General features: G+C 60.6%; 49 protein-coding genes and 1 pseudogene (1 of these 50 running past the window's edge). 32 read left to right on the top strand and 18 right to left on the bottom strand.

What is annotated here, in order from left to right:
* Positions 1-75: 75 nt before the first annotated feature.
* On the top strand, positions 76-1044 hold the full coding sequence (locus B5M06_RS05730) for a Bug family tripartite tricarboxylate transporter substrate binding protein (RefSeq protein ID WP_054067157.1): 969 nt from the start codon (positions 76-78) through the stop codon (positions 1042-1044).
* Positions 1045-1119: 75 nt separating this feature from the next.
* On the opposite strand, the gene B5M06_RS05725 is transcribed toward B5M06_RS05730, so the two are convergent.
* The 3 genes from B5M06_RS05725 to B5M06_RS05715 are packed head-to-tail and all read right to left on the bottom strand — an operon-like array spanning position 1120 to position 3243.
* A complete protein-coding gene (locus B5M06_RS05725) occupies positions 1120-1848 on the bottom strand; it encodes an SPOR domain-containing protein (RefSeq protein ID WP_054067140.1) in 729 nt (242 codons plus the stop codon).
* Between the two features lie 16 nt (positions 1849-1864).
* Positions 1865-2716 carry a biotin--[acetyl-CoA-carboxylase] ligase gene (locus B5M06_RS05720; protein ID WP_054067141.1) on the bottom strand — a complete coding sequence of 284 codons (852 nt, stop codon included), beginning with the start codon at positions 2714-2716 and terminating at the stop codon, positions 1865-1867.
* Positions 2713-3243 (bottom strand): SET domain-containing protein, encoded by a 531-nt coding sequence (locus tag B5M06_RS05715; RefSeq protein WP_054067142.1) that lies wholly within the window; start codon positions 3241-3243, stop codon positions 2713-2715. Before B5M06_RS05715 ends, B5M06_RS05720 begins: the two co-directional genes overlap by 4 nt.
* Positions 3244-3375: 132 nt before the next feature.
* On the opposite strand from B5M06_RS05715, the gene B5M06_RS05710 reads away from it, so the two are divergent.
* The 6 genes from B5M06_RS05710 (at position 3376) to B5M06_RS05685 (ending at position 10532) form a co-directional block, all read left to right on the top strand.
* Positions 3376-6282, top strand: a complete 2907-nt coding sequence (locus B5M06_RS05710) for a DNA topoisomerase III (protein WP_054067143.1) — start codon at positions 3376-3378, stop codon at positions 6280-6282.
* A 128-nt stretch (positions 6283-6410) separates the two neighbouring features.
* Entirely contained in the window at positions 6411-7172 is a 762-nt protein-coding gene (locus B5M06_RS05705) for a tyrosine-protein phosphatase (RefSeq protein WP_240184005.1), read from the top strand.
* Between the two features lie 174 nt (positions 7173-7346).
* The gene (locus B5M06_RS05700) at positions 7347-7919 is read left to right on the top strand and encodes a hypothetical protein (protein WP_054067144.1); all 573 of its coding nucleotides are present in this window, start codon (positions 7347-7349) and stop codon (positions 7917-7919) included.
* 115 nt (positions 7920-8034) lie between these two features.
* A complete protein-coding gene (locus B5M06_RS05695; protein ID WP_054067145.1) occupies positions 8035-8748 on the top strand; it encodes a glutathione S-transferase N-terminal domain-containing protein in 714 nt (237 codons plus the stop codon).
* A 149-nt stretch (positions 8749-8897) separates the two neighbouring features.
* Complete coding sequence (locus B5M06_RS05690; RefSeq protein WP_054067146.1) at positions 8898-9935, top strand: pirin family protein; 1038 nt, start codon at positions 8898-8900, stop codon at positions 9933-9935.
* A gap of 111 nt (positions 9936-10046) precedes the next feature.
* On the top strand, positions 10047-10532 hold the full coding sequence (locus B5M06_RS05685; RefSeq protein WP_054067159.1) for an FKBP-type peptidyl-prolyl cis-trans isomerase: 486 nt from the start codon (positions 10047-10049) through the stop codon (positions 10530-10532).
* A 176-nt stretch (positions 10533-10708) separates the two neighbouring features.
* Here B5M06_RS05685 and B5M06_RS05680 read toward each other — a convergent pair whose 3' ends face one another.
* A complete protein-coding gene (locus tag B5M06_RS05680; protein WP_054067147.1) occupies positions 10709-12679 on the bottom strand; it encodes a methyl-accepting chemotaxis protein in 1971 nt (656 codons plus the stop codon).
* Positions 12680-12884: 205 nt separating this feature from the next.
* Here B5M06_RS05680 and B5M06_RS05675 point away from each other — a divergent pair, with 205 nt between their 5' ends.
* From B5M06_RS05675 to B5M06_RS05655, 5 genes are all read left to right on the top strand, one after another.
* Positions 12885-14027 (top strand): NAD(P)/FAD-dependent oxidoreductase, encoded by a 1143-nt coding sequence (locus B5M06_RS05675; protein WP_054067148.1) that lies wholly within the window; start codon positions 12885-12887, stop codon positions 14025-14027.
* Positions 14028-14146: 119 nt separating this feature from the next.
* Positions 14147-14671, top strand: coding sequence for a PepSY domain-containing protein (locus B5M06_RS05670; protein WP_054067149.1), 525 nt, complete (start codon positions 14147-14149; stop codon positions 14669-14671).
* A gap of 9 nt (positions 14672-14680) precedes the next feature.
* Positions 14681-14998, top strand: a complete 318-nt coding sequence (locus tag B5M06_RS05665) for a hypothetical protein (RefSeq protein WP_054067150.1) — start codon at positions 14681-14683, stop codon at positions 14996-14998.
* A gap of 259 nt (positions 14999-15257) precedes the next feature.
* A complete protein-coding gene (locus B5M06_RS05660; RefSeq protein WP_054067160.1) occupies positions 15258-15659 on the top strand; it encodes a YkgJ family cysteine cluster protein in 402 nt (133 codons plus the stop codon).
* Between the two features lie 15 nt (positions 15660-15674).
* Complete coding sequence (locus B5M06_RS05655) at positions 15675-16091, top strand: NUDIX hydrolase (RefSeq protein WP_054067151.1); 417 nt, start codon at positions 15675-15677, stop codon at positions 16089-16091.
* A gap of 62 nt (positions 16092-16153) precedes the next feature.
* On the opposite strand, the gene B5M06_RS05650 is transcribed toward B5M06_RS05655, so the two are convergent.
* Both B5M06_RS05650 and B5M06_RS05645 read right to left on the bottom strand, forming a co-directional pair.
* Complete coding sequence (locus B5M06_RS05650; RefSeq protein ID WP_054067152.1) at positions 16154-17473, bottom strand: hemolysin family protein; 1320 nt, start codon at positions 17471-17473, stop codon at positions 16154-16156.
* 57 nt (positions 17474-17530) lie between these two features.
* A complete protein-coding gene (locus tag B5M06_RS05645; RefSeq protein WP_054067153.1) occupies positions 17531-18379 on the bottom strand; it encodes an undecaprenyl-diphosphate phosphatase in 849 nt (282 codons plus the stop codon).
* Positions 18380-19041: 662 nt separating this feature from the next.
* Here B5M06_RS05645 and B5M06_RS16970 point away from each other — a divergent pair.
* The 6 genes from B5M06_RS16970 to B5M06_RS05620 all read left to right on the top strand — a co-directional run bounded on the left by B5M06_RS16970 (position 19042) and on the right by B5M06_RS05620 (position 27892).
* Positions 19042-19179, top strand: a complete 138-nt coding sequence (locus B5M06_RS16970) for a hypothetical protein (protein ID WP_162781724.1) — start codon at positions 19042-19044, stop codon at positions 19177-19179.
* A gap of 29 nt (positions 19180-19208) precedes the next feature.
* Positions 19209-21374, top strand: coding sequence for an ATP-dependent DNA helicase DinG (dinG, locus tag B5M06_RS05640; protein ID WP_080025178.1), 2166 nt, complete (start codon positions 19209-19211; stop codon positions 21372-21374).
* 378 nt (positions 21375-21752) lie between these two features.
* Positions 21753-24176, top strand: a complete 2424-nt coding sequence (locus B5M06_RS05635) for a glucose/quinate/shikimate family membrane-bound PQQ-dependent dehydrogenase (protein WP_054064975.1) — start codon at positions 21753-21755, stop codon at positions 24174-24176.
* A 188-nt stretch (positions 24177-24364) separates the two neighbouring features.
* Positions 24365-25396 (top strand): porin, encoded by a 1032-nt coding sequence (locus B5M06_RS05630; RefSeq protein ID WP_080025177.1) that lies wholly within the window; start codon positions 24365-24367, stop codon positions 25394-25396.
* A gap of 252 nt (positions 25397-25648) precedes the next feature.
* Positions 25649-26938, top strand: coding sequence for a putative DNA modification/repair radical SAM protein (locus B5M06_RS05625; RefSeq protein WP_114070969.1), 1290 nt, complete (start codon positions 25649-25651; stop codon positions 26936-26938).
* Between the two features lie 3 nt (positions 26939-26941).
* Positions 26942-27892 (top strand): TIGR03915 family putative DNA repair protein, encoded by a 951-nt coding sequence (locus tag B5M06_RS05620; protein WP_054067884.1) that lies wholly within the window; start codon positions 26942-26944, stop codon positions 27890-27892.
* A 1451-nt stretch (positions 27893-29343) separates the two neighbouring features.
* Here the strand turns inward: B5M06_RS05620 and B5M06_RS05615 are convergent.
* Entirely contained in the window at positions 29344-29907 is a 564-nt protein-coding gene (locus B5M06_RS05615; RefSeq protein ID WP_054067885.1) for a Spy/CpxP family protein refolding chaperone, read from the bottom strand.
* Between the two features lie 286 nt (positions 29908-30193).
* Between B5M06_RS05615 and B5M06_RS05610 the strand changes: the two genes are divergently transcribed.
* On the top strand, positions 30194-31162 hold the full coding sequence (locus tag B5M06_RS05610; protein WP_054067902.1) for a recombination-associated protein RdgC: 969 nt from the start codon (positions 30194-30196) through the stop codon (positions 31160-31162).
* Between the two features lie 97 nt (positions 31163-31259).
* Here B5M06_RS05610 and B5M06_RS05605 read toward each other — a convergent pair whose 3' ends face one another.
* The 3 genes from B5M06_RS05605 to B5M06_RS05595 all read right to left on the bottom strand — a co-directional run bounded on the left by B5M06_RS05605 (position 31260) and on the right by B5M06_RS05595 (position 34157).
* Complete coding sequence (locus B5M06_RS05605) at positions 31260-32471, bottom strand: GGDEF domain-containing protein (RefSeq protein WP_054067886.1); 1212 nt, start codon at positions 32469-32471, stop codon at positions 31260-31262.
* A 161-nt stretch (positions 32472-32632) separates the two neighbouring features.
* Positions 32633-33820 (bottom strand): acetyl-CoA C-acyltransferase family protein, encoded by a 1188-nt coding sequence (locus tag B5M06_RS05600; protein ID WP_054067887.1) that lies wholly within the window; start codon positions 33818-33820, stop codon positions 32633-32635.
* Positions 33821-33962: 142 nt separating this feature from the next.
* Complete coding sequence (locus B5M06_RS05595; protein ID WP_054067888.1) at positions 33963-34157, bottom strand: heavy-metal-associated domain-containing protein; 195 nt, start codon at positions 34155-34157, stop codon at positions 33963-33965.
* A gap of 253 nt (positions 34158-34410) precedes the next feature.
* Here B5M06_RS05595 and B5M06_RS05590 point away from each other — a divergent pair, with 253 nt between their 5' ends.
* Complete coding sequence (locus B5M06_RS05590) at positions 34411-36087, top strand: methyl-accepting chemotaxis protein (protein ID WP_054067889.1); 1677 nt, start codon at positions 34411-34413, stop codon at positions 36085-36087.
* A 174-nt stretch (positions 36088-36261) separates the two neighbouring features.
* Here B5M06_RS05590 and gstA read toward each other — a convergent pair whose 3' ends face one another.
* Complete coding sequence (gene gstA / locus B5M06_RS05585; RefSeq protein WP_054067890.1) at positions 36262-36870, bottom strand: glutathione transferase GstA; 609 nt, start codon at positions 36868-36870, stop codon at positions 36262-36264.
* 243 nt (positions 36871-37113) lie between these two features.
* Here gstA and mnmG point away from each other — a divergent pair, with 243 nt between their 5' ends.
* From mnmG to B5M06_RS05555, 6 genes are all read left to right on the top strand, one after another.
* Positions 37114-39078, top strand: coding sequence for a tRNA uridine-5-carboxymethylaminomethyl(34) synthesis enzyme MnmG (gene mnmG, locus B5M06_RS05580; protein WP_054067903.1), 1965 nt, complete (start codon positions 37114-37116; stop codon positions 39076-39078).
* A complete protein-coding gene (gene rsmG, locus B5M06_RS05575; RefSeq protein ID WP_054067891.1) occupies positions 39075-39743 on the top strand; it encodes a 16S rRNA (guanine(527)-N(7))-methyltransferase RsmG in 669 nt (222 codons plus the stop codon). Before mnmG ends, rsmG begins: the two co-directional genes overlap by 4 nt.
* A gap of 217 nt (positions 39744-39960) precedes the next feature.
* Positions 39961-40731, top strand: a complete 771-nt coding sequence (locus tag B5M06_RS05570) for a ParA family protein (RefSeq protein ID WP_054067892.1) — start codon at positions 39961-39963, stop codon at positions 40729-40731.
* Between the two features lie 55 nt (positions 40732-40786).
* Positions 40787-41341: an RBBP9/YdeN family alpha/beta hydrolase gene (locus B5M06_RS05565; protein WP_054067893.1), complete on the top strand. Its 555-nt coding sequence runs from the start codon at positions 40787-40789 to the stop codon at positions 41339-41341.
* A 3-nt stretch (positions 41342-41344) separates the two neighbouring features.
* On the top strand, positions 41345-42259 hold the full coding sequence (locus tag B5M06_RS05560; protein WP_054067894.1) for a ParB/RepB/Spo0J family partition protein: 915 nt from the start codon (positions 41345-41347) through the stop codon (positions 42257-42259).
* A gap of 14 nt (positions 42260-42273) precedes the next feature.
* Positions 42274-43134 (top strand): class I SAM-dependent methyltransferase, encoded by an 861-nt coding sequence (locus tag B5M06_RS05555; RefSeq protein WP_205245392.1) that lies wholly within the window; start codon positions 42274-42276, stop codon positions 43132-43134.
* 17 nt (positions 43135-43151) lie between these two features.
* Here B5M06_RS05555 and B5M06_RS05550 read toward each other — a convergent pair whose 3' ends face one another.
* Positions 43152-44048: a helix-turn-helix domain-containing protein gene (locus B5M06_RS05550; RefSeq protein ID WP_054067895.1), complete on the bottom strand. Its 897-nt coding sequence runs from the start codon at positions 44046-44048 to the stop codon at positions 43152-43154.
* A gap of 81 nt (positions 44049-44129) precedes the next feature.
* Between B5M06_RS05550 and B5M06_RS05545 the strand changes: the two genes are divergently transcribed.
* Entirely contained in the window at positions 44130-45395 is a 1266-nt protein-coding gene (locus B5M06_RS05545; RefSeq protein WP_054067904.1) for an MFS transporter, read from the top strand.
* A gap of 67 nt (positions 45396-45462) precedes the next feature.
* Here the strand turns inward: B5M06_RS05545 and B5M06_RS05540 are convergent, their stop codons facing one another.
* Positions 45463-46416, bottom strand: a complete 954-nt coding sequence (locus tag B5M06_RS05540; protein ID WP_240184004.1) for a fumarylacetoacetate hydrolase family protein — start codon at positions 46414-46416, stop codon at positions 45463-45465.
* 376 nt (positions 46417-46792) lie between these two features.
* Between B5M06_RS05540 and B5M06_RS05535 the strand changes: the two genes are divergently transcribed.
* Positions 46793-48100 (top strand): Glu/Leu/Phe/Val family dehydrogenase, encoded by a 1308-nt coding sequence (locus tag B5M06_RS05535; RefSeq protein ID WP_054067897.1) that lies wholly within the window; start codon positions 46793-46795, stop codon positions 48098-48100.
* A 276-nt stretch (positions 48101-48376) separates the two neighbouring features.
* Here B5M06_RS05535 and B5M06_RS17365 read toward each other — a convergent pair.
* The 4 genes and pseudogenes from B5M06_RS17365 to B5M06_RS05515 form a co-directional block, all read right to left on the bottom strand.
* Positions 48377-49423 (bottom strand): annotated as a pseudogene (locus B5M06_RS17365) (aldolase/citrate lyase family protein); the annotation flags it as partial.
* A 44-nt stretch (positions 49424-49467) separates the two neighbouring features.
* Positions 49468-50652 carry a CaiB/BaiF CoA transferase family protein gene (locus B5M06_RS05525; RefSeq protein ID WP_054067898.1) on the bottom strand — a complete coding sequence of 395 codons (1185 nt, stop codon included), beginning with the start codon at positions 50650-50652 and terminating at the stop codon, positions 49468-49470.
* Positions 50653-50670: 18 nt separating this feature from the next.
* Positions 50671-51837 carry an acyl-CoA dehydrogenase family protein gene (locus tag B5M06_RS05520; protein ID WP_054067899.1) on the bottom strand — a complete coding sequence of 389 codons (1167 nt, stop codon included), beginning with the start codon at positions 51835-51837 and terminating at the stop codon, positions 50671-50673.
* A 72-nt stretch (positions 51838-51909) separates the two neighbouring features.
* Positions 51910-52803, bottom strand: coding sequence for an HTD2 family dehydratase (locus tag B5M06_RS05515; RefSeq protein WP_054067900.1), 894 nt, complete (start codon positions 52801-52803; stop codon positions 51910-51912).
* Positions 52804-52962: 159 nt separating this feature from the next.
* Here B5M06_RS05515 and B5M06_RS05510 point away from each other — a divergent pair, with 159 nt between their 5' ends.
* Positions 52963-53862, top strand: a complete 900-nt coding sequence (locus B5M06_RS05510) for a LysR family transcriptional regulator (protein WP_080025175.1) — start codon at positions 52963-52965, stop codon at positions 53860-53862.
* A gap of 19 nt (positions 53863-53881) precedes the next feature.
* Here B5M06_RS05510 and B5M06_RS05505 read toward each other — a convergent pair whose 3' ends face one another.
* Entirely contained in the window at positions 53882-55057 is a 1176-nt protein-coding gene (locus B5M06_RS05505; protein WP_054067905.1) for a hypothetical protein, read from the bottom strand.
* Positions 55058-55176: 119 nt separating this feature from the next.
* Between B5M06_RS05505 and B5M06_RS05500 the strand changes: the two genes are divergently transcribed.
* From B5M06_RS05500 to B5M06_RS05490, 3 genes are all read left to right on the top strand, one after another.
* Positions 55177-56559, top strand: a complete 1383-nt coding sequence (locus tag B5M06_RS05500; protein WP_054067941.1) for an FAD-binding oxidoreductase — start codon at positions 55177-55179, stop codon at positions 56557-56559.
* Between the two features lie 14 nt (positions 56560-56573).
* Positions 56574-57233, top strand: coding sequence for a DNA oxidative demethylase AlkB (gene alkB / locus B5M06_RS05495; RefSeq protein ID WP_054067906.1), 660 nt, complete (start codon positions 56574-56576; stop codon positions 57231-57233).
* Between the two features lie 64 nt (positions 57234-57297).
* Positions 57298-57412 carry the 5' end (the start) of a homocysteine S-methyltransferase family protein gene (locus B5M06_RS05490; RefSeq protein WP_054067907.1) on the top strand. The gene runs 950 nt beyond the window's last position, so only the first 115 of its 1065 coding nucleotides appear in the window; the start codon lies at positions 57298-57300; its stop codon lies off the right edge, out of view.

The raw sequence follows: 57412 nt of genomic DNA, 5'->3' as shown, positions 1-57412 counted from the left end.
CAACTGTCAATTACCCTAACCTCTATGCACAGGTCTTATAGATAACCACACTTTCTCACATAGGGAGTCCTCATGATGCAACGTCGTCACTTTCTCTCCGCTGTTGCCGCTGCGACCTTGGCATCCGTCTCGGGCATGGCCAGCGCCCAAGATTCGCGCCCTCTGCGCATCATCGTGCCCTTTCCTGCCGGTGGTTCCACCGACATGGTGCCTCGCAACATGCAGGACGTCCTGACCAAGCTGCTCGGCCAGCCCGTCGTGATCGAGAACAAGGCCGGTGCCGGTGGCTCCATCGGCATGGCTGAAGTGGCACGCGCCAACGACGGCCTGACCTTCGGTATTGCCACGCTGTCCACCCACGGCGTGAACCCTGCGGTCTACTCCAAGCTGCCTTACGACGCCATCAAGGACTTCGTGGGCGTGACCGAAATCGTCAAGGCGCCCGGCGTCATGGTGATCAACCCCCAACTGATTCCTGCCCAGAATTTTGCGGAACTGGTGGCTTATCTGAAGGCCAACCCCGGCAAGGTGAGCTATGCCACCCCCGGCAACGGCACCATCGGCCACATGTGGGGCGAGCAGTTCATCAAGGCCACAGGCGTAGACATGCTGCACATCCCCTACCGTGGTGCAGGCCCCGCCATCAACGACGTGCTGGGCGGCCAGGTGCCGGTGTACTTTGACCAGGTGGCCTCCTCGCTGCCCCATATCCAGTCCGGCAAGCTGCGCGCCATTGCCGTGTCCTGGCCCGAGCGTCTGGCCGTGCTGCCTGAAGTACCCACCTATGCCGAAGCCGGTCACCCTGAGCTGAACGATCCTTCCTGGTTCGGTCTGGTCGCGCCCAAGAACACGCCTGCAGAGCAGATCGCACGCGTGCAGCAGGCCGTGGCTGAAGCGCTGCAGGACCCAGCCGTCAAGAAGCGCATGGACGCACAGGGCATGTACGTGTCTGGCACTTCCAGCGAAGCCTTTACCCAGCAGATCGCCAGCGAAGTGGAAAAGATGAAGGCGGTGGCCAAGGCGGCCAACATCAGCGTGAACTGATCCACGCCCTTACCGCGCTCGCATATCGCTCATCCCCGCAGAGGCCCATGCCCTGCGGGTTTTTTATGCCTGCATTCAAGGGCAGGGCTGCATGCGCTTGCCTTCCAGCGCAGGCTCCAGCCCCTGCAGCAGGGTGCGCTGTGCTGCGGTGGATTCACTCATGCGCAGGGCATACAGCGTCTGCGGTGCGCGCTCCTGCACCACGCGTGCCCCACGTATGCCCTGGTTGAGCATATGGCCCAGCTCACGCGTGGCCGCTTCTTCGCTGGAAAAGCGCCCCAGCGACAGGCCGGGCTCCAGGTTGCCGCCCGCACGGTCATAGGCAATCTTGCGGGCGCGCAGCTCGGCACGGCGCTTTTCCATGGCCATTTCATTGGCGAACTTGCCCAGATAGACCATCCAGCGCCCCGTCACCTGCGTGGGCACAAACTCCCAGCTGCTCGAGGGCAGGTCGCTGCTGCGCAGTGCCTCCTGCAGCTTGCGGTACTGGGCTTCATTCATGTTTTCGCTTTGCAGGCAGACCGTGGCCTCGGGAATGATTTCCTCCAAAGGCTCCGGTGGCATGGGCTGTGCAGGCGCAGCGGCAACGCTGGCAGCAGGAGCCGAGGCAGGAGTGGGCGCTGCAGTCGTCGCTGCCGTGCCGGGCTGCACGATGCTCAGCACTTCAGGGCGCACCTGCTGCTTGAGGCGGTAGGGCTCGGCCTGTTCTTCAGGCGCCCAGCCCAATGTCGCCATCCAGCCCTGGCTCCAGGCCAGATAGCCAGCATTGGCAAGCAGCAGCACCAGCAAGGCAAAACGCAACATGTACAGCTCCTTGAAATCAGGCCGCAGCAGGCGGCAGGTCCATATGCACAGGGCGCACGCTGACATCACCGCTGATGACGCTGCGCAGACCATCGGCCGTGCGCAGCTGCAGTGTGCCATCGGCCAGCACGCCTGCGGCCAGCCCGCTGCTGCCATCGCTCAAATGCACCTGCTGACCATGCAGCACGTCACGCGCGGCAAAGCGCTGCTGAAACGGCGCAAAGCCCTGCTCGGCAAACAGCAGCACGTCCTCCACCAGCGGTGGCAGCAGTTGCTGCAGCGCGGCTGGTGCGGTCCAGCGGGCATCTACATCCTGCAGGCAAGCCGCAGGTGTGAGCAGCCCTTGCATCTGCGGCAGGCGCACATTCATGCCCGTGCCGATGATGACAAAACGCGGCACACCAGCCCCTGCGCCAAAGCAGGGTGCATCCACACCAGCGGGCAGGTTGGCGGTTTCAATCAACGTGCCACCCAGCTTGCGGCCATCCTGCAGCCACAGGTCATTCGGCCACTTCACCCCAATGCGCGGCTGACCGGGGAGGGCCGCCGCCTGCAGGGATTCCGCAATGCTCAGGCCCACCACCAGCGACAGGCCTGACCAGTCCAGCGGATTGAGCACCAGCCCCAGCGAATACATCAGGCAGTCACCGGGCTGGTTCAGCCAGCTGCGGCCCTGACGGCCACGCCCTGCGGTCTGTGACTCGGCCACGAGCACGATGGGCTCGGCACGGCCTGCGCGTGCACGGCGCATGAGTTCGGTGTTGGTGGAGTCAATCTCCGGCAGCACTTCCACCGTAAAACCGGGCAGACGGGGGGCAATGGCCAGCCACAGGTCTTCAGCGGGCCAATGGGTGAGAGAGGTGTTCACAGCAGATTCCCGTCCTGGTCAAAGTCTTCGGGCATGGGCGGGCGCCAGCCACGCTTGGGGGCCAGCATGGTGCCACGGCAGGTGGGCGCACCACAGTAGCAGGCGTATTCGGCCTTCAGCGCCTTGGTGTAGCGCTCTGCCACCATCAGACCGTAGTCATAGGTCAGCTCTTCACCGGCACGGATAGGGCGCAGCGCCACAATGAAGATGCGGCCATCGCGCTCGACCGTGTAGCAGTTGGGGGCGCAGCTGTGGTTGATCCAGCGTGAGGAATTGCCGCCGTAGGTGGCATCAATCACCACCTCGTCGCTGACCTGAAAGTAGAACGTGTGGTTGGGCTGGCTGGGGTCATGCGGGTGACGGCGTTCGGCTTCTTCCGCATGGATGACTTCGCCAATGTATTCAATGATGGTCTCGCGTGCGGCGATGTCCTGCACGGCGAACACCCCTTTGCCATGTACACCTGAGCGACGTGTCTGTATGCGCTTGCCGGGTCTGGAAGATGAGGGGCGTGATGTGCTGGGCATTGAAATCTCTGATAACTTAAATATGTATGCACACATGCACGTGCGCGCACACACGCGTGCGTGAAGGACGAAATTGTAGGAGCGGTGGCTCACCAGCCGGTGGGCGGTCGTTGCAAATCACGAGAGCAATGAATGACAAAAACCTTGGTAATAGCGGAAAAACCGTCAGTGGCGCAAGACATTGTGCGCGCCCTCACGCCCGTCTATGGCAAGTTCGACAAGCACGAAGACCATTTTGAAAACGCGCAGTTTGTGGTCACCAGCGCCGTAGGCCACCTGGTGGAAATTCAGGCGCCGGAAGAATTTGACGTCAAGCGTGGCAAGTGGAGCTTTGCGAATCTGCCGGTGATTCCCCCGCGCTTTGACCTCAAGCCTGTCGACAAGACCAAGAGCCGCCTGAACGCCGTGGTCAAGCAGGCCAAGCGCAAGGACGTGACCCAGCTGATCAACGCCTGTGACGCGGGCCGCGAAGGTGAGCTGATCTTCCGCCTGATCGAGCAGTACGCCGGTGGTGCCAAGGGCACGCTGGGCAAGCCGATTGCGCGTCTGTGGCTGCAGTCCATGACGCCCCAGGCCATCCGCGAAGGTTTTGAGAAGCTGCGCAGCGAGCAGCAGATGCAGGGCCTGGCCGATGCGGCGCGCAGCCGCTCCGAGGCCGACTGGCTGGTCGGCATCAACGGCACCCGCGCCATGACGGCCTTCAACTCGCGCGACGGCGGGTTCTTTTTGACCACGGTGGGTCGCGTGCAGACGCCTACGCTGTCGCTGGTCGTAGATCGCGAAGAAAAAATCCGCAAGTTCGTCAGCCGCGACTACTGGGAAGTGCATGGCACCTTCGATGCACAGGCCGGTCAGTACCTGGGCAAGTGGTTCAACCCGCAGTGGAAAAAGAGCGAGGACGCCGAAGCCAAGGCCGACCGCGTCTGGAGCAAGCAGGAAGCCGAGGCCATTGCCGCCGCCGTCAAGGGCAAGCCTGCCACCGTCACCGAAGAGAGCAAGCCCACCACCCAGGCTTCGCCCCTGCTGTTTGACCTGACCAGCCTGCAGCGCGAGGCCAACAGCAAGTTTGGTTTCTCCGCCAAGACCACGCTGGCACTGGCGCAAAGCCTGTACGAGCGCCACAAGGCACTGACCTACCCCCGTACCGATTCTCGCGCCCTGCCCGAGGACTATCTGCCCGTGGCACGCCAGACCTTTGAGATGCTGGCAGGCAGCGGCATGCGCCATCTGGCCCCTTATGCCCAGCAGGCCGTAGAAGCTGGCTATGTGCGTCCCACCAAGCGCGTTTTTGACAACAGCAAGGTGTCGGACCACTTTGCCATCATCCCCACCACGCAGGCACCTTCAGGCCTGTCTGAGGCCGAACAAAAGCTGTACGACCTGGTGGTGCGCCGCTTCATGGCCGTTTTCTTCCCCAGCGCCGAGTACCAGGTGACCACCCGCATCAGCCAGGTGGAGCAGCACCACTTCAAGACCGAAGGCAAGGTGCTGGTCAAACCCGGCTGGCTGGCGATTTACGGCAAGGAAGCTGCCAACGAAGTGGAAGACGCCAAGGAAGGCGACAAGGGCCAGCCTCTGGTGGCCGTGCAGCCCGGCGAAAAGCCACAGACCAGCGATGCCCAGCCCAAGGGCCTGAAGACCAAGCCCCCAGCCCGCTACTCCGAAGCGACGCTGCTGGGCGCCATGGAAAGCGCAGGCAAGCAGGTGGAAGACGACGAGCTGCGCGAAGCCATGCAGGAAAAGGGCCTGGGTACACCAGCCACACGTGCGGCCATCATTGAAGGTCTGCTGACCGAAAAGTACATGCTGCGCGAAGGCCGCGAACTGATCCCCACTGCCAAGGCCTTCCAGCTGATGACACTGCTGCGCGGTCTGCAGGTGGATGAGCTGTGCCGCGCCGATCTGACTGGTGAGTGGGAGTACAAGCTCGCCCAGATGGAGAAGGGCGCGCTCTCGCGTGCCGCCTTCATGCAGGAAATTGCGGCGATGACAGAAAAAATCGTGCGCAAGGCCAAGGAGTACGACCGCGACACCATCCCCGGTGACTACGCGACCCTGGCTACGCCCTGCCCCAACTGTGGCGGCGTTGTGAAGGAAAACTACCGCCGCTATGGCTGCACGGGTGCCGATGGCCACAGCGATGGCTGCGGCTTCTCGTTCACCAAGTCGCCTGCGGGCCGCACCTTTGAAACGCACGAGGCCGAGCAGCTGTTGCGTGACCGCCGCCTGGGCCCCCTGGAAGGCTTCCGCTCCAAGGCAGGCTGGCCTTTTGTGGCAGAAGTGACCATCGTGCGCGATGAAGAGCACAGCAACTTCAAGCTGGAATTCGACTTTGGCGAAGACGAAAAAGAAGCCGAAGCCAGCGGCCCCGTAGATTTCAGCGGCCAGCAGTCACTGGGCAACTGCCCCAAGTGCGGTGCGCCCGTGTTCGAGCATGGCAGCAACTATGTCTGCAGCCATTCCGTGCCTACGCCTGCACAGCCCACGCCCAGCTGCGACTTCAAGAGTGGCCAGATCATCCTGCAGCAGCCCATTGAGCGCGCGCAGATGAGCAAGCTGCTGACGACCGGCAAGACCGACCTGCTGGAGAAGTTTGTCTCCAACCGCACGCGCCGCAACTTCAAGGCCTTCCTGGTCTGGGATGCGGCCGCAGGCAAGGTGAACTTTGAGTTCGAAGCCAGCAAGTACCCCTCCCGCAAGAGCGCAGCACCTGCAAAAACTGCAGCTGCTGGCACAGGCAGGACAAGCGCTGCCGCCAAAAAAGCACCTGCTGCCAAGAAAACGGCAACGCGCAAGCCTGCGGCGGCCAACTTCCGCCCCGACGCGGCACTGGCGGCCGTGATTGGTGACGGTGCCGTCGCACGCACCGAGGTGGTCAAGAAGGTCTGGGACTATGTGAAGGCCAACAACCTGCAGGACCCCAAGGACAAGCGCGTCATCGTCGCCGATGCCAAGCTACTGCCGGTGTTCGGCAAGGAGCGCGTAGGCATGTTTGAGATCACCGGACTGGTGGGCAAGCATTTGCTGAGCAATGCGTAATTGACGCACACCCCTGTGCGATGCATGGGTGGCTGACAAAAACGCTGCACTACGCTTCAATCGAGGCTGTACTGCAGCGTTTTTTGATGCGCTGCGCTGTCATGAACTGTTTTTTCGAAAGTCTGCCCATGCGTAATCCCCTGCCACGCCATATCGCCCTGCCTGGAACCAGCAACTTCCGCGACCTGGGTGGCTACACCGGCGCACAGGGCCGCAGCGTACGCTGGCGCACGGTGTTTCGCTCAGACCATCTGGCCGGTCTGACGCCAGAAGGCGTGCAGCAGCTGCAGCAGCTGGGTGTACACCGCGCCGCCGACTTTCGCGGTGTGCAGGAACGCGCTGCCGACAGCTACGCCTGGCCCCACCTGCAGGTGCATGCGCTGAGCGTAGAGCCCACCGTGGTGCAAAAAGCCATGGGCATGCTCAATGCTGGCGGGCAGCTGAGCGTGGAAGACACTGTGGCCATCATGGAGCAGACCTACCGCAGCTTTGTGCGCGACAACGCCACACACTTTGCGAACTTCTTCGATCTGCTGCTGCAGTCTGACCAGCCCCTGGTGTTCCACTGCACCGCAGGCAAGGACCGCACCGGCTGGGCCGCAGCTCTGTTTCTGGAAGTGCTGGGGGTGAGCCGCAGCGACATTCAGCAGGACTATCTGCTGACCAACCAGTTCTACCAGCGCCCTGCGGCCCTGCGGGCACGTGCGGCGCAGTCCATCCCGCAGGAAGTGCTGGACGTGGTGTGGCGTGTACAGCCCGCGTTTCTGGACAGTGCCTACAGCATGGTGAACCAGGAATACGGTGGCATGCAGACCTATCTGCGCGAAGTGCTGCAGCTGGACGATGCCGCCCAGCACGAGCTGCAGCAGCGCTATCTGCAAGCGGAATAAGCGTGCTCCGGGGTGGACGCCAAGGCTGTGACAGCTGCTCACAACACGTGTTTGGACCTTGCGCTAAACTGAAAAAATAAAGAGCACGCAGCGCTTGCTGCATCTACGCAAAAAGCGTTTTCGCCATCAATTCCACTGCCTGTGAGCGCTCCGCAGGCAAACCCTATCCCTGTCATGTTTCGCCGTCGTTTTCTGCTGGCCGCCGCCGCTGCCAGCACCCTGTGGATCAGTGCCTGCTCGCAGGCTGTGCCAACCCAAATCAGCGTGACGCAGGTACAGCTAGATCAGGGCCTGAGCCACCATTTCCCCAGACAGTACCCAGTAGCCGGTCTGCTGCAGCTGCAGGTCGCGCAGCCCCAGCTGCAGATGCTGCCCGCCAGCAACCAGATCCAGACCATGCTGACCATACAGCTCACCGGCCCGGTGCTGCGCCAGCCGCTGCAGGGGCAGCTGCAGGTGCGCTTTGGCCTGTACTACGAACCGCGTGACCGCAGCGTGCGTGCCGAGCGGGTCGAGGTGCAGGAGCTGGCGCTGACGGGGGCGGATCCTGCGCTGGCAGACATGGTCAAGACCTATGACCTGCGCGTGGCGCAGCAGGCACTGCAGGGCTTTGCGCTGTACACCGTCCCTGCAGAAGATCTGGAGCTGGCCGACAGCCTGGGCCTGCAGCCCGGTGCCATCACGGTGACCGAGCAGGGACTGAACGTGGCCATCGTGAACAAAGACGGCACGCCCCCCGCACCCTGAGGCGCTGCGCGGGTGACAGCCCAGGCTCAGCCTTCCCCTGTAAGATGAAAACGTCTTCCTGCATGGCCCGGCAAGGGCTGCGCAGGCTTGTTTTCTTCAGGTCTGAGGCGCACGTATGCAGCATGAGCACGCACATCCCATCACCCGCAAATGGCCCGCCCAGTTTCCGGACTGGCTGCAGCTGTACTCCCTGCCCACACCGAACGGCATCAAGGTGTCCGTCATGCTGGAGGAAGCTGGCATTCCCTACGAAGCACATCGCGTAGACATCCACGCCAACGAGCAGTTTTCGCCCGAGTTCCTCGCGCTCAACCCGAACAACAAAATCCCCGCCATCCTCGATCCACACGGCCCCGGCGGTCAGCCGCTGGCGCTGTTTGAATCGGGTGCCATCCTCATCTATCTGGCAGAAAAATCCGGCCAGCTGCTGCCCATGGATGCCGTGCAGCACTACGAAACCCTGCAATGGCTGATGTGGCAGATGGGAGGTGCAGGCCCCATGTTCGGCCAGGTCGGCTTTTTCCACCGCTATGGCGGCAAGGACTTTGAAGACAAGCGCCCGCTGCAGCGCTATGTGAATGAAGCCAAGCGCCTGCTCGGTGTGCTGGACCAGCGACTGGCAGGCCGCCAATGGATCATGGGCGATGACTACACCATTGCCGACATTGCCGTGCTGCCCTGGGTGCGCTGCCTGCATGTGAACTACGAGGCCGACGCACTGCTGGATCTGGCGAGCTTTCGCAACGTGCAGCGCGTACTGGCCAGCTGGCTGGAGCGCCCTGCGGTGCAGCGCGGATTAGACATGCCGCCAGCACCAAAGCCACGCTGACAGACTGCACTGTCTTGCCACTGGAACGCTCTGTTGCAGCTTCAGGGGCTTGGTAAGGCATCCATCCGGCCTTATCTTTGAAGCATTGCAACGCTGCAAGTTGTTCGCCATGGGGGTGAACATGGCAGCACCAACTGGAGAGCGACGCCATGTCTGCATCCCCCATCATCCAATCGCTGCCACTGGGCGCTCGCTGGCCCTGTATTGACCCCTTCCTGTTCTGCGCCCACCACAACGACGCCTACCCCGCAGGGGATGGCCAGCTGGGCGTGCAGGCCGTGGAGCTGGAGGACCGCCCCATGGGCAGCGACTTCAGCAACAAGGACGGTTTCTCGATGTACCACGGCGAGCACGTGCCCGGCTTCCCGGGTCACCCCCACCGTGGCTTTGAGACCGTGACCCTGGTGCGCAAGGGACTGATCGACCATGCAGACTCCCTGGGCGCTGCCGCACGCTTTGGCGGTGGTGATGTGCAGTGGGCCACGGCCGGTGCCGGCATCATGCACAGCGAGATGTTTCCGCTGCTCAACACCGACCAGCCCAATCCGCTGGAGCTGTTCCAGATCTGGCTGAACCTGCCTGCCAGCCACAAGATGGTCAAGCCCCACTTCACCATGCTGTGGAACGAGCGCATTCCGCGCCTGCACCACACCGATGAAGGCGGCAAGCAGACCACGGTGACCGTGATCGCCGGTGCGCTGGAAGGCGCCGATGCGCCCCTGCCTGCACCACCCGAGTCCTGGGCTTCGCAGGAGGGCGCAGACCTGGCCATCTGGACCATCAACCTGGAACCCGGCGCACGCTGGACCCTGCCTGCAGCCAAGGGTGCAGAAACCCGCCGCATGCTCTACTGGTTTGTGGGCAACCGCCTGCAGCTGGCCGGGCAGGCGCTGGATGCCCACGCCGCGCTGCAGGTGGAAGCGGGACGTGCGCTGGAGCTGGTCAACACCGGCAGCGAGACGGCGGAACTGGTGCTGCTGCAGGGCAAGCCCATCCGTGAGCCTGTGGTGCAGTACGGCCCCTTCGTGATGAACACGCAGCAGGAAATCGTGCAGGCCATGCAGGACTTCCGCCGCACGCAGTTTGGCGGCTGGCCCTGGGACAGCCATGCCCCGGTGCACGGTGCGCAGCCCCGCCGCTTTGCCCGCCACCCCGGTGCGAGCGAAGACGAAGTGCCACAGGCCTGAGCCTGAGACTGAGGCAACGCACCCATGTGCTGCAAGGTTGGCAGCGCATGGGTGACAATGCCACGCATCCCAACCATGGCGGCCTGGCCGCCATTTTTCCTGGCAACGCACATGAACATCACCAAAGACACAGCAGTTACGCTGAACTACAAGATCCACGAAATCCTCAAGGGCGGCATTGCCGGCCCATTGCTGGACAAGGGCGATGTGGCCTATCTGCACGGTGGCTACCAGAACATCTTTGAAAAGGTGGAAGCTGCGCTGGAAGGCAAGGCCGTGGGCGATACGCTGACCATCGACCTGAGCGTGGAAGAAGGCTTTGGCGAGCGCGACGAAAGCCTGATGCGCAACATCCCCAAGGGTGAATTTCCTCCCGGGGTCAAGGTGGGCGGCCAACTGCGCGGCACCAACGACCAGGGCCTGCCCCAGATCTACAACGTGGTGAAGATCAAGGGCCCCGTGGTGATTCTGGACGGCAACCATCCGCTGGCTGGCAAGCCCCTGCGCTTTAGCTGCAAGGTCACGGAAGTGCGTGCCGCTGAGCCTGTGGAAATTGAACACCGCCACGTGCATGGCGGCCACGGCCACCACCATTGATGGCAGACCTGTCGCAGCAAGGCTGATGCAGCCTTGCTGCACACAAAGAAAAACCGCCAAAAGGCGGTTTTTCTCTTTAAAAGATAGCTGTTTGCGCTGAATTTATAAGCTTTTGCAAGCTATTTCATGCTGAAAGCTTGAACTATCCAGCGCTGGCAGCTTTTGTTTTTAGAGCATCAAGTCTGCAGCAGTGGCTGATGCTCCATGCGCTGGCCATCTTGCTCCATGCGGAAGAAAGACACGGCCTGCACCAGCTCCTGCCCCTGCTGCTTGAGGCTGTGGGCAGCGGCAGACATTTCCTCCACCAGCGCAGCGTTTTGCTGGGTGGCCTGGTCCATCTGCTGCACGGCTTCACCCACCTGTGCCACGCCGTTGGCCTGCTCTTCGCTGGCACCGCTGATGGCGGCGACGATGCTGTTGACCTTCTCGATGGCCTGCACCACTTCCACCATGGTCTCGCCGGCCTGGTGGGCCAGCGTATTGCCTTCGCCTACGCGAGCGACGCTGGTTGCAATCAGCTGCTTGATCTCCTTGGCCGCCTCCGCGCTGCGGCCTGCCAGCGCACGCACCTCACCGGCCACCACGGCAAAGCCACGGCCCTGCTCACCGGCACGTGCGGCCTCGACCGCAGCGTTCAGCGCCAGGATATTGGTCTGGAAGGCAATGCCATCAATCACGCCAATGATGTCGGCAATCTTGCGGCTGCTTTCGTGAATGCCGTGCATGGTCTGTACCACGCGCTCGACCACCTCACCGCCCTGCACAGCCACTTCGCGGGCGGAATACGCCTGCTGGCTGGCTTCGCGTGCGTTGTCGGCGTTGTTGCGCACGGTGGCGCTGAGCTCTTCCATGGAGGCCGCCGTTTCCTCCAGCGCGCTGGCCTGGTTTTCCGTGCGGCTGGACAGGTTCAGATTGGCCTGTGCAATCTCGGAGCTGGCCGCGGCCACGCTGTCTGCACCGCTGCGCACCTGCGCCACCATGGGGCGCAGACGGGCACGCATTTGCTGCTGGGCATCGAGCAGCTGGTTCACTTCATTCGTGCCCACTGGTACGTCAGCGCCGCTCAGATCGCCCTGGGCCACTGCCTGCGCCAGCTGCACCGCATGCTGCAACGGCACGAGCATGGAGCGCACAAACAGGGCTGCCAGGGCAATCGAGGCCGCAAGGGCCAGGCCCATCACCACCAGCAGCATGATCAGCTGGTTGCGGTACTGGCGCGCCTCTGCTTGCAGTTGATCGCTCAGCAGCTGCGTGCCCTGCACCGTGATGTCGTTGACGGCGTCAATGGCACGGGTCAGGCTGTCAAAAAACTGGGGGGCGGGCAGTGTCAGGCTGCTGGCTTCGATGAGTTCCTCATTGGCCAGCTTCAGGCCGCTGGCGGTCAGGCTGACCACGTTCTGGGCAGGCGCAGACAGCGCATCGCGATAGCTTGCATTGGCCTGCATGCCGCGCTGCAGCGAGCGGCCAGAGGCGTCCAGCAGTTCCGCCACACGGCGCTGCAGCGCACGCAGCGTGCCCCGGCTTTCTGGGGGCAATTCTTGCTGGGCCAGAAAGCCTGCGCCCTGGCCACGCAGCAGGCCCAGGTTTTCACTCAGCAGCGGTGCCTGAGACAGCAGGGCCTGCATCAGCGCCTGGCTGTCTGCACGGGGCGTCACATTCAGGCGGTAGTGGTGCATCAGGGTTTCATTGAGCTGCAGCAGCTGGTTCACCAGCTGGGTGTGCTGGGCCATGCTCTGGGTCGCGGTGATCGTGCGGCCAGACACGGCGGACTCCAGCTGCTGCCAGGTACGCACCAGCTGTTGCAGCTGCTGGGTGATGTCCTGAGGCGCATCGGCCTGCTGCAGTTCTTGCTGGGCCTTGGCCAGCAGACTGCTGACGGCATCACGCAGGGCAGGGCGGCGCTGGGCCATGGTGGCATCCCCGCCGAGCATGCCAGCCGTAGTGCCACGGTGGGCCTGCAGGCGCTGCACGGCCGCATTGACAGCCATGATGGGCGGCATGCCCTGTGCTTCACGTTCGGCCTGCTGCATGGCCTGAACCAGGGTGTTCACATAGAGGCTCAACGGCAGCAGCACCATCAGAAGTGCAATACAGCCAAGGATCAGAAAGTTGTGGGAGAGACGAATGCGTTGCAGCCAGGAAGACATAAAAAAGAGGCAGCCATTTGTGACCAAAAGTTATCTGTTGAGAAGTATCGGCACTTCCCTACAGAACATGTAACTATCTGTTCAAGTGCAAGCGATTACCCGCATAGGTATTGATATGCATCAACCGTGCCCGGATGGCTGATAAAAACACCACGCCTGTCAGGGCGGTGTATGGTCAGAGGCTGTCACGAGGAGTGAAACGAATATGAGCGAAGCAATCTGGGATGTGATCGTGGTCGGTGCAGGCATGGCTGGTGCATCCGTTGGCTGGCAGCTGGCACAGGCCGGCAGACAGGTACTGGTGCTGGAGCGCGAAAGCCAGCCCGGCTACCACACCACAGGCCGCTCGGCAGCGCTGTTTGAAGAGCATTACGGCCCCTTGCAGGTGCAGGCGCTCACGCGTGCCAGCCGGGCGTTTTACGAGCAGCCCCCCGCTGGCTTTACGGACTACCCCATCCTGCATCCACGCGGTGTGATGTATGTAGGCACGGCTGCGCAGAAAGCGCTGATCGATGCCGCCTATGCCGAAGCCGTCAAACACTCGCCCGATGCCCAGCGCCTGGACGGCGATGCACTGCGTGCGCTGGTGCCCGTGCTCAATGACAGCATCGTGGATGGCTTTGTGGACGATGGCGCACGCGATATTGACGTGCACGCCCTGCACCAGGGCTTTTTGCGCGGCATGCGCCAAGCCGGTGGTCAGCTGTGGTGCAACGCCGAAGTCAGTGCACTGGCGCTGGACGGAGCCCGCCGCACCTGGACGGTGACGCTGGCCGATGGCCGCACGGCACAGGCCCGCACCCTGGTCAACGCAGCCGGGGCCTGGGCGGACCACATCGGTGAACTGGCCGGGGCACGCGCCATGGGCCTGGTGCCTGCTCGCCGCAGTGCATTCACCTTCCCCGTGCCTGAGGGGCTGGATGCCACGCACTGGCCTGCCGTCATCAGCGCCGACGAGCGCTTTTACTTCAAACCCGATGCAGGGCAGCTGCTGGGCTCTCCCGCCAATGCCGATGCCACCTATCCGCACGATGTGCAGCCTGAGGAAGAAGACATCGCCACCGGCATCTGGAACATTGAGCAGGCCACCACGCTGAGCATCCGCCGCCCCTCACACACCTGGGCCGGGCTGCGCTCCTTTGTGGCCGATGGCGAAATGGTGATTGGCTGGGACAGCCATGTGCCAGAGTTCTTCTGGGTGGCAGCGCAGGGCGGCTACGGCATACAGAGCGCTGCTGGCTACAGCCTGCTGGCGCGCAATCTGCTGCTGGCAGAGCCTGTCGATGAACAGCTGCTGCGCCAGGGGGTGCAGACCGAGCTGCTGGCCCCGGCACGCCTGCAAAAGTAAGCGCCTGCAGGCGGTGCATGCCCACAACCTTTTGCAACATTCCGAGCCACATTCCGACACACAGGCGCTGCCTGCTGGAGTAGCCTGTGGGAGTCCATGACTCTTCGAAGGATTCCTCCATGCGCATACACCGCCACCTTATCGCCGCCCTCGCACTTTCCAGCATCAGCTGGGCCGCGCAGGCCGACAGCCCCGCTCAGTGGCAGACCCTGACCCGCGATGTCCAGATCAGTCTGGAGCAGGCCATTCAGAACGCCACCAAGACTGTGCCCGGCAAGGCGCTGGAAGTGGAACTCGACGACGGCAAGGGAACAGGCGTGCGCTATGAAGTGCAGGTGCTGACCCCTGCGGGTGACAGCGTGGAAGTCTGGGTCAATGCCGCCGATGGCCAGGCCCGCCTGCATGCCAATGATGGTCCTGCCAAGCGCAAGGATGCGCAGCGTGCCGAGCAGGCTAAGATCGACATGTCCAAGGCCATTCAGGCCGCTACAGCCCACACACCGGGCAAGGCCGTAAAGGCGGAGCTCGACAACCACTGGGGCACGGTCACCTACCAGGTCGATGTGCTGCAGCCTGATTTCACTGTCATGGAAATCAAGGTCGATGCAGCCAATGGTCAGGTGCTGCGTGCCAAGAAAGACTAGGAATTCATCATGCGTAAAGGGCAGGTTTTTGTGATCGCCATCCTCACAGCCATTCTTGGCTTTGGCGGTGGCTATTTTTTCTACGCCAACACCGTGGCACGCTATGACGCCATCAGCAGCGTCTGCGTCGCCATGCAGCAGGCCGTAGACAACCAGATGCTCACCACCACACAGGTCCATACACTGGGCATGCTCACGGGCAGCACGCTCAAGCGCCAGTACAGCGCGGTGGCTGACAAGCTGAGCATCCCTCCGGAAGGCGCACGCAATGCGTCGGCGCAGTCCATCTGCAGCCAGTTTCTGGTGGGTGTACACCAATCACCCTGACCCCATACGCCTCACTTTCCTCACAAGCCTGCGCAGCATGCGCAGGCTTTTTTTATGCGCTGCACCAGCGACTGCATCGCTCGCTATAGTGCGCTGCCGCGTGGCCCTGCCACACCCACCTCACACTTTCAAAACCATAGCTTTCAGCGCTTGATATTCCTTGAATTTCAAGGCATTTATATTGAAAACCCTTGTCAAACAAGCGCAAGAAGCTATCTTTTTTTATGAGCACCCACACCCTGGCTGCTTTGCATTTCTGATGAAACCCGCCATCCGCATCGTAGACGTGGACCGTCTCGAAACCTGGAGCAAATACAAACCCGGCATGTGTGACACCTGCGGGGCCAACTGCTGCACCATGCCGCTGGAAGTGCAGCTGTCCGATCTGGTGCGCCTGGGTCTGGTGGACCCGTTTGAAGTCGACCATGTGGACCACAAGCTGATCGCCAAGCGCCTGCTCAAGGCCAAGCTGATCGACCACTACAACCCCAAGCACAATATCTTCACCATGGCCCGCCGCGCCAGCGGCGACTGCAATTTTCTGGATGCACAGACACGCCGCTGCACGGTCTACGAAAAGCGCCCGGAAACCTGCCGTCTGCACCCCAAGAAAGGCCCCAAGCCCGGCTGGTGTGCCTATGGTGACAGGCGTATGCGCTAAACCTTCGGCCTTCCCATGAACACCTTGTTCCTCGCTACAGGCTGTCTGCTCAATCCACAGCACCAGCTGCTGGTCGTGCGCAAGCGCGGCAGCCGAATCTGGATGCTGCCCGGCGGCAAGATCGACGGTGCAGAAACAGCCCCACAGGCACTGCAGCGCGAGCTGCTCGAAGAACTGCAGTGGGATGCCTCCTGCACCCCATGGCAGGCGCTGGGCCAGTTCAGCCACCGCGCCGCCAATGAAGCCAACACCCAGGTACAGGCCCAGGTGTTTTACGCATCGCTGGCACACACGCCTGATGTGCAGATTGCTGCGGAAATTGAAGCCATGCAGTGGTGGCCCATCGATGCTCCCATGGACGAGTACTTTGCGCCCCTGCTGCGCGAGATGGTGCTGCCAGCACTCAGGGCTGCACTGCAGCCACAGGCCTGAAGCAGGCACAAAAAAAGCAGCCTTGCGGCTGCTTTCTTTTTACGCTGTGCCTAAAGACTGCGTCAGTCTTCCGTCTGCACATTGACCACGGTGGGGTCTGGCAGTCGGGTGGCCTGGATCTTGTCAATGATCTTGCCGTCCATATCGACCACTTCAAACTGCCAGGAGTCCCAGACCACCTTGTCAGTCACCGAGGGCAGCTTGCCGGTCAGCAGCATCATCATGCCGCTGAGTGTCTGGTAGCGGCCCTTTTCTTCCTCAGGGACGTGCTTCAGGCCCAGGCGGTCCTTCAGTTCGACGATTGGAATATGACCGTCCAGCAGCCAGCTGCCGTCTTCACGCTGGATGGCCCAGGCATCGCTCGGGTCTTCGCTCACGAATTCACCGGTAATGGCTTCCATCAAGTCATGCAGCGTCACCAGACCCTGCACCGCGCCGTATTCATCAATCACAAAGGCCATGCGTGCGCCGGTGTTCTTGAAGTTTTCCAGCAGCTCCATGCCGGTAATGGTTTCCGGAATGTACAGCGGCTTTTCCAGCGCATCGCCTGCATGGCGCAGATCACGCTGACCGTTGAGCGCCAGCATCATCCACTGGCGGGCCGTGATCACACCAATCATGTCTTCCAGGCTGCCGTCCACCACGGGGAAGCGCTGGTGGTCATATTCCTCAATGGTGGCCAGCTGCTCTTCGTAGCTGGCGCTGACGTCCAGACACACCACATCGGAGCGCGGCACCATCAGCGACGAAATCTGACGGTCATCCAGACGGAACACGTTGCACACCATGGTGTGCTCGCTCTGCTCGATGGCGCCGGAGCTGGTGCCTTCTGCCAGAACGGCGTGGATTTCATCTTCGGTGACGGTGGCTTCCTTGCTCTCCTTCACGCCCAGCAGCTTCAGCAGGCCTTGCGTGGAGACTGTGAGCAGCAGCACAAAGGGCTTGGTGACCTTGGCCAGGAAGTTGATGGGGCGAGCCACCAGGCGGGCAATCATTTCCGGATTGGCCTGGCCCAGACGCTTGGGTACCAGTTCACCCACCACGATCGACAGATAGGTAACCACCACCACCACGATGATCATGGCCAGCGTATCTGCGGCAGCCATGCTCAGGCCAAAGGTTTCCAGCCAGTCGGAGAAGGGACCAGCCAGAGCGGCCTCACCAAAAATACCGCTGAGCACACCAATGGAGGTGATGCCAATCTGGATGGTGGAGAGAAAGCGCGTAGGGTCTTCGCCGAGCTGGAGCGCTGCAGCTGCGGCGGTATCGCCCTCATCAATCAACTTCTGTAGCCTTGCCTTGCGTGCTGTGACCAGCGCGATTTCAGACATGGCGAAAACGCCGTTCAACATGATGAGGGCGATAAGTATAGGAATTTCCATGGTGTGTTGAGCGTCCTTTCAAACTCGCTCTATCTATGTATGACAAACAGTTCCAGGTTAATGGATAAACCCGAAGTACAGGCCAGCCAGGATGGCAAAACCTAACAACACTCGGTAAATCACGAATACGCCAAAGCCCTTGCTGGAGATGAGGCGCATGAACCATACGATGACAGCATAGCCTACGACAAAAGCCACAGCTGTTGCAGCCAGTGTCATCCCCCACTGCTCGCCTGTCATGGGCTCACGCTTGAAAAACAGCATATAGAAACCAGACAGCAGCACCGCAGGAATGGCCAGCAGGAAGGAAAAGCGTGCAGCCGCCTCACGCGTCATGCCCAGCAGCAGGCCTGCAGTAATCGTGCCACCCGAGCGCGACACCCCGGGAATCAGCGCCATGGCCTGGGCAAAGCCCAGCAAGATGCCGTCCTTCCAGCCCAGATGACCAATCTGACGCGTCTGTGCACCACGCTTTTCCGCCCAGCCCAGAATCAGGCCAAAGACGATCAGCATGACAGCAGTCAGCGCCAGTGTGCGGAAGGTGGTTTCAATCCAGTCGCGTAAGAGCAGACCCAATACGCAGATGGGGATGGTGCCCAGGATCACCAGCCAGGCCAGCTTGGCATCCGGGTGCAAAGCCTCACCAGGCTTGCGGCTGCCAATGACCGGCAGGCTGGCAAACCAGGCAGTGAGCATGCGCATCACATCCTTGCGGAAATAAATCAGCACCGCCAGCTCTGTGCCCAGCTGCGTGATGGCCGTGAACGCGGCGCCGGGGTCAGAGCCACCGGGCAGCAGAGGGCCAAGAATGCGCAGGTGTGCGCTGGAGGAGATGGGCAAAAACTCTGTCAGTCCCTGGATCAGTCCCAGAACCAGGGCATCCAGCCAGCCAAAAGTGGAGTGCATAAACGTCTGTGCTACGTAGCGTCAAAAAGCAGCCCCGCAGTGTAGCGCCAGCCCCTGAGCACCATGTATCACACGCAGACAGCCCATGTTTGCGGCAGATTTGGACCAAAAACTCATCACGCCGGAAGCAACGCCTTGCCAGATCCATATTTTTTTATACAAACATGAATCCCACAGGATGCATCGAGTAATAAAAATTACAATAAAAGCTCCTCTTGGTGACGCGTACACAAAAGCCACTGAGCGGCCTCATATTCCTTTACAGAATGCTTTCCTGGTGCATTGTTATTTTTTTCTCACAGCTACGGCTTGCTCAGCAAGCCTGGCTTCAGGATCTTGAAGCCATGTGTACACCATCCAGATGCAGGCATGGGCTTTACATCTTACACACTGACTGTGGATAACTTCCTTTGAAAAATTCTGGATAACTTCACATGCATGAAAACGCAAAAGCTCCAGCTTATCCACAGCATGTCTGTATCCAGACTTGTGGATGGTTGATAGATGATTGAAAAAGATTTTTCAATCATCTCATCCAACAACCACATCCTATTTCCACAACATTTCTCACAGTATTGACCACAAGATAGCGGTACGAAACCGTAGCTGCACAGCAAAAAAATCCACAACCTATAATGAATTTTCCACAGCATTGTGTCTCCATGAAAAATCGTTTTCAGACCCCTGTATTGCCGGCTGTTTGTGCTGTATTTTCAGCAATGGTTGGTGAGCTGAAGATAAATAAAACAATGGATGACATGCTGCTTCTGTGTATTGAAAACAATTTTTCAGCCGTCTGAGACGCAGACTGCTGCCTGATTTCCCCGTTATGAGCCAAGAAAAATGGGCCGAGCTGGCCCTGGAATCCTTTGATGCTGTGGTTGCCTCCATCCCGGGGTTTCGCGTTCGCGAAGGTCAGCGAAAAATGGCTGCCCAGGTGGCACAGACGCTGGCTGCCGCACAGCTGGGCAAGCAGGAAGACGGGGCTCCAGAGCCTCAAAAATCGATTGCCGTAGTGCAGGCAGGCACGGGCGTGGGCAAGTCGCTGGCGTATTCCGCACCCGCAATTGCCATGGCCTTGATGCGCGGCACACGGGTGCTGATTTCCACGGCCACGGTGGCTTTGCAGGAGCAACTGGTCAACAAGGATCTGCCAGCCCTGGCCCAGCAGATGCCCATGCCTTTCAAATTTGCGCTGGCCAAGGGGCGTGGCCGCTTTGTCTGCAAGCTCAAGCTCGAGCGCCTGGCCAGCTCAGGTGAAAACAGCGAGGAAGTGGACGACTTGTTTGCCGAAGAAGCCGCCGAGCAGCGCCGTGCACGCCCACAGGCAGAAAAAGAAGCGCGCATGCAGTTCTATGCCTCCATGGCCGATGCGCTGGCAGCCGGAGAGTGGAATGGCGACCGCGACAGCCTGCCCAACCCACCGGAAGCGGAAGCCTGGAGCCCCGTGGCTGCAGAAGGCAGCTCCTGCACCGGCAAGCACTGCCCGGTGTTCAATGACTGCACGTATTACGAGCGCCGCAAGGAGATGGTGGCCGCACAAGTTATTGTTGCCAATCATGATTTGCTGCTTTCCAGCCTGGGCGCACGCCTGCTGCCAGACCTGAATGACAGCCTGCTCATCCTCGACGAAGCCCACCACCTGCCGCAGACAGCCCTGTCGCAATTTGCCTGCGAGATGGACATGAGCCGCCTGCAGTGGATTGATAAGCTGGCCAGCCGTGCACTGCGCGTGGGCCAGCTGCTCGATCTGGACGAAATTGCCGATCTGGCGGGCTACAGCAGCGGTCTGCGCGAGCATCTGACTGAGCTGGCCCGCCTTGTCATGGAGGTTTATGGCGAGCAGCTCAAGGGCCAGAAAGACAGCTGGGGGCCAGCGCGGGTGCGCGTGCCGCGTGGTGATCTGCCAGCGCCCCTGCTGGAGCCGCTGGCCCAGGTCATGCACCACGCCAGCGGCTTTCTGGACGTGCTGCGCGCCATTGCCAAGGGGCTCAAGGCCGAGATCAAGGACAAGCCTGATGAAGCCCAGCGCCTGTCACAGCTGTACGCCCAGGTCGGCACACTGGCGCCACGCCTGGAAGCCGTGCATGACTGCGCCCAACTGCTGAGCCAGCAGCCCGAGGTACGTGAAGACGGCACAGAAACCGTGCCCAATGCCAAGTGGTTCACGCTGGAAGTCGAGGGCGACTACATCGTCGTCAAGGGCCATGCCAGCCCCATCCTGCCCGGAGCCACGCTGCGCCACCATCTGTGGAGCCAGGTGCGCGGCGCCGTGCTGACCAGCGCCACCCTCACCAGCTGCGGCAGCTTTGACTTCTTTCTGCGTGAAGCGGGATTGCACAACGATGCCGCTGTACAGACCCTGGAAGTGGCCAGCCCCTTTGACTATGCCGCCCAGGGCACGCTGATTGCCCACCAGACCCGCACAGACCCACGCGAGGCTGCGGCATTCACGCGTGAAATGGTCGAGCGGCTGATGCACGACATCAGCCATGTTGAAGCCGGTGCACTGGTGCTGTTTACCTCCCGCGAACAGATGCGCCTGGCCGTGGATGCACTGCCATCGTCCATGCGCAACCAGGTGCTGGTGCAGACCGCCATGCCACGCGCCGTGCTGCTGGCCGAGCACCGCCAGCGTGTGGAGCAGGGACTGCCGTCCATCATCTTTGGCATGCAGTCCTTTGGTGAAGGTCTGGATCTGCCGGGCGCACTGTGCGAGTCGCTGTTCATCACCAAGCTGCCGTTTGCACCGCCAGATGACCCCGTGGGCGAGGCACGTGCGGAATGGCTGCGCAGCAGTGGCCGCAATCCGTTCAATGAACTGGTCGTGCCCGCCACCGCCATCCGCCTGGCGCAATGGGTAGGGCGCGCCATCCGAACCGAAGAGGATCAGGCCCATGTGTACTGCTATGACCGACGTCTGGTCGCCACCAGCTATGGCACGCAATTGCTCAAAGGACTGCCCCCATTCAGCCTTGAAAAGCGCAATGCATAAGCGTTGCATGCACTCCGGGCGCAGATTTCACGCGTGATGACACCCCTTTTTGCAAAATGGATTTATAACAAGGAAAAACGAATCGTCGGCACAAAAGCAGGGTTAACCCTGTATCAACACAAATCATTTTTTTGTTTCGGTAAGAACAGAAATTGATGAAACTGTTAGTGCTTACTCAAAGCTCCAGCACGAGCCGACAAGGAGTGATGCCGGCAAATATGATGACGTTTGTCCATGCAAGGCCGCTGTTTCTGCAGATCGGAAAAAGAACTTCCATCTGCGCCAGAAACAGCGGCTTTTGCGTGGGCTCTTATCCATAAAAAACCATATATCAACCATGGCAAGCGTCATTCATTTCTCTGACAAGGGGTACACACCATGCGTGTTCTGAGCCTTGTTCTTCTGGCCATTCTCGGCCTGCCACTGACCTTTGGTGGCGCCTACCTGCTCGCTCTGGGCGGCAGTCCCTTCTACTTCCTCAGCGGTCTGGCGGTGCTGGCAACCGCATTCGGTTTCATCAAGCGCACACGCTGGGCACTGCCTCTGTACGCCGCCTGGTTGGTGGTGCTGCTGATCTGGTCCCTGTGGGAATCCGGCCTGCACTGGTGGCCTCTGGCAACCCGTCTGGGTCTGCCTGCCATCATCGGCTTTGTGCTGGCTATCCCCGCTTCGCGTCGCGACGTCAGCGGCTCTCAGCCTTTTGCGTCTGGCAAGCCTGTGCTGGCTACATCGCTGCTGTCGGCAGTGGTGGCCATCATCGGTATTCCATTCAATCTGCAGCATGAGACCGATGGCAAGCTGTCCATGGAAGTGGTCAACCCTGATGCCAAGACGGGTGACACAGCACAGGCTGAAGGCGACTGGGAAGCCTACGCAGGTAGCCACCACGGTCAACGCTATTCCAAGCTGTCGCAGATCACGCCTGAAAACGTCAACAAGCTGGACGTGGCCTGGCAGATCCGCACTGGCGACATGAAGGGCCCTGGCGACGTGGGTGAGACCACTTACCAGGCCACCCCCATCAAGATCGGTGACACCCTGTATCTGTGCACACCGCACAGCCTGGCCATCGCTCTGGATGCAGACACTGGCGCTGAAAAATGGCGTTTTGACCCCCAGGCTGGCCTGGAATCGAACCGTCAGCACCAGACCTGCCGTGGCGTGTCCTTCTACCGCGGTGCTGATGTCACTCCCGTGGCAGCTGCCGTGGTTGAGGTGGCTGGCGAACAACCTGCTGCTGCACTGGAAGCGCCTGTGGCACAGGCCACTGCTGCCAAGAACGCTGCACACTGCAAGAACCGCATCTTCCTGCCTTCTTCGAACTCCAAGCTGTACGCGCTGGACGCCGAAACAGGTGCTGTGTGTGAAGACTTCGGTGACAAGGGTGCCATCGATCTGCTGCACAACATGCCTGCCAAGCAGCCTGGCTACCTGAACCCCACATCGCCTCCTGTGATCGTGGGTGACATCCTGATCATCGGCCACTCGGTGAACGACAACTATGCGGTGGAATCTCCTTCGGGCGTGATCCGTGCATACGACGTGCACACCGGCAAGCTGCTGTGGAACTGGGACTCGGGCAATGCAGATGCAACCGAACCCTTCGACCCCGCAAATCCTGATCAGGTATACAAGGCTTCTTCGCCTAACAGCTGGACCGTGTTCTCGGCCGACGCTGAACTGGGTCTGGTCTACGTACCCCTGGGTAACCGCGTGCCTGACCAGCTGGGTCAGTACCGTAACGAAGACGAAGAAAAGTACACCGCTGCAGTCGTAGCGCTGGACATCAAGACCGGCAAGCTCAAGTGGCACCAGCAGACCGTGCACCACGACCTGTGGGACATGGACCTGGCTTCGCAACCTGTGCTGCTCGACCTGGACCTGGAAAAGGGCCGCACACCTGCGCTGGTGCTGCCTACCAAGCAAGGTGACGTCTACGTGCTGGACCGCCGCGATGGCACGCCTATCCACGCTGTGGGTGAACGTCCTGCCCCTCAGGGTACCGACGTTCCTGGCGAACACACTGTGCCTACACAGCCCTTCTCGGCCCTGAGCTTTGAGCCACCTGCACTGACCGAAAAGGACATGTGGGGCGCCAGCTTGATCGACCAGATGATGTGCCGTATCCAGTTCAAGCAACTGCGCTACGAAGGCCGCTACACCGCACCTTCGCTGCAAGGCACCCTCGTGTATCCCGGCAACTTTGGCGTGTTTAACTGGGGCTCCGTCGCTGTGGACCCAGAGCGTCAGGTGATGTTCGGCATGCCTACATATCTGGCATTCGTCTCGACACTGATTCCTCGCGAAGCGTTGTCTGGCGACACCGTGATGAACCTGGGCGAGCAAGGTATCAACGCCAACGAAGGCGCTGGTTATGCCGTCAAGATGCACCCCTTCCTCTCGCCGATGGGCGTACCTTGCCAGACTCCACCATGGGGTACCGTGGCCGCAGCTGACCTGCGCACCGGCAAGATTGCCTACCAGCACCGCAACGGCACGATCCGCGACCTGTCGCCCATCCCACTGCCAATCAACATGGGCGTGCCCGGTATCGGTGGTCCTCTGATGACCAAGACTGGCGTAGCCTTCCTGGGCGCTGCTGTGGACAACAACTTCCGCGCTTACGACGTTGCTACTGGCAAGGTCCTGTGGGATGCACGTCTGCCCGCTGGCGGTCAGGCCACTCCTATGACTTACCTGAACAGCAAGGGTGAGCAGATGGTGGTACTGGTCGCAGGTGGCCACGGCTCCATCGGCACCAAGGCAGGTGACTACGTCATCGCCTACAAGCTGAAGCAGTAATGCCGCATACAGGCGCAGTTGCTCAAACCGGCTGCGTCTGATTTGGCACCCCGGGCCTTTTCAAGCTCTGCACAGAGTGCTTGAAAAGGCCTCTTTTTTGAACTGAATTTCCCCCTCAAGCACACATGCAGGCCTGTACAGGTCTGGCGCCGCTGTGGCCAAAAACAGCGGTGGCTTGATTGAATCTCATGCAAAACTTTGCTCGTAACACCCTGGTCTGCGCTTTGACGGCTACAGCCGCGCTGTCTGCAGCCTCCGCATTCGCCCAATCCGACGTGACCATGTATGGCCGTGTGGATCTGGGTCTGCAATTTCAGAGCGGCGAAAAAGCCCTGGGCAAGTCCGCCACCAAGATGGACTCCGGCACCTACAGCGCCCTGGGCTTCAAGGGCCAGGAAGATCTGGGTGGCGGCCTGAAGGCCTTCTTCAAGATGGAACACCGCTTCGATGCCTCCACCGGCGAAGCCAAGGACAAACAGCACTTCTTCAACGACATCTCCGTGCTGGGCCTGAGCGGTGACTTTGGTGTCGTGCGCATGGGGCGCTCGGACAACACACTGGACATCGCCGCCGATCCTGACGCCTTTGGTGGTGACTACGTGGGTGGCCGCGGCAACCGCCGTGCCGGTGCCGATGAAAAGTGGAACAACGGCGTGATGTACTTCACGCCCGAGATGTATGGCTTCCAGGCCATCGTCGGTGCAGCGTTTGCCGAAGGCGCCACACTGAAGAACCATGGCGACACCGCCACAGCACGCGCCAAGAACCCCTTTGGCGTGACTGTGCTGTACAAGAACGGCAACCTGGCTTCGTCGCTGGGCTACATGCAGCGTGCCAACAAGGACAAGGCCTACGGCGGTTCTGCCACTTATGACTTTGGCGTGGCCAAGACCTTCCTGACCGTGGCGCACAACGACGGCAAGGGCAACGGCATGGTCGTGGACGGTGGCGAAAACGGTGAGCCCGATGGCAAGCGCACCACCTATGACCTGGGTGTGGCTGTGCCAGTAGGTGCAGCAGGTTCCGTGCGTGCCAAATACAACCTGGACCGCCGCCAGATCACTCCTGCCGCAGACAGCATCAAGACCCAGCACATCGGTCTGGGCTATCTGCATCACCTGAGCAAGCGCACCCACCTGTATGTCACCGGCGGCGTGAAGAAAACCGATGGTGAAAAGCACGTGCGCGCCATGGATATGGGCGTGTCACACAGCTTCTAAATCATCTGCACCTGCCCATGGCTGTCTGGACGGCAGCCGTGGCTCTAAAGAGCACCAAGGGAGCTCCCTGTCTGTTCCGCAAGGAAGGGGCAGGGAGTTTTTTTATGCTGAAAAATTCATAGCTGCCAGCGCTTGCTGCATCTGGCTTGAAGGCCAAAAACACTCAAAATACCAAAGCAGCAGCCCAAACAGGCTCAAAAGCTGTTTTCCTCGCCCAAAGTAATGGCTTGCCCAGTGCTGTATATTCATACAGTGGAACTGCAAAACAAACTCGCGATCCTTGCGGATGCGGCCAAATACGACGCATCGTGCGCCTCCAGCGGCAGCGCAAAGCGCAATGCCACGGCAGGCGGCATAGGCTCGACCACCAGCATGGGCATCTGCCACAGCTACACGCCTGATGGGCGCTGCGTGTCCCTGCTCAAAATCCTGCTGACCAACTTCTGCATCTACGACTGCAAGTACTGCGTCAACCGCGTCACATCCAACATCCCGCGGGCACGTTTTACGGTCAAGGAAGTGGTGGATCTGACACTGGACTTTTACCGGCGCAACTGCATCGAAGGCCTGTTTCTGTCCAGCGGCATCATCCGCAGCCCTGACTACACCATGGAGCAACTGGTTGGCGTAGCGCGCAGCCTGCGCCTGGAGCATGGCTTCAAGGGCTATATCCACCTCAAAACCATTCCCGATGCAGACCCAGTCTTGCTGGCAGAGGCGGGCTTGTATGCCGACCGCCTGAGCATCAATATCGAGCTGCCCACGGTGCAGGGCCTGAACCAGCTTGCGCCCGAAAAAGACAGCGCCACCATCCACCAGGCCATGGGGCAGCTACACGAACACATTGCTAGCTCCAAGGCCGAGCGCAAGGAAGCCGCCAGAACCTCGGTGATTTCCATGCCGCGTTCACTGCGCACACAAGCCGCCAAACCCAAGGCCTTTGCGCCCGGTGGCCAGAGCACGCAGATGATTGTGGGCGCTGATGGCGCTGACGACGGCGACATCATCCTGACCAGCGCCAGGCTCTACACCGGCTATGGGCTGCGCCGGGTGTATTACTCGGCCTTCAGCCCGATTCCGGATGCCAGCGCCGATTTGCCCTTGATCGCACCGCCACTGGTGCGTGAACATCGCCTCTACCAAGCCGACTGGCTGATGCGCTTTTACGGCTTTGAAGCACAGGAAATCGTGCCTGTGGGCGAGCACGGCAAGCGCATGCTGTCACTGGAGCACGACCCCAAGCTGGCCTGGGCGCTGGCGCACCGCGAGCGTTTTCCGGTCAACCTGAATACGGCACCACGTGAGATGCTGCTGCGCGTGCCCGGACTCGGTGTGAAGTCGGTGGACAAGCTGCTGGCTGCTCGCCGCTGGCGCATGCTGCACCGCCATGACCTGAACCAGCTCAAAGTGCCGCTGGGCAAAATCCTGCCCTTTGTGGAATGTGTGGGATGGCAGCCCGGGCGCAGCCTGGATGACCCCATGCTGGCGGCCAAGCTGGTGCAGCCCATGGCCCCGCAGCCCGTGCAGGCCAGCCTGTTCTGAGCCATGCAGCGCCACAGCATCGTCTTGCCCGGTGATGGCAGTGATCTGGCCTCCTGGCGCAGCATGGCCCGCTGGCTCTGGGCACAGCAGGTGCCGCCAGAGCATGTCACCTGGCTGACTGAGTCGGGTCAGCAATACCACCCTGATCTCTTTGCCGCTCCCCAACACGCGACCCAGCTGCAGGATCTGCCTGCAGCACCGGATATGGTCGTAACCGTTCCCAGGGCCTGGATGACGCTGGCCGAGCACGCCTTGCTCAACAGCGCCCCTGAGCGCTTTGGCGTGCTCTACCGCATGTTCTGGCGCATGCAGCACCATGCTGCCTTGCGCCATGACCCGCTGGATCCAGACCGTGTGCAGTTGCAGCTATGGGCCAAGGCTGTGCGCAGAGAAGTGCACAAGATGCATGCCTTTGTGCGTTTCCGCCCGGTGGATATCCCGGACAGCCCGGAAGACGGCACGGGGCCGCTGCATGTGGCCTGGTTTGAACCTGAGCACCACATCGTGCAGGCAGCCGCACCTTTCTTTGTGAAGCGCTTCACCCATATGCGCTGGAGCATCCTGACCCCACAGTGCTGCCTGCGCTGGTGGCCCCAGGCTGCAGATGTCACGCAACTGGCAGGGCAGGGCGTCAACCAAGACCATGCGCTACAGCCTCTCAGAGGCCGCCCAGGCGTTTTAAGCTGGGGGCCTGGTGCACAGGCATGTGATGCCCCCCCTGCAGACGCAGGAGAAGCCTTATGGCTCACTTACTACGCGCACATTTTCAATCCAGCCCGTCTCAAAGTGGCAGCCATGCGCAAGGAAATGCCTCGCAGGTACTGGCACAACCTGCCAGAGGCCCAGCTGATTGCTCCACTGATTCAGGCAGCGCAGCGCCGATCCGCAGCCATGCTGAGCAATGCGCCCAGCACACCACAGCGCAGGCTGCCGCGTAAAAACGCTTGGAATTGATAGCGATCTGCCCTGGAGTCGTAAGCCTGCGCGCCTGATAAGGCTGAAAAATTGTTTTCGAAACATTGAAAACAGCGCTTTCACCTGTGCTTAGAAGCACTTAGCGAAGCATTGAATTTTTTTGAACGATGGGACATTTCAGGCTTGCACGCCAGCACCCGAGCTATGCACTGCTGTGAATAACTTCCTGTGTATAACATTTGGAGAAAGAATAACTTCTGACCGACAGAGGTTTTTCAATGTATGTCTGCACTTTCCGCCTGCTGACTGCTCTGCCTGAGGCATTCACCCTGCTGAAGAAATCTTTTCAATGCCTGACAAGCATTTGCATGCTGTAGACATGTGCGATCTTTTCTTCCTGTCTTCTTCCTTTGGTTGTTCTTTTTCATTTTTTATAAGGATAGTAGGTAGTAGTAAGCAAGTGCTCCATCTGTGGATAACTTCACTTTGGATACTGATATCAAGCACTTGTCAGCCAGTGAAAGATGTGGGCCATGCCCTGTTGCTGATGTCCTGCCTACATGGATAACTTCCAAATTTTTTGAATTTTTGTAGATATCTCTGGTTTTACATGCGCTCTATCCACAAGTGCATACGCACTCTGATGTAACTCAGTTTTCAGTTTTAAAAGCAATTGAAATAAAGACTTGTTGCTATAAATTTTGATGTGAATAACTTATCAAACAGCTTTTTCTCCAAAGTGAACTGTATATGTGAACAGGCAAGGCCGGAGCAGCGCCAGCGGAAGATTCTGAAAAACACGTCATGGGTGGGGATGGTTCGCTCTTTTGCGCGAATTTTTTCGCGCTGTTGTTATTCCTTAGAAGTTCTATTTTTAATTAGTAGTAATAGTAAGCATCGCGGCTTACTGTGGATAACTCGAAAATCTTTTTTCAGATCAATTGCTTAGAAAAACACAAAGTATGTGTCTGAAGACAGGTACGGTCAGTCTCTGATTTGGGTACAAGTTTTCCAAGTCTCGATCTGATGTGGATAAGGATGAACTTGCTCTTTTTTTTTGCCCAAAGTTATCCACAGGCAGTTTTTGGCGGTGAGTCAGAGCGGGTGACGGATGTAACTTCGTTACGAATTCAGTGGTAACGCTGGTCTGTAACGCAATTACAGGGAAAACCCTGAGTTACCAAAATCGATGGAATTTGAAGTTAAGTGCTTGTTTTTATTTTTGATTTTTGATGTAACTGCTATTGTTTTTAGAGCTTTGAAGGCAGTACAGGCAAGCATCTGAGCCGGTTTTCGCTTTGCCGTGTTGGAGGCGGCGGCGGGGGGGATATCCAGCAAGTGCTTGGCAGAAAAGATCTTCTGTTCACACCAGGGCGTATTTCCATCTGCTGCTGTGCACAGTGAAAAAAGCTTTTCGTGAAGACGAAAAAAAGCAGGCGTTGCGCCTGCTTGTGAAGAACCCGAGGAGAGGAAATACGGGTGTGAGGGGCTTATTGCACTGCCGTTGTCGGGGCAGCGATTGCGCCATGGTGGCGTGGGCCACGGTGATCGTCCAGGCGCTTGCCATGCCCTTCCTTGTGTTTGGCAGACTTGCTGTGGCGCTGGGCGCTGATGGCATCAAATGCCTTTTGCTGGCTGGGGTTCAGGCTGGCGTAGAAGCTGCGTGTGGCCTGCTCGCGCTGTTCTGCTTTGGCATTGCGCTCCTTGCGCAGCTGTTGTGCCAGGTCCAGACGTTCTGGTGTGCTCAGCTTGCGCAGGTCTGGGCGTTGCTGACGGTCGGCCTTGGCGCGTGGCTCAGGTGTGATGGCTTTGACGTATTTGTCCCAGGCAGCCTGCTGGCTGGGCTGAATCTGCAAAACCGTTTTCAGGTGATCCATGCGCTGCGCATGACGTTGGGCCAGATCTACTTTCTGGGCTTTGTGCGCATGGGCGGGCGCTGTCTGTGCAGCAGGTGCAGCGGCGGTCTGGGGCTGTGCGTGTGCGCTGAAAGCAGCGGTGCCCAGCAGGGTGGCAGCGGCGATGGCGGTAGCAAATGTTCGTTGGAAGCGTTGCATCACAAGTTCCTTTCTTGTCAGTGGAGGAAAAGACCAGCGATTGCTGTGTCCATGGATGCCAGTGTGAGGACTCTGTGTAAGCCCTTCGTGAGGCTTTGCTGCTGCTGTGTAAAGTAATACAAAGCTGTGTCTGTCTGTGGCTGAAAAATTTGAATGTTTTTGGCCTCTAGCGCTTATGTAGCAAGCGCTGGCAGCTACAGAATTTTGAGAATCTTGTACCGCTGGTGCACCGCACGGTCACGACGTGGTGTGGGCGGGTCTAAATCATGAAAGAGAAGGTGGCTGCGTGTTCAAGAACATGATCGTGTACCGCATTGCGGCGCAATGGGAGGGCTCGCTGGAGCAACTGGAAGAGGCGCTGCAGAAGACGCCTTTTGTGCCTTGTGGTGCAACACAGGAAAAGTCCATGGGCTGGGTGCCACCGCGTGGTGAAGCCCATGGCGCTCTGGCTGAAAGTGTGGGAGGGCAGTGGATGCTGCGCTTCATGAGCGAGAGCAAGATGCTGCCCGCCAGCGTGCTCAACCGCAAGGTACAGGAAAAGGCCGATGCGATTGAAAAGGAGTTTGGCCGCAAGCCCGGCAAAAAGGAAAAGCGTGACCTCAAGGATGAGGCCAAGCTGGATCTGCTGCCCATGGCGTTTACCAAACAGTCCAGCATGTGGGTCTGGATAGACCCTCAGGCCAAGTTCCTGGTGCTGGATACAGGTGCACAGGGCAAGGCCGATGAGGTGGTGACACTGCTGGTAGAAAGCCTGCAGGGCTTTGGTGTGGCCTTGCTTGATACCCAGACCAGCGCCCAGGCTGCCATGGCGCACTGGTTACTGTCACAGGAGGCTCCTGCGGGCTTTTCGATTGACCGTGAATGCGAGCTCAAGGCTGCTGATGAATCCAAGGCGGTGGTGCGCTATGCCCGCCACCCGCTCGATATCGAAGAAGTGCGCCTGCATGTGCAGCAGGGCAAGCTGCCCACCAAGCTGGCCATGACCTGGGATGACCGCGTGAGCTTCATCCTGGCTGACAGCCTGCAGATCAAAAAGATTGCTTTCACTGACACGGTGCTCGATCAGGCTGGCGATGAAGGCGGCTTTGACACCGATGTGGCCATTGCCACGGGTGAGCTGTCCAAGCTGATTCCGGATCTCATCGAAGCCCTGGGTGGCGAGGGCCGCAGCGAGGTGGGCAATGCCATCAACGCAGCCATGACCGGCCCAGCGACAGCACCTGTAGATACGGCACCTGACGCAGCGCCGTTTTAAGGTCTGCCCCTGGCAGCATCGTTGCAAAGCCTTGGCGTACGGTTGGTGCGGCCAAGGCTTTGCGCTTTGTCTCTATCGCAGGTGGCGCGTGAAACGCTCAGAAGCTGTGCGCTGACGGCGCATGCATGGCCTGCACAGGCGCAGACATGTAGACGCGGTCGCGCCCGTTGCGCTTGGCGGTGTACATGGCCTCATCGGCCGCTCCCATCCAGCGTTCCCACTGGCTGCCGGGGGAGGGAGTATCTACATAGACGCCAATGCTGATGCTGATGTGCAGCTCCTGGCCGTCTGCCAGCGTCAGCGGTACTTTGCGTATGGCCTGACACAGGCGTTCGGCCAGGTGAAATGCGTCGCGTGCATGGGTGCCGGGCAGCACCATCACAAACTCTTCGCCACCGTAGCGCGCGGCAAAGTCGCTGGAACGTGCCTGCAGGGACAGGGTGCGCGCCACGCTCTGAATGACCTTGTCGCCCACCAGATGGCCGTAGCTGTCATTCACGCTCTTGAAATGGTCGATATCCAGCACCATCAGGGCCAGAGGCTGGCGGTGCTGTGCAGCCCATGTCATCTTCTGGTGCAGATAGGTAATCAGGGCTGCGCGGTTAGGCAGCTGGGTCAGTGCATCGAGCTGGGTTCTGGACAGCGTGGTGGCGGATTCACGATCGACCTGCATGAGCACAAAGCCTGTGGCCAGCATGCTGCGGGCTATCAGTGGGATGCTGCACAGCACCGCCAGCAGCAGGCCCATGCTGTTCGTGTACTGGCTCCATGGGAGCATGGTTTCGTGGTGGATATCCAGCAGGACCAGCACGGCGAGCAGCAGCAAGCTGGTGGCCGCACTCATCCATTTCCAGCCACGGCCTGGTGTGTGTCGGTAGACGCCAGTCGTGGCCCCCAGCAGATACATGGTCTGTACCAGTGCCAGACCCAGATAGAGCTGCTCAAAGCGCACCATGTTCTGTGCCTGCCACAGGCCGGCCACCAGTACCAGGCAGACCGGAATCAGGGCAATGGCCAGGCGGTGCCAGCGATGCCGCCAGCTGGGGTAGGTGTCCAGCGCCAGCGTAAAGGCAGAAAGGCCAGCACTCAGCAGGGCAGCGGCTGCGATCTTCAGTGCCGGCATGCCCAGCAGCATGTGCAGGGTCCAGCAGGTGTAGGCGGCACCATCGAGCAGGGCGGCCAGCACGGCCAGGCCTGTGCCCTGTCTCCAGTGCTGTCGCCCCAGTGCCCAGAGCATCCACGCCGTGACAAAAGCGGAAACGGCGGTCAGGCCAAGGGCGGTGAACAGATCGGGGCGCGCAGCAAACATAAAAGTGTGAAATTCTGAAACAAGAGTAAGCCGTGTATCTCAATGGAAAACCAGACTGCTGGCTGTAGTCTAGAGGCGCATTCTGTGCACTTCCTGCGCTAAGACAAAAGGGCTGGCCCCTTGCGGAGGCCAGCCCTGTTTCATGCCCAAAAACGCTGTGCTCAGACGCGCTCAAAAATGGCGGCAATGCCCTGACCACCGCCAATGCACATGGTCACCAGCGCATAGCGGCCGCCGGTGCGGTGCAGCTCGTAAATGGCCTTGGTGGTGATGATGGCGCCAGTGGCACCCACTGGGTGGCCCAGTGAGATGCCCGAGCCATTGGGGTTGACCTTGGCGGGGTCCAGCCCCAGCTCCTGAATGACAGCGCAGGCCTGGGCGGCAAAGGCCTCGTTGGCCTCGATCACGTCAATCTGCTCCAGCTTGATCCCTGTGCGTGCCAGCACCTTCTGTGTGGCGGGCACGGGGCCAATGCCCATGTAGGCAGGATCTACCCCGGCATGGGCATAACCCACCAGCCGGGCCAGGGGCTTGACGCCCAGCGATGCGATACGCTCACCCGCAACCAATGTGACGGCTGCTGCACCATCGTTCAGGCCCGAAGCATTGCCTGCGGTGACGGTGCCGCCTTCCTTCTTGAAGGCAGGCTTCATGCCACTGAGCACTTCCAGCGTGGTGCTGCCGCGCACATGCTCATCGGTGTCAAACACTAGCGTGCCTTTGCGGGTCTGGATTTCCACGGGCACGATCTGTTCCTGGAAGTAGCCTGCCGCAATGGCTGCGGCGGCGCGCTGCTGGCTCAGCACGGCCAGCTCGTCCTGCTGCTGGCGGCTGATGCGGTAGCGCTCTGCCACGTTTTCGGCGGTGATGCCCATGTGAATCTTCTGCCAGGGGTCGTGCAGGATGCCGAGCATGTAGTCAATGCTTCTGGCGTCGCCCATGCGCGCGCCCCAGCGGGCAGCCGTGTCGAAGTAGGGGCCGCGGCTCATGGATTCGGAGCCGCCGCCGATGGCGACATCACAGTCGCCCAGTGCAATCGCCTGCGCGGCCGAAACAATGGCCTGCAGGCCCGAGCCGCAGAGGCGGTTGACGTTGAAAGCCGGGGTCTCGATGGGGCAGCCTGCGTCAATCGCGGCAACGCGCGAGAGGTAGGCGTCCTTGGTGTCGGTGGGAATCACATTGCCCATGACCACATGGCCCACCATGTCTGGCGCAATGCCTGCGCGTGCGATGGCGGCCTTGACGGCGGTGGTGGCCAGCTGGGTGTTGGGTACGTCCTTGAGGCTGCCGCCAAAGGTGCCGATGGCGGTACGTGCAGCGCTGACGACAAAAATCTCACGGGTGCTCATGCCTTGTCTCCCATTGTTGTGGATGAAGTGTCCACACCATTGTGCGCAGCACGCTTTCCGCTGCCTAGCCTGTGGGAGACAGGCCTGTTGCTTTCATCGCAGCAGGCGCAGCCAGCACCGGGGCTGACGCCTGCTGGCCACCTCAGGCGACGGTATAGCCTTCTTCCTGTATGGCCTGGCTCAGTGCTTCGCGGGAAGCTTCACTTTGCACCACCACCTTGCCGCTGGCGCGATCGATGCTGGTCTGGGCCTGTGCATCCACTTCAGCAATGGCGTTTTGCACTGCGCGTTCGCAGTGGCCGCAGGTCATACCACTGACTTGAAAAACGTGTTCCATAGCAACTCCTTGATTTTGGGAAATGGTGTAACTGTACTGCGCCGGGCAGTATGTGTTTCATGTGAAACAGTGTGGGCAGCACAATTCTTGCAATAAAGCCCTCAAAGGGATTTCCTTAAGCATGGGTTGTGCACCATGTCTGGCACACTATACAAATTGTTACCGTGCTGTGCCATCGGGCATGGGCAGAGACACAGCTTGAATCTGACGCTGGAGCCATGGGCTCTGGCAAGCCATGGGAGGATTTCAGATCATGGATCTGTTTGGATTGATGCGCCTGTTCACCATCAGGACCCGCATGATTGGCGCCATTGTGGTGGTGCTGGTATTGCTGGGCATTCTGGGTGGTGCTGGCATGTTTGGCATGTTCCGCATTCATGCGCTGAACCAGAGCTTTTTGAATGGGCCTTTCCAGCAGACCGGGCAGTTGTCCAAAGTCCAGGAAGGCATGGCACGGGTGCAGGCGCTGGAAAAGGACATGATCATCCAGTACGAGCAGCCCGCACAGCTGGCGCAGACGCATGAGCGCTGGAAAGCTGGGCTGCAGACCGTGCTGACAGACAGCCAGGTGCTGGCCGAGCAGGCATCGCCGCAGGAGCGTGAAGCCCTGCAGCAGCTGCAGCTGTCTTTGCAGCAGTACGAAGAATTTTTTGCACCCGTGGCACGCCAGCTGCTGGCCAGTGGTTATGACAGTGCCACTGTGGCGCAGCGTGTGGGCCAGAAGGCCAAGCAGGCCTATGAGGTGGCCGAGCAGCAGCTGCATACCTTTGCACAGCTGCTGCAGCAGCAGGCGCAGGCCGCACAGGACAGCGGCAGCGCCGTGGCATCGCAGACACAGTGGCTGTTTGCGCTGGCCCTGGTCGTGACGGTGGTGGTGGTGGCGCCGCTGACGCTGCTCAACATGATTTCCATCTGCCGCCCTTTGCGTGATGCCAAGCAGCTGGCTGATGCGATTGCTCAGGGCGATCTGACGCAGCAGCTGCATGTGGTGGGCAAGGATGAGGTCTCAGCGCTGCAGCGCGCTCTGCAGACCATGCAGGCCAATCTGAACAGCATGGTCGGCGGGCTGCGCGATGCCAGCCACAGCATTGAAACGGCGACCAGCGAAATTGCCATGGGCAATAGCGACCTGTCGATGCGTACCGAGCAGACGGCGGGCAATCTGGAGCAGACCGTGGCCTCGCTCACGCAGCTCACGGCCTCGGTGCAGCAGACGGCATCGTCGGCGCAGGTCGCGAATCAGCTGGCGGCATCGGCTTCGCAGACGGCTTCGCAGGGCGGTGCCGTGGTAGAGCAGGTGGTGCACAGCATGGAAGAAATTGCCACGACCAGCCGCAAGATTGGCGACATCATCGGCCTGATCGACACCATTGCCTTCCAGACCAATATCCTGGCCCTGAATGCTGCCGTGGAAGCCGCTCGCGCCGGTGAGCAGGGCAGAGGCTTTGCCGTGGTGGCGGGTGAAGTGCGTGCGCTGGCAGGGCGCAGTGCCCAGGCGGCCAGTGAAATCAAGCAGCTGATTCAAAGCAGCTCGGGCGCGGTCAATGGTGGCGTGAAGAACGTAGAAGCGGCAGGCCGCACCATGCAGGATGTGGTGCAGAGCATTCAGCGCGTGAGTGATGTGATTGCCGAGATCACAGCCGCATCGGGCGAGCAGTCACGCGGCATTGCGCAGCTGAACCAGGCTGTCAACGACATTGACCGCATGACCCAGCAAAATGCCGCGCTGGTGGAAGAATCGGCTGCAGCGGCAGATTCGCTCAAGGGCCAGGCTGCGCGCCTGGGCGAAATGGTGCAGCAGTTCCGCCTGCTGCAGCAGGCAGTGCAGCTGCACGCCTACCAGCGCTCCGTCCCTGCGCCACACAGCGTGCAGCCTGCTGTGGCCATGGCACAGCTGCGTGACAGACAGGAGCAGGCATTGCTGCAATAAAAACAGTAGCTGCCAGCGCTTGAAAATCAAAGCTTTCAGATATTTATCTATTTAAAATCAAGGAATTACAAGCGCAAGCAGCTATATTTTTAGATACATCACATAAAAAAACGGGCTTCCAGAAGGAAGCCCGTTTTTTCTGATGCTTGTGTTGTTGAGGCTTGCCGGGTCTGCTTACTTGAGCAGACCTTCAGCACGCAGCGCGGCCTGCACGGCAGGGCGGCTGCCTACGCGTGCCAGATAGGCTTGCAGGTGGGGCAGATCGCTCAGATCCAGGCCTACAAACTTGCCCCAGCCGCTGACGGTGAACAGGTAGGCATCGGCCACGGTGAACTGCTCGCCCATCAGGTAGTCCTTGCCTGCGAGCTGCTGCTCCACCCACTCAAAGCGGCCGCGCAGCGCTTCGCGCACGGCAGGCTTGTAGTCCTCGGGTGTGCCGGGCTTGAACAGGGGGCCAAAGCTCTTGTGCAGCTCGGTGCCGATGAAGTTCAGCCATTCCAGCACGCGGTAGCGTTCCATGCTGCCGACGGCGGGCAGCAGCTTTTTCTCAGGTACCTGGTCTGCCAGGTACTGCACGATCACGGGGCCTTCGCGCAGTGTCTGGCCATCGTCCAGCACCAGGAAAGGCACATAGCCCAGCGGATTGATGCTGTAGAAGTCGGTGCCGTCCTGCAGCTTGTGGCTCTTGGTACTGACCAAGATGAACTCACAGGGCAGGCCAGCTTCTTCGGCCACGATATGGGGCGACAGCGAACAGGCTCCGGGGCTGTAATAAAGCTTCATAGTTCTTTCATCCTTTCATGAGGGCTGGAGAGTGCATGGACAGGCAGGCCACAGACATTGCACATGCTGCCTCAGCTGCTTGAACATGTGGATGAAAGGGCCAAAGACAAGATGGGGAAAGGGTGGGAAAATTCAGGGTTTTGCCTGCGCCTGAAAAATTGCGAGCTGCGCGGGCGCACACATCGCGCACCCGAACGGCTGCGCAGGGCGCAGAAGCCGCCTGCGACGGAGTTGAGAGAACCCATGTTGTACCCCCAAGAATTTGATGTGATCGTCGTTGGCGGCGGTCATGCTGGCACCGAAGCGGCGCTGGCTGCAGCCCGCATGGGCTGCCAAACCCTGCTGTTGACCCACAACATTGAAACCCTGGGCCAGATGTCCTGCAACCCATCGATTGGTGGTATCGGCAAGGGCCATCTGGTCAAGGAAGTGGATGCCATGGGCGGTGCCATGGCGCTGGCCACGGACAAGGGCGGTATCCAGTTCCGCATCCTGAACAGCTCCAAGGGCCCAGCCGTGCGTGCCACACGTGCGCAGGCCGACCGTATTCTGTACAAGGCAGCGATCCGCGAGATGCTGGAGAACCAGCCCAATCTGTGGCTGTTCCAGCAGGCGGTCGATGACCTGATGGTCGAGGGCGACCGCGTCGTCGGTGCCGTCACGCAGATTGGCCTGAAGTTCCGCTCCAAGACCGTGGTGCTGACCGCAGGTACTTTCCTGGACGGCAAGATTCACGTGGGCCTGGACAACTACGCAGCAGGCCGTGCGGGAGATCCTCCGGCTGTGACTTTGTCTGCACGTCTGAAAGAACTCAAGCTGCCACAGGGCCGTCTGAAGACGGGGACACCTCCACGTATTGATGGCCGCACCATCGACTTTGCGCAGTGCGAAGTGCAGCCCGGTGACGGTATGCCAGGAGGCCCCAACGAGGGCCAGATTCCGGTGTTCAGCTTCCGTGGCAATGCCGCCATGCACCCCCAGCAAATGCCTTGCTGGATTACGCATACCAACGAGCGTACGCACGAAATCATCCGCAGCGGTTTTGACCGCAGCCCCATGTTCACCGGCAAGATCGAAGGCGTTGGCCCTCGCTACTGCCCCAGCGTGGAAGACAAGATCAACCGCTTTGCGGACAAGGACAGCCACCAGATCTTCCTGGAGCCCGAAGGCCTGACCACGCACGAGTTCTACCCCAACGGTATCTCGACCAGCCTGCCTTTTGATATTCAGCTGGCGCTGGTGCGCTCCATGAAGGGTCTGGAGAACGCGCACATCCTGCGTCCCGGTTATGCGATTGAGTATGACTACTTTGACCCCCGTGGTCTGAAGTCCAGCTTTGAAACACGCCAGATCAACGGACTGTTCTTTGCGGGCCAGATCAACGGTACGACCGGCTATGAAGAAGCTGCGGCCCAGGGACTGTTCGCCGGCATCAACGCTGGTCTGCAGGCACGTGACATGGAAGCATGGACGCCCCGCCGCGACGAAGCCTATCTGGGCGTGCTGGTAGACGACCTGATTACCAAGGGTGTGACCGAGCCTTACCGCATGTTCACCAGCCGTGCAGAGTTCCGCCTGCAGCTGCGTGAAGACAATGCAGACATGCGCCTGACCGAAATTGGCCGCAAACTGGGTGTGGTGGGTGATGAACAGTGGGATATGTTCAACCGCAAGCGCGATGCTGTTTCACGTGAAACAGAGCGCCTGAAGTCCACCTGGGTGCATCCGCGCAATCTGCCTGCGGCAGAAGCAGAACGTGTGCTGGGTAAGAACATTGAGCACGAATACAACCTGTTTGATCTGCTGCGCCGTCCCGGTGTGGAATACAACGCGCTGGTATCCATGAACGAAGGCAAGTACCAGTCCGAAATTGTTTCACGTGAAACGCTGGGTGATCTGCATGCCGATGTGGTGGAGCAGGTAGAGATTGCCGCCAAGTACTCTGGCTACATCGACCGCCAGAAGGAAGAAGTGGAGCGCGCTGCACACTATGAAACCCTGCGCCTGCCTGCCGACATGGATTACATGCAGGTCTCGGCCCTGTCGATTGAAGTGCGCCAGAAGCTGCAGAAGCACCGCCCTGAGACACTGGGTCAGGCATCGCGCATTTCCGGTGTGACACCCGCGGCCATCTCGCTGCTGATGATTCACCTGAAGAAGGGCGGCTTCCGCGGCTTTACCGCTGCCGCCAAGGAGGCTTCCGAATGAGCGATCTGCGCCAGCAACTGGAGCAGGGTGCGGCCCAGCTCGGCCTGCACCTGAGCGTGGAGCAGTTCGACAAGCTCATGGATTTTCTGGACCTGCTGCAAAAGTGGAACAAAGTCTACAACCTCACTTCCGTGCGTGATCCGCAGGAAATGGTGTCGCTGCACATGCTGGACAGCCTCGCTGCTGTGCCTGCACTGCAGCGCCATGTGGCTTCGCTGGGCAAGGCTGCCGGTGAACGCACGCGCCAGCTGGATGTCGGTTCTGGTGGTGGTCTGCCCGGCGTGGTGTTTGCCATCTGCTGCCCCGAAGTCGATATTGACTGCGTGGATACCGTGGCCAAGAAAGCGGCCTTCCTGCAGCAGGCGGCCGTGAGCCTGAAGCTGCCCAACCTCAAGGGCATCCACGCGCGCGTGGAAACACTCAAGGGGCCTTACGAGGTGGTGAGCTGCCGCGCCTTTGCGTCGCTGATTGACTTCACCACCTGGTCGCGCCGTGCGATTGCAGACAGCGGCATCTGGTTTGCCATGAAGGGCAAGCACCCTCAGGACGAGATCGACGCCCTGGGTAAAGGCGTGCAAGTGTTTCACGTGGAACCATTGCAGGTGCCTGGCCTGGATGCCGAGCGCTGCATTGTGTGGGCGAAACCCGTCGCTGACACACATTGAATATGCGAGTGGCTGCGCCCTCGCATAAACTCGGGTCTTGCACTCAGAGTTTTCAGTGTGGGCAGACAGCACATCTCCACAGGGCGCGCACCAGTGCCCACATTGAAAGGCCTCAGCGGTTTCGCTGGGCCTTTTTGCTTTGTGTGCCAGCAGCACATGCCGTGCTCACAGCGTGTTTTCTTTTCAGGCGCTACGCGCCGTTCACCAGCGATTTCTCATGGCCAAAATTTTCTGTATTGCCAACCAAAAAGGCGGCGTCGGTAAAACAACAACAGCAGTGAATCTGGCAGCAGGTCTGGCCAAAGTCGGTCAGCGGGTCTTGCTGGTGGACCTGGACCCCCAGGGCAATGCCACCATGGGGTCGGGCGTGGACAAGCGCGCGCTGGAACTGAGTGTGTATGACGTGTTGCTGGAGTCGGCTTCGATCAAGGAAGCCGCCGTGCTGGCCGAAAAATGCGGCTACCACGTGCTGGGCTCCAACCGTGAGCTCAGCGGTGCCGAGGTCGAGCTGGTGTCGCTGGAGCGCCGTAACGATCGCCTGAAGGCTGCCATTCAGGCCGCAGACCAGGACTTTGACTTCGTGCTGGTGGACTGCCCACCCAGCCTGTCCATGCTGACACTGAACGGCCTGTGTGCGGCACATGGCGTGATCGTGCCCATGCAGTGCGAGTACTTTGCGCTGGAAGGTCTGACCGATCTGGTCAACACCATCAAGCAGGTACACGCCAATATGAACAAGGATTTGCAGATCATTGGCCTGCTGCGCGTGATGTTTGACCCCCGTACCACGCTGCAGCAGCAGGTCAGCGACCAGCTCAAGGCCCATTTCGGTGACAAGGTGTTTGACACCGTCATCCCCCGCAATGTACGTCTGGCAGAAGCGCCCAGCTATGGTCTGCCCGGCGTAGTGTTTGACCCTTCGGCCAAGGGCAGCAAGGCCTTTGTGGACTTTGCCAAGGAAATGGTCAAACGCATCCAGAAGATGTAATGCAAGCCAAATTGCCCTCTAACGCAGATTCAGCAAGCGCGAGCAGCTATACAAAGTGACAGTTTCACCCTCCACCCCCCATGTTCTGTTGCTGCCCGGATGGCAGAACTCTGATGCCAGCCACTGGCAAAGCCTGTGGGAACAGCGCTATGGTTACACCCGCGTGCAGCAGCATGACTGGCAGCGCCCGCTGCGCGGCGACTGGTCCATCCAGCTGCAGGAGGCGGTGCTGGACAGCGAGCGTGACGTGGTACTGGTGGCGCACAGCCTGGGCTGCATGCTGGCGGCCTGGTGGGCCGCACATTCACCCTTGGCCAAAACCAGGGTGAAGGCTGCGTTGCTGGTCGCACCGGGGGATGTGGAGCAGGCCGATCTGCGCCAGATCTTGCCCGGCTGGTCGCCCGTCATGCTGCAGCGCTTGCCGTTTCGCAGCGTGCTGGTGGGCAGCCGCAATGACCCGTACTGCAGCTTCGCCCGCGCCCAGCAGATGGCGCAGGCCTGGGGCTCGGAACTGGTGGATCTGGGTCATGCCGGCCATATCAATTCCGACAGCGGGCTGGGTGACTGGGATGCCGGTCATGCCCTGCTGCAACAACTGATGAAAGACTAAGCCATGGTGACAAAGAAACCCAAAGGACTGGGACGTGGCCTGGAAGCCCTGTTAGGCCCCAAGGTGGAAGAGAGCGCAGCCGCAGTTAGCACCGATGTGCCCAGTACCCTGCCTGTGACGGAAATGGTGGCGGGCCAGTACCAGCCCCGCACGCGCATGGACGAAGGCGCGCTGTATGAGCTGGCCGAGAGCATCAAGGCGCAGGGCATCATGCAGCCGATTCTGGTGCGCAGACTGGCCAAGGGCGAGCACGCAGGCAAGTACGAAATCATTGCCGGTGAGCGCCGTTTCCGTGCCTCCAAGCTGGCGGGGCTGGAGGTGGTGCCCGTGCTGGTGCGCGATGTGCCCGATGAAGCCGCCGCTGCCATGGCGCTGATTGAAAACATTCAGCGCGAAGACCTGAACCCGCTGGAAGAAGCCCAGGGCCTGGCACGTCTGGTCAAGGAATTCAACTACACGCACGAGCAGGCTGCGCAGGCGGTGGGCCGTTCGCGCTCTGCCGCATCCAATCTGCTGCGCCTGCTGAATCTGGCAGAACCTGTGCAGACCATGTTGATGGCAGGTGACCTTGACATGGGCCATGCCCGTGCCCTGCTGGCACTGGACCGGGCCGAGCAGATCAACGCAGCCAACCAGATCGCCGCCAAGAAACTGTCCGTGCGCGAGGCAGAAAACCTGGTCAAGAAAATGGCCGAAAGCGCGGATGGCACAGCGTCCGCCAAGGCACAGAAGCCCGCCAAGTCCCGCGATGTGCTGCGCGTGGAAGAAGAGCTGTCTGACCTGCTCATGGCACAAGTCGAAGTGCGCGTGAAAAAACGCGTCAAGCGCGACGGCAAGTTCCACGACATGGGCGAGCTGGCCATCCAGTTTGGTTCGCTCGAAGAGCTCAATGGGCTGATTGAAAAACTGCGCGCTTAAGGCACGAACCTGAAATGACTCGACTGCTGCCCTGGCCGCTGCCCGCTTTGTTGACCTGGGCTGCGTCCTGGGCAGTTTTTTGGGGAGCCAGCCATGCGCTGCCCTGGTGGGGTGCCGTACTGCTGGCCTGTGCCTTGGGGTCTGCGGCCAGCCTGCTGGGCCATGGCTGGTGGCGGCGCTGCATGATTGCAGCAGGTTTTCCACTGTCCTGGCTGGTGCTGGCGGCAGGCCAGATTCCGGCATGGGGCTGGCTGATTCCACTGGCCTTGCTGCTGCTGGTCTACCCCCTCAATGCCTGGCGCGATGCGCCAGTCTTCCCCACGCCTGCGGGGGCGCTCGATGGCCTGGCGCAGCACATTGCTTTGCCCGCAGATGCCAAGCTGCTCGATGCCGGCTGTGGCATGGGTGATGGCCTGCAGGCGCTGCACCGTGCATGGCCGCAGGCCAGGGTCTATGGCGTGGAATGGAGCTGGCCGCTACGCTGGGTGAGCCAGCTGCGCTGCCCCTGGGCACGTGTGCGGCGTGGTGATATGTGGGGTGTGGACTGGTCGGCCTACGATATGGTCTATCTGTTCCAGCGGCCCGAGACCATGAGCCGCGCAGCCGTCAAATCCCTCGGTGAAATGCGTGAAGGCACATGGCTGGTGAGCCTGAATTTTCCGATTCCTGATGTCACACCAACCTATATCGACCAGCTCGATGACGTGCGTGAGGTTTACGCCTATCGCGCGCCACTGGCCGAGGTAGACCGCGAAAGTGTGGAAGCCGATGAAGTGGCTGGCATGCTCGCTCCCAGCCCGCAGGGCATTGTGGTCAATGGCCAGCGCCTGTATCCCGGCAGGGGCCGCCCCGGCGGCACACCCAAGCGTCGCTGAATACGCGCTGATCCGCTTCAGAGCGTTGTTGCTGCGCCTTTTTGCTGCCCCAGAAAGCTGGTCGCGCTCATACCCACGGTACGGCGCACCAGTGCATTAAAAGCACTGGGGGTGTAGCCCAACTCTGCAGCGATCTGGGCAATCGGCAAGCGCCGCGCCGCCAGAGCGACGGCCTTGGCCAGCACCACTTGCTGGCGCCACTGCGTAAACGTGCAGCCCAGTTCGCTGCGAAACAGCCGGGCCACGGTGCGCAGGCTGGCCCCTGTGTCCAGCGCCCATTGCTCCAGGGTCTCATGGCGTGTGGGGTCATCAATCACGGCTTCGCACAGGTGCTTCAGGCGCTTGTCCTGCGGCAGCCGTACCCCCAGCTCAATCACTGGCGCACGGCGGATTTCGCCGCACAGCAGGGCGCTCAGATGGGTTTCGCGCTCCAGCAAATCGGGTGTCAATGGCTCAGCCTGATCGCTGCGGGTGTCCATTTCTACGACCAGTGCCCGCAGCAGGGCAGAGGCTTCCAGCACACGGCATTGCTGCCAGATGGCATCGTTCATCCAGCGTGCCTGCACGCCGCCACCACAGGCTTCGGGCAGAAAGTACAGCGTGTACAGGCGTGCCGTTTCCACCAGCGTCACTGCGTGTTCCACTCCGGGTGGTACCCACACGGCACGGTGCGGTGGCACAAGATAGGTGGCATCGGGCAAGGACACGCGTATGACACCACCCGTAGAAATTGCCAGCTGCGCCCAGGCGTGGCGGTGCGGCATGATCAGGGTGTCTTTGTCCAGCTCGCGCATCTTGGAGCGCACAGGCCGCTGCGCATGCGGTTGATAGAGCATGGGGTCGAGCAGCGGAATTGCCGCTCTGGTGCGTGCATGGCGGTGTGGATTGCTGCTGGAGGGGGCGGCTTGAGACATGGTCTGGAATTGGCAGATATGCGCGATCTTTTGGCAGACTATCGCATACCTGCCGCAGTCGCGCTGACTAAGATGCGCGGCATGACGACTGCTTCCATGACCTCTGCGACACCGCCTGTGCGCAGCGATATCCGCACCATCAGCCTGGTAGGCCTGGCTCACGGCTCTTCCCACTTTTTTCACCTGCTGCTGCCGCCGCTGTTTCCATGGCTGATTGCGGAGTTTGACTACAGCTATGCACAGCTCGGGGTCATGGTGTCGCTGTTCTACGTGGTCTCTGGTGTGGGGCAGATGCTCTCAGGCTTTCTGGTGGACAAGGTGGGTGCACAGCGTGTGCTGTTTGCGGCGCTCACCAGTTTTGTGGTGGCGGGGCTGATTGCTTCCGTGGCCCAGAACTACGCCATGCTGCTGGCGGCATCCTTGTTTGCGGGGCTGGGCAATGCGCCGTTTCACCCCGTGGACTTCACCATTCTCAACAAGCGTGTCACGGCCAAGCACATCGGCCACGCGTATTCCGTGCACGGCATCTCCGGCAATCTGGGCTGGGCCGCGGCTCCCGTGTTCATGATGGGCATTACCACGGCCACAGGCTCCTGGCGGATGGCCTGCTTCTGTGGAGCCATGTTTGCGGCCGTAGTGCTGACGGTCATGCTGATCAACCGCCGCTGGCTGGATGACAAGGCCTTTGACGTACCTGCTGCGCCCAAGGCTGCTTCGTCCCAGGGCGGTGCGGAGGCTGTGGAAGAGAGCCCCTTTGCCTATCTGAAGCTACCTGCGGTGTGGCTGTGTTTTGCTTTCTTTTTCTTCAGCACCGTGGGGCTCAGTGCCGTGCAGAACTACGCCAGCACAGCCCTGAACCTGATGTATGAACTGCCGCTGACACAGACCGCGCTGGTGGTCACAGGCTTCATGCTCTGTGGGGCTGTAGGCATGGTGGGTGGCGGCTTTCTGGCCCAGTATGTGCGCCGGCTGGAGCTGACGATTGCCATCTTCCTGCTGCTGGCTGCAGGCTGTCTGGCACTGGTGGGCACGGGCTGGCTGCCGGGTTCGGTGGCACTGGTCGTGGCATCGGTGGCCGGTTTTGGTCATGGGCTGGCAGGCCCTTCGCGCGACATGCTGATCAAGCGCGCCACACCGGCAGGTAGCACGGGCCGGGTGTACGGCACCGTGTATTCGGGCCTGGATTCAGGCTTTGCGCTGGCTGCCCCCATCTTTGGCTGGATGATGGACCACCATCTGCACAGCCAGGTGTTCTATGGCGCTGGCATTGCGCTGGCACTGAGCGTGTGGGCGGCAACGGCGGTGGGGGTGAGTCTGCACCAGAAAAACACCCAGCGCGCGGCCTGAAAAGCTGTGCTGCAGACAACCAAGGCCGCGAAAGCGGCCTTGGTTGTTGATGCGCCATCTGTATGACTTAGAACTGCCAGCGTACCTGTCCCAGTCCTTCAAAGCACACGGTGACCAGGTCACCCGCCTGCACTTCAGGGCAGCCTGTCCAGGTGCCGGTCGTCACCACGGTGCCGGCCTTGACCGTGCCGTAATGGGCCGTCACATGCTTGAGCCAGTCCGCCAGCAGCCAGGTGGGGTCCTGCAGGCTGTGGCTGCCGGTAAAGCGCTGGGCTTCGCCATCATTGACCTGCAGCGTGCAGACCTGCTGTGTCCAGTCGTGCTCGCGCAGCGGGGCAAAGTCTTGCCAGGCGCTCAGTGCCAGGCCGCCGTGGCACTGGCCGTCAGCCAGCAGCGTCAGCGCAGGGGCCTGGAGGCCTTCGCGCCAGCGGCTGTCTACAAATTCGATGGCCACTGCATAGGCATCGACCAGCTCGCGCGCAGATGCTGGCGTGAGTGTTGCAGCCTGTTCCTGTGTCACGTCCTGTGCAATGCGCAGTGCAATTTCGCCTTCCACGCCACGCAGGCTGAAGACGGTGGCGGGCGCGCTGGCGGTGTCCACTTCGGCCTGGATGCCAGGCTCAGGCAGGGGGGCATGGATCAGCTGCGCGGCATCACGTGCGGGGCCGCCAGACTTCCAGTAGCGGGGCACGCTGCCCTGAGGCCACCACTGGCGCACCTGTGCCAGCGCGCTTTGCACTGCGCGTGCATCGGCCGCATCACGCAGCATATAGGCCACGTCAGCGCCGCTGGCCGTGCGCTCGCCCAGCTTGTGGCTCCACCACAGCGCATCGGCAATGGAGTAGCAGTCCTGCGGCAGTTCAGGAGTGAGCCTGACCCAGTCAGGCAGGATGTCTTCAGGGTCGTCCTTGGCCAGCAGGTTCAAGCCCAGCGGGGGCTGGTTGGCAAAGGGAGAGGGGCCTGTGGAGCAGTAGCCCGTGGAGCAATCTTTGTTGGATTCGGTCGACATAGATCGAATCATGGCAAAACCTGGCGGCATTGCGAAGCTGGGGTGCATGTGCCCGCACAGCGCAGACAGGAATGCGAGTGCTGCCCGCCCAGAAGACAGATCTGGGTTGGGAACTTGGAAAGGTTTGTTACGTAATGGCGCTGCATGAAATTTGCAGAAATTGCTGTATGTCTCGTACGAAATATCGTGGTGATGTCCGTCATTGCATGAATATGCAAGAAATTTATAAGTGAAGAAACAGGCGGCGTTGGACAGCGCCAGGGCTTGCGCGTAGCCTGTCAGCATGACTTCCGGCAGCAGCGTGTCTGCGGAGACGGATGTGGGTGTTGCTGCCGCACACCAGTCTCCACAGATACCAGCGGAAGGGATTTCTTCACGAGAGGTGCATATGTCTGTGTATGAGCAATCCGCCCTGGCGACCAAGCATGCCTTGCCGTCGTATCTGAATGCAGATGAGATCGGCCCATGGGGGACTTACTTGCAGCAGGTCGATCGCGTCACACCCTATCTGGGCTCTCTGGCCCGCTGGGTCGAGACGCTCAAGCGTCCCAAGCGCATTCTGGTGGTGGATGTACCCATCGAAATGGATGATGGCACGATCGCCCACTTCGAGGGCTATCGCGTACAGCACAACCTGAGCCGCGGCCCAGGCAAGGGCGGCGTGCGTTTTCACCAGGATGTGACGCTGTCGGAAGTGATGGCGCTGTCGGCCTGGATGTCGATCAAGAACGCGGCTGTGAACGTGCCTTATGGCGGAGCCAAGGGCGGCATCCGTGTCGATCCGCGCAAGCTCTCCAAGGGTGAGCTGGAACGCCTGACACGTCGCTACACCAGCGAGATTGGTCTGCTTATCGGCCCCACCAAGGACATTCCTGCGCCGGACGTGAACACCAATGCCCAGATCATGTCGTGGATGATGGATACCTACTCCATGAACACCGGCGCAACGGCCACAGGTGTGGTCACGGGCAAGCCCATTGATCTGGGTGGCTCACTGGGGCGTGTGGAAGCCACAGGTCGCGGCGTGTTTACCGTGGGTGTGGAAGCGGCCAAGCTGATCGGCCTGCCTGTACAGGGTGCACGGGTGGCCGTGCAAGGCTTTGGCAATGTGGGTGGCACTGCTGGTCGCCTGTTTGTAGAAGCAGGTGCGCAGCTGGTGGCGGTGCAGGACCACACAGGCAGCATCTACAACCCGCTGGGCATGGATGCCGCTGCTTTGCAGGAGCATGTGCGTGAACACGGTGGTGTCAAAGGCTTCCCTGGTGCAGAAGCCATCGATACGGATGCTTTCTGGTCCGTGGACTGCGACATTCTGATTCCCGCTGCGCTGGAAGGTCAGATCAACAAGGACAACGCCGAGCGCATCAAGGCACGCATGGTGATCGAAGGAGCCAACGGCCCCACGACCCCTGAGGCCGACGACATCCTCCACGACAAGGGCGTGCTGGTGCTGCCTGACGTGATCGCCAACGCCGGTGGCGTGACCGTGAGTTACTTTGAGTGGGTGCAGGATTTCTCCAGCTTCTTCTGGAGCGAGGACGAGATCAACGCCCGTCTGGTGCGCATCATGCAGGAGGCGTTCGCCGCCGTGTGGCAAGTGGCGCAGGACAACAAGGTCAGTCTGCGTACTGCCACCTTTATCGTGGCCTGCAAGCGCATTCTGCACGCCCGCGAGGCGCGTGGCCTGTACCCCTGATTCAGGGGCGGTACACAGCAACAAAGCGGCCAACTGGCCGCTTTGTTGTAAGGCTGCGTGCACTGTAGTTCAGCTGCGCTGCATGGCCCAAGCATGGCGTTGCAGCGTGCGCTGTGCCAAGTGCAGCACAGGGGCATCGACCATCTTGCTGTTGACCACACACACACCACCGTTGGCTGCTTCCATGGCTTGCACCACGGCTTGGGCGTGTTCTACGGTTAGGGCATCGGGGGCAAATACGGCGTGTACGCCTTCCAGCTGTGCGGGGTGGATGCATAGCTTGCCGCCAAAACCCATGCGCAGCGCGCGTGCGGTGTCGCTGTGCAGGCGTGCGGGGTCCTGAGTGTCCACCGTGACTCCGTCAATGGGCGGGGGCAGGCCTGCACGGCGCGATGCCATGACCAGGGCCATGCGGGTAGGCAGCAGCTCGCCTTCGTCGGGCGCGCATTGCATGCCCGCATCCACCTGAAAATCCAGATGCCCAAAAGCCAGGCGCTGCACCTGGGCTGCGCGGGCCAAGGCTGGCAAGGCATCCATTCCGGCCACGGTTTCGATCAGGGCCACCAGCGCGCAGCCGGTACCGGTTTGCTGGGCCAGTTGGTTCAGGTATTCGGGCGATTCGGCTTTGGGCACCACGGCGCCAGCCAGACCGCGTGAGACCAGCGTAGCCACGGTGTGCACATCGTCATCGACCCATGCGGTGCCCGCTGCGTTGATGCGCACCAGCAGGCGTGTGCGCTGGGCCGCAGCCTGTGTACCCGCAGAGCCCAGGGCATGCTGCATTTGGGCGGGTGTTAGCCCCAGCAAATTGCCCACGGCAGCGGCCGCTGCCAGCGTGCCTGCGGTGCCGGTGGTGTGAAAAATTTTGTAGTGGCTGCGGCCCAGAAACTCACCCACGCGGATGCCGACTTCATAGCCCGCCACGCAAGCAGCCATGAGCTGTGCACCGCTGGCACCAATGCTCTGCGCCACAGCCACTGTGGGTGGAAACACCACGGCCGCAGGGTGGAACACCGAGCCGTTGTGCACATCGTCCTGCTCTGCCACGTGCGATGCGGCGGCATTCGCCAGCGCAGCCATCATGGGTGAGGTGGTGCTGCGCTGACCGATCACTTCGCAAGGACCTTGGGCCGGGCCTTGCGACAGCGCAAAGCGCGCAATGCTTTGCACCGGGCGGGCACTTTGCCCGGCCAGCACCGAGCCAAACCAGTCCACCCACAAATCTTCCGCTTTGCACTGCACCGCTTCCGGCACATCGTCCCACTTCAGTGTGGCGGCAAACTGTGCCAGGGGATGCACAGCAACTTGTTTGTCTTGTTTCATGGTTGTCTCCAGAGCAGGCAGCGCTTGCATTACCTGCTTTTTATTTATGCATTCACCGAGGCGATTTGCTCTGCGCTCCAGCCCAGCTCCGCCAGGATGCTGGCGTTGTGCTGGCCCACGGCAGGCACGGCTTCCATGCGGTAGTCAAAAGCACTGTTCACTCCGGGCGGCAGCAGTGCGGGGACATCACCTTGGGGTGTGCCTACGGTGCGCCAGCGCTGGCGTGCTTGCAGCTGCGGGTGCTCCCACAAGTCGGCCATTTCGTTGACGCGTGCATTGGCAATACCAGCTTGCTCCAGACGCTCCACCACTTGGGCCGCAGTCAGTGCGGCAAAGGTTTGCACGATCAAGGCTTGTAGTGCTTCGCGGTTGGCATTGCGCTGGGCATTGCTGTCAAAACGGGTGTCGGTAGCCACATCGGGTTGCAGAAGCACGGTGTCGCAGAAGGCCGTCCACTCGCGCTCGTTTTGCAGGCCCAGCATCACCGTCTTGCCATCGCCTGCCTGGAAAGGCCCATAAGGGTAGATGCTGGCGTGGGAAGCTCCGGTGCGTGGTGGTGGCGGTGCGCCGTCGTAGGCGTAGTACAAGGGGTAGCCCATCCACTCGCCCATGGCTTCCAGCATGGACACATCAATGTGGCTGCCCGCCCCCGTCTTGCCGCGCAGTAGCAGGGCCGAGAGGATGTTGGTGTAGGCATACATTCCCGCTGCAATATCGGCCACCGAGATGCCCGATTTGCTGGGAGTCTCCGGCGTGCCGGTCACCGATAAAAAGCCAGCCTCGCTTTGGATCAGCAAGTCATAGGCTTTCTTGTCGCGGTAGGGCCCATCGGCCCCATAGCCGCTGATGTCGCAGACGATCAATTTGGGATTGAGCTCCTTGAGCGTCTCGTACGACAAGCCCATGCGTGCCGTCGCGCCAGGAGCCAGGTTTTGCACTAGCACATCGGCGGTTTTCAACAGCTCCAGCAGGGCCGCTTTGGCCGCAGGTTGTTTGACGTCAAGCGCCAGGCTCTCTTTGCTACGGTTGATCCAGATGAAATGTGAGGACTGCCCGTTTACACGCTGGTCATAGCCGCGTGCAAAGTCGCCGTTGCCAGGGCGTTCGACCTTGATTACGCGGGCACCCAGATCGGCAAGCTGGCGTGTGCAAAACGGTGCAGCAACTGCGTGTTCCAGCGAAACGACGGTAATGCCGTCCAGCGGACGAGGGCGTTGAGAGGCTGCCATGTCAGATTCCCCCGATTTTTAGAACGAACGTGGTAGACCCAACAGGTGCTCGGCCACGTAGGAATAGATCAGGTTGGTCGAAATCGGCGCCACCTGGTACAGACGTGTTTCGCGAAATTTGCGCTCCACGTCGTACTCGCAGGCAAAGCCAAAACCACCGTGGAATTGCAGACAGGCATTGGCAGCTTCCCAGCTGGCCTTGGCCGCCAGGTACTTGGCCATATTGGCCTGGGCTCCCATGTGCTCGTGCTTGTCGTACAGCTCACACGCTTTCCAGCGCATCAGGTTGGCGGCCTCGAGTTCGATAAAGGTTTCAGCAATCGGGAACTGCACTCCCTGGTTCTGGCCAATCGGGCGGCCAAACACCACGCGGTCTTTGACGTACTGGGTCACACGGTCCATGAACCAGTAACCATCACCAATGCACTCGGCGGCAATCAGCGTGCGTTCGGCGTTCAGGCCGTCGAGGATGTATTTAAAGCCCTTGCCTTCTTCGCCAATCAGGTTCTCTTCGGGAATCTCCAGGTTTTCAAAGAACAGTTCGTTGGTCTCGTGGTTGACCATGTTCGGGATGGGGCGCACGGTCATGCCCTTTTTCTCTGCCTCGCGCAGGTCCACCATGAAGATGGACATGCCTTCGCTTTTCTTGGTCACCTCGGCCAGCGGCGTGGTGCGCGCCAGCAAGATCATGAAGTCGCTGTGCTGGATGCGGCTGATCCACACCTTCTGGCCGTTGATGACGTATTTGTCGCCCTTCTTCACGGCGGTGGTCTTGATCTTGGTGGTGTCCGTGCCCGTGGTGGGCTCGGTCACCCCCATGGACTGCAAACGCCATTCGCCGGTCGCAATCTTGGGCAAGTACTTTTGCTTTTGCTCCGCAGAACCGTGGCGCAGCAGCGTGCCCATGTTGTACATCTGGCCATGGCAGGCGCCGGAGTTGCCGCCGCAGCGGTTGATCTCTTCCATGATGACCGAGGCTTCGGTCAGCCCCAGGCCGGAGCCGCCGTATTCCTGCGGGATCAGCGCCGCCATCCAGCCGGCTTCCGTCAGCGCATTGACGAACTGCTCGGGATAGGCGCGTTCCTCGTCCACCTTGCGGAAATACTCATCCGGAAAGGCTGCGCACAGGTCGCGGATGGCATCGCGGATTTCGTGGTGGTTGTTCGATTGGGTCAACTCGATCATGGTGCTTCTCTTGAGAATGTTTTGACCTCTAGTGCTCATGCAGCAAGCACTAGCAGCTCTTGTTTTTGTGGTTTACGCCAGCGTGGCAATGGCTTGCATGGTCAGCCAGCCTTCATGGTCTTGCGCCCACAGTTCCATGGTTTTGCCGTCAGCCGATGGCTTGCCGTGCACGCTGAAGCTGTGCAGGTCAAACGTGGGCCGCACGGCCTTGAAGGCAAAGCTGTGCAACTGCGCATGAGGCAGGTTGCGGCGCACCAGGTCCACCAGCAGCGTGGCAATCAGGGGGCCGTGCACGATCAGACCCGGGTAGCCTTCCACCTCGGTCACGTACTTGCGGTCGTAGTGAATGCGGTGACCGTTGAAGGTGAGCGCGGAGTAGCGAAACAGCAGCACGTCATCGGGCGTGATCACGCGGGACCATTGCTGCTGACCGGCCAGCGGCGGCGTTTGGGGGACCGGTGCTGCCTCCCCAGGCTGGGCCGCGGCGCGGTAGACGATGTCGTGTTCTTCCGTCAGGCACAGGCCATCGGCATTGCCAAAGCGGTGTTCCACCTGCACAAACAGCAGCTCCCCGGTGCGCCCCACCTTGTGCGTGACGGACTGGATGGTGGAGACGCGCTCCACATCCTGGCCGACTTGCAGCGGGTTGCTCAATTCCCAGCGCAGGCGGCCACCGGCCCACATGCGGCGCGGCAGGGGCACGGGCGGCAGAAAGCCGCCGCGCTGCGGGTGGCCGTCTGGGCCCAGCTCGCTGTGGCGGGCGTGCGGCAGAAAGTACATCCAGTGCCACAGCGGCGGTACGGTGCTGCCCGCTGCCACGGGGGCGTCATCGCGGTCTAAGGTGGCAGACAGTGCACGCAGGGGCGCAGCCGTGATGGTGTCGGGCGTGGTCTCGCTGCGGCCTTGCCATGTTTGCAGGTGTGCCAGTTGGGTGGCATCAATTTGGGGAATCGTGCTCTCGGTCATAACCAATCCATGCTTTGCTTTAGGTGTCGCCCGTGGCTTCTGGCGATCAGTTGCAATGCATCTTGGCGCTCGAAAAAGCTTTCTACAATCACAGCTTTTGCAAGCAAGCCTTCGGTTTTTCAAAAGTCTTTCCCACCTCAGTGGAAACCAGAACACCCCATGAAGCTCGAATTGAAAGACTTTTTGCTCTTTGTCCAGGTCGCCAAAACCGGCAGTTTGACGCGGGCTGCAGAGCAATGCTTTCTGTCGCTGGCAGCCACCAGCGCCCGCATCAAGGCCATGGAAGAGGAAGCGGGCATGCCTTTGCTAATTCGAGAGGCTCGCGGTGTGCGCCTGACGCCGCCGGGCGAGGCTTTTCTGTTCCATGCCCGTGCCATGCTGCAGCAGGCGCAGCAGCTTGAAGCCGATTTGCAGGAGTACGGCGCAGGCCTGCGCGGCCATGTGCGCGTGTTTGCCAACACCACGGCGGTGACGGAGTTTTTGCCCGACATCTTGGCCTCTTACCTCACGGCACACCCCCACATTAGCGTGGACTTGCAAGAGCGCTCCAATGCCGTGATTGCCTCAGACATCCGTGAAGGCCGGGCGGATCTGGGCATCATCGCGGGCGAGGTGGATACACATGGTTTAACCAGTGTGCACTTCAGCACCGACCGGCTGGTGCTGGTGGCACCGGACGAACCACGCTGGAGTTCGCTCCAGGCCGTGAACTTCTCTCAGGTGCTGCATGAACGCTTTGTAGGCATGCACCGCGACAGTACCTTGCAAACCTTTTTGAGCCAAATTGCACTGCAGCTGGGGCACACACTCAAACTGCGTATTCAAGTCTCGAACTATGACGCCATGTGCCGCATGGTGGCTGCCGGTGTTGGCGTAGCCGTGGTGCCTGAAAGTGCAGCCCAGCGTAGCAGCAGCTTGGCGCGCTTGCTACAAATTGAGCTGATTGATAGCTGGGCCGTGCGACCGCGCTACATGCTGGTGCGCGAAGGCGTCACTTTGGGCAGCCATGTGCAAGAGCTGATGCAGGCGGTTGAGCAATATCACCACACAAGCCTCTAAAGATCCGCCGCACAACCCATCATAGCCGCGATGAACGGTGCGCCCGGTCGATAGACCACAGGTAATTCATTTCTGCACAGAACGGCTGTGCACATACGGCACGACCCTGGTACTGGCAGCCTGCGCGGTTGCAGAAGTTCTGGTTGTGCTCATTGCCGTTTCTGGGCTGCTTTTTGCCGTTTTCATCGGCCTGGTTTTGCAGCATCAGCAGCCATGGGTCTGTACCCTTGTTCTGGAGCATGGCCTGCACGTCCTGCGGCAGCATGGCAGCGTGCATATAGACCGAGGCAGCCTGTGCACTTTGCATGGCCTGTGCCAAGGGCTGAAACTCCAGCTGCAAGATGGCACTGGTGCGCATGGCCTGTGCAGCGACTGCTGCAGCACTGCCCGGTATGGCCTGAGGCTGCATGACCAGGCCGAAACTGCCGCTGGCCAGCTGCTGCACGCTGCCAGCAAACGCCAGGGGAGGCAGGCCCGTTCCTGGTGTTGGTGTACCTGTTAAGGCACCAGGCAGTGCGGCCGCCAGCGTGGGCTGGGCCTGCGCCCATGCGGCAGGCACGCGCAGGGTCAGCGTAAAGGCGCGTTCTCCATCTGCGGCCTGAATGCTGCCTTGCTGCACCAGCCAGTTCTGCAGCGGCGGCAAAGGGGCGGAACCCGCAGGGCGCTGGGCCGTATGTGCGGTAGCGCTGTCGGCGGCTGTGGAGGTCTGCGCGGTGGCCGCAGACGCACCAGCATGCTGCAGCACGGCCTGCGTCAACTGCGCAGACCAGGACTGCACGCTCACCAGCTGCTGTGGCAGGGGCTGCTGGGCCGTGAACTGCTGCAGCAAGGCAGAGAGCAATTGCTGCATCTGGGGTGTGACACCGCCTGCAGGCCAGCTGGCGGGCATGTCCACCCTGGTGGGTTGCACCTGACTGACCAGCTGCTGCACCAGTCTGGCAAATGTTTCGAGCTTGATGGCCTGCTGGGCCTGTGGCGAAAGGTCTACCGTGTTGGCCAGCGCAGACTGCATGGCCTGCACGATGGGGGCCAGCGCTGCGCTTGGACTGGTGCTGCCGGCTGGTGCAGCCGGTGCACTGGGGGCTGTGCCAGTGGTGGCAGAAGCTGATCCGCCATGGCTGCCGCCATCACCACCGGAGCTGGGTGGGATGGGCTGAATAGGTATGACGGAAGAGGGTGGAATGCTGGGAGTCACACCGCCACTCTAGAGGAAAACCACGGCCCGGGCACACATTGCACCAGTGGCGATGTAAGCAGACATGCATCTAGGCAGCTTTGATACATCGCACAATGGCGGCAGTGAAAGGTCTGGATATGTCTCAGCAAGAATTCTTGATTGCCCTGCAAAACCGCCTCGGAGTGGATGTCGTTTTGACTGGTGATGCGATTGAAGCGCGCTACCACACGGACTGGAGCGGCACGCCGCCGGTGCAGCCCCTGGCGCTGGTGCGCCCCCGCACCACCGAAGAAGTCAGCGCAGCGCTGCGCCTGTGTCATGAGCATCGCGTTGCCGTTGTGCCTCAGGGCGGCCTGACGGGGCTGGCCGGCGCGGCCGTGCCCGTGGAGGGTTGCGTTGCCATTTCCATGGAGCGCATGAACGCCATCGAAGACATCAACTCCCGCTCCATGCTGATGACGGTGCAGGCTGGTGCCACACTGCAGGCGGTGCAGGAAGCGGCTGTGGAAGCCGGCATGGTGTTTGGCGTGGACCTGGGCGCACGCGGCAGCTGCCAGATTGGCGGCAATGTCTCCACCAATGCGGGCGGCAACGGTGTGCTGCAGCACGGCATGATGCGTGAGCAGGTGCTGGGCCTGGAGGTGGTGCTGGCCGACGGCACGGTGCTGCCCATGCTGCGCCCCATGATCAAGAACAACACGGGCTATGACCTCAAGCACTTCTTCATCGGTGCGGAAGGCACGCTGGGGGTGATTACGCGCGTGCTGCTGCGCCTGCGTCCGCAGCCTCGTGCCAAGGTGACGGCACTGGTTGCCATGCCTGGCTTTGACGAATCGCTGGCTGTGCTGCAGCGCATGCAGCAGCATTTCGGTAACAGCGTGGCCGCGTTTGAGTTGATGTGGGACAGCTTTGTGCAGACCTCCATCCGCTGGCAGAAGCTGCAGGCCCCGTTTGCTGAAAGCCACCCCTTCCTTGCGCTGATCGATATCGACGGCAAGGACGAAACCAGCCTGTGCGAAGCCGTGGAAGAAGCGCTGGGCGAAGCCATGGAAGCTGGTGATGTGCTCGATGCCGTGATTGCCCAGTCGCAGACCCAGGCCAAGACCCTGTGGAAGCTGCGTGAAGCACCGGCCGAGATGAATGCCAATATGCACCCACCGATCAACTTTGACGTGGGCCTGCCCCAGTCTGAAATTGGCAAGTTTGCGCAGGCTTGCCAAGCAGCATTTGATGCGCGCTGGCCCGGCAACCACTCCATCTTCTTTGGCCACGTGGGCGACGGCAATCTGCACGTCTCTACCGACGGCAAGACCGTCAATGGCGAGTGCGATGCGGTAGAAGCCGAGCTGTACCGCATCGTCGGTGAGTTCCACGGCTCCGTCTCGGCCGAGCACGGTATTGGCCTGCATAAAAAGCCTTATCTTGCGCTGAGCCGCACGCCGCAGGAGCTGGCCGCCATGCGCGCCATCAAGGCTGCGCTGGACCCTCTTGGTTTGATGAACCCCGGCAAGGTGTTTTAAGCACTGCGTAGCCAATGACGCTGCCCCTGTTTGACGCAGAGCCACTGCCCCCGCAGGTCATTGCGGACGGGGCGGTGTTGCTGCGCGGCTGGGCAGCCGTCCATGCACATGCATGGATCGCCGCCGTACAACAGGTGCTCGCCCAGCAACCGTTTCAGGCGGCATTCACCGCCAGTGGCTTACCCATGTCGGTGCGCACCAGCAACTGCGGGGAATGGGGCTGGGCCGCCAGCCGCAGCGGCTATGGCTATACGCGCAGCGATCCAGCCACAGGCATGCCCTGGCCTGCCATGCCCACATTTTTGAAGCAGCAGGCGCAGGCACTGGCTGCGCAGGCGGGCTATCCGGGCTTTGATCCGGATGTCTGTCTGATCAACAGCTACGACGTCGGCGCCAAGATGGGCCTGCACCACGATGCCGATGAAAAAGACCACGCCGCGCCCATCGTGTCCGTGTCGCTGGGGCTGCCATGCACCTTTGTCTGGGGTGGCCTGCAGCGTTCAGGCCCCGTGCGCAGCTTCCGGCTGGAGCATGGCGATGTGCTGGTCTGGGGCGGCGCTTCGCGCATGGTGTTTCATGGTGTACGGCCGCTGCAGGCCGGGCAGCATCACTTGCTGGGTGCGCAGCGCTGGAATCTGACCTTTCGCATGGCGCAGCGCAGCTATCGCGGCTGAAGCAGCCCCTCCCATCGACCTGTCAGCGGCTGGGGCATCGGCAAGCTTCCTACAATCGAGCCCTATGAGCCTGCCTAACTACACCCGCGCCCAAGAACTGCCCGCATTGCTGCAACAACGCATCGCCATCCTTGATGGCGCCATGGGTACCATGATCCAACGCTTCAAGCTGGGTGAGG

Origin of the sequence: Comamonas kerstersii (genome assembly GCF_002056725.1) — a bacterium.
Classification (GTDB): domain Bacteria; phylum Pseudomonadota; class Gammaproteobacteria; order Burkholderiales; family Burkholderiaceae_C; genus Comamonas; species Comamonas kerstersii.
This window is presented reverse-complemented; position numbering and strand designations above follow the sequence as displayed.

Excerpts from the sequence above, each read along its gene's own strand:
- B5M06_RS05715 (WP_054067142.1), bottom strand. The coding sequence starts at position 3,243 with ATGCCCAGCACATCACGCCCCTCATCTTCCAGACCCGGCAAGCGCATA.
- B5M06_RS05680 (WP_054067147.1), bottom strand. The coding sequence starts at position 12,679 with ATGTCTTCCTGGCTGCAACGCATTCGTCTCTCCCACAACTTTCTGATC.
- B5M06_RS05645 (WP_054067153.1), bottom strand. The coding sequence starts at position 18,379 with ATGCACTCCACTTTTGGCTGGCTGGATGCCCTGGTTCTGGGACTGATC.
- B5M06_RS05540 (WP_240184004.1), bottom strand. The coding sequence starts at position 46,416 with ATGATTCGATCTATGTCGACCGAATCCAACAAAGATTGCTCCACGGGC.
- B5M06_RS05595 (WP_054067888.1), bottom strand. The coding sequence starts at position 34,157 with ATGGAACACGTTTTTCAAGTCAGTGGTATGACCTGCGGCCACTGCGAA.
- B5M06_RS05695 (WP_054067145.1), top strand. The coding sequence starts at position 8,035 with ATGCAGCATGAGCACGCACATCCCATCACCCGCAAATGGCCCGCCCAG.
- alkB (WP_054067906.1), top strand. The coding sequence starts at position 56,574 with ATGACGCTGCCCCTGTTTGACGCAGAGCCACTGCCCCCGCAGGTCATT.
- B5M06_RS05660 (WP_054067160.1), top strand. The coding sequence starts at position 15,258 with ATGAAACCCGCCATCCGCATCGTAGACGTGGACCGTCTCGAAACCTGG.
- B5M06_RS05705 (WP_240184005.1), top strand. The coding sequence starts at position 6,411 with ATGCGTAATCCCCTGCCACGCCATATCGCCCTGCCTGGAACCAGCAAC.
- B5M06_RS16970 (WP_162781724.1), top strand. The coding sequence starts at position 19,042 with ATGAAAAATCGTTTTCAGACCCCTGTATTGCCGGCTGTTTGTGCTGTA.
- B5M06_RS05650 (WP_054067152.1), bottom strand. The coding sequence starts at position 17,473 with ATGGAAATTCCTATACTTATCGCCCTCATCATGTTGAACGGCGTTTTC.
- B5M06_RS05550 (WP_054067895.1), bottom strand. The coding sequence starts at position 44,048 with ATGTCTCAAGCCGCCCCCTCCAGCAGCAATCCACACCGCCATGCACGC.
- rsmG (WP_054067891.1), top strand. The coding sequence starts at position 39,075 with ATGAGCGATCTGCGCCAGCAACTGGAGCAGGGTGCGGCCCAGCTCGGC.
- B5M06_RS05685 (WP_054067159.1), top strand. The coding sequence starts at position 10,047 with ATGAACATCACCAAAGACACAGCAGTTACGCTGAACTACAAGATCCAC.
- B5M06_RS05670 (WP_054067149.1), top strand. The coding sequence starts at position 14,147 with ATGCGCATACACCGCCACCTTATCGCCGCCCTCGCACTTTCCAGCATC.
- B5M06_RS05500 (WP_054067941.1), top strand. The coding sequence starts at position 55,177 with ATGTCTCAGCAAGAATTCTTGATTGCCCTGCAAAACCGCCTCGGAGTG.
- B5M06_RS05620 (WP_054067884.1), top strand. The coding sequence starts at position 26,942 with ATGCAGCGCCACAGCATCGTCTTGCCCGGTGATGGCAGTGATCTGGCC.
- B5M06_RS05600 (WP_054067887.1), bottom strand. The coding sequence starts at position 33,820 with ATGAGCACCCGTGAGATTTTTGTCGTCAGCGCTGCACGTACCGCCATC.
- B5M06_RS05655 (WP_054067151.1), top strand. The coding sequence starts at position 15,675 with ATGAACACCTTGTTCCTCGCTACAGGCTGTCTGCTCAATCCACAGCAC.
- B5M06_RS05605 (WP_054067886.1), bottom strand. The coding sequence starts at position 32,471 with ATGTTTGCTGCGCGCCCCGATCTGTTCACCGCCCTTGGCCTGACCGCC.
- B5M06_RS05630 (WP_080025177.1), top strand. The coding sequence starts at position 24,365 with ATGCAAAACTTTGCTCGTAACACCCTGGTCTGCGCTTTGACGGCTACA.
- B5M06_RS05690 (WP_054067146.1), top strand. The coding sequence starts at position 8,898 with ATGTCTGCATCCCCCATCATCCAATCGCTGCCACTGGGCGCTCGCTGG.
- B5M06_RS05560 (WP_054067894.1), top strand. The coding sequence starts at position 41,345 with ATGGTGACAAAGAAACCCAAAGGACTGGGACGTGGCCTGGAAGCCCTG.
- B5M06_RS05520 (WP_054067899.1), bottom strand. The coding sequence starts at position 51,837 with ATGATCGAGTTGACCCAATCGAACAACCACCACGAAATCCGCGATGCC.
- B5M06_RS05665 (WP_054067150.1), top strand. The coding sequence starts at position 14,681 with ATGCGTAAAGGGCAGGTTTTTGTGATCGCCATCCTCACAGCCATTCTT.
- B5M06_RS05710 (WP_054067143.1), top strand. The coding sequence starts at position 3,376 with ATGACAAAAACCTTGGTAATAGCGGAAAAACCGTCAGTGGCGCAAGAC.
- B5M06_RS05725 (WP_054067140.1), bottom strand. The coding sequence starts at position 1,848 with ATGTTGCGTTTTGCCTTGCTGGTGCTGCTGCTTGCCAATGCTGGCTAT.
- B5M06_RS05675 (WP_054067148.1), top strand. The coding sequence starts at position 12,885 with ATGAGCGAAGCAATCTGGGATGTGATCGTGGTCGGTGCAGGCATGGCT.
- B5M06_RS05615 (WP_054067885.1), bottom strand. The coding sequence starts at position 29,907 with ATGCAACGCTTCCAACGAACATTTGCTACCGCCATCGCCGCTGCCACC.
- B5M06_RS05590 (WP_054067889.1), top strand. The coding sequence starts at position 34,411 with ATGGATCTGTTTGGATTGATGCGCCTGTTCACCATCAGGACCCGCATG.
- dinG (WP_080025178.1), top strand. The coding sequence starts at position 19,209 with ATGAGCCAAGAAAAATGGGCCGAGCTGGCCCTGGAATCCTTTGATGCT.
- B5M06_RS05510 (WP_080025175.1), top strand. The coding sequence starts at position 52,963 with ATGAAGCTCGAATTGAAAGACTTTTTGCTCTTTGTCCAGGTCGCCAAA.
- B5M06_RS05535 (WP_054067897.1), top strand. The coding sequence starts at position 46,793 with ATGTCTGTGTATGAGCAATCCGCCCTGGCGACCAAGCATGCCTTGCCG.
- B5M06_RS05700 (WP_054067144.1), top strand. The coding sequence starts at position 7,347 with ATGTTTCGCCGTCGTTTTCTGCTGGCCGCCGCCGCTGCCAGCACCCTG.
- gstA (WP_054067890.1), bottom strand. The coding sequence starts at position 36,870 with ATGAAGCTTTATTACAGCCCCGGAGCCTGTTCGCTGTCGCCCCATATC.
- B5M06_RS05515 (WP_054067900.1), bottom strand. The coding sequence starts at position 52,803 with ATGACCGAGAGCACGATTCCCCAAATTGATGCCACCCAACTGGCACAC.
- B5M06_RS05525 (WP_054067898.1), bottom strand. The coding sequence starts at position 50,652 with ATGGCAGCCTCTCAACGCCCTCGTCCGCTGGACGGCATTACCGTCGTT.
- B5M06_RS05730 (WP_054067157.1), top strand. The coding sequence starts at position 76 with ATGCAACGTCGTCACTTTCTCTCCGCTGTTGCCGCTGCGACCTTGGCA.
- B5M06_RS05570 (WP_054067892.1), top strand. The coding sequence starts at position 39,961 with ATGGCCAAAATTTTCTGTATTGCCAACCAAAAAGGCGGCGTCGGTAAA.
- B5M06_RS05545 (WP_054067904.1), top strand. The coding sequence starts at position 44,130 with ATGACGACTGCTTCCATGACCTCTGCGACACCGCCTGTGCGCAGCGAT.
- mnmG (WP_054067903.1), top strand. The coding sequence starts at position 37,114 with ATGTTGTACCCCCAAGAATTTGATGTGATCGTCGTTGGCGGCGGTCAT.
- B5M06_RS05555 (WP_205245392.1), top strand. The coding sequence starts at position 42,274 with ATGACTCGACTGCTGCCCTGGCCGCTGCCCGCTTTGTTGACCTGGGCT.
- B5M06_RS05635 (WP_054064975.1), top strand. The coding sequence starts at position 21,753 with ATGCGTGTTCTGAGCCTTGTTCTTCTGGCCATTCTCGGCCTGCCACTG.